Source organism: Kineococcus sp. AC630 (assembly GCF_979255925.1).
The window spans coordinates 285303-342973 of record NZ_CEEDMJ010000002.1; the positions used below are offsets into that span (position 1 = coordinate 285303).

52 protein-coding genes (2 of these 52 cut by a window edge) are annotated in these 57671 nt (G+C 71.8%); 30 read left to right on the top strand and 22 right to left on the bottom strand.

Features of this window, described 5'->3' with window-relative positions; all coding sequences use genetic code 11:
* Both AC0I8G_RS03335 and AC0I8G_RS03340 read right to left on the bottom strand, forming a co-directional pair.
* On the bottom strand, positions 1 to 50 hold the 5' end (the start) of the coding sequence (locus AC0I8G_RS03335) for a hypothetical protein (protein ID WP_471728652.1). It extends 607 nt beyond the left edge of the window; the window shows 50 of its 657 coding nt (coding positions 1-50); the start codon lies at positions 48 to 50; its stop codon lies off the left edge, out of view.
* Positions 51 to 82: 32 nt separating this feature from the next.
* Entirely contained in the window at positions 83 to 1771 is a 1689-nt protein-coding gene (locus AC0I8G_RS03340) for a phospho-sugar mutase (protein WP_471728653.1), read from the bottom strand.
* A 38-nt stretch (positions 1772 to 1809) separates the two neighbouring features.
* Here AC0I8G_RS03340 and AC0I8G_RS03345 point away from each other — a divergent pair, with 38 nt between their 5' ends.
* Genes AC0I8G_RS03345 through AC0I8G_RS03365 form a run of 5 tightly spaced genes read left to right on the top strand, consistent with a single transcriptional unit; the run spans position 1810 to position 5757 of the window.
* A complete protein-coding gene (locus AC0I8G_RS03345) occupies positions 1810 to 2820 on the top strand; it encodes a CobW family GTP-binding protein (RefSeq protein ID WP_471728654.1) in 1011 nt (336 codons plus the stop codon).
* A gap of 3 nt (positions 2821 to 2823) precedes the next feature.
* Complete coding sequence (locus AC0I8G_RS03350; protein WP_471728655.1) at positions 2824 to 3357, top strand: GrpB family protein; 534 nt, start codon at positions 2824 to 2826, stop codon at positions 3355 to 3357.
* 42 nt (positions 3358 to 3399) lie between these two features.
* Positions 3400 to 3948, top strand: coding sequence for an NUDIX domain-containing protein (locus tag AC0I8G_RS03355; RefSeq protein ID WP_471728656.1), 549 nt, complete (start codon positions 3400 to 3402; stop codon positions 3946 to 3948).
* A gap of 10 nt (positions 3949 to 3958) precedes the next feature.
* Positions 3959 to 4960, top strand: a complete 1002-nt coding sequence (locus AC0I8G_RS03360) for an ATP-binding cassette domain-containing protein (RefSeq protein ID WP_471728657.1) — start codon at positions 3959 to 3961, stop codon at positions 4958 to 4960.
* On the top strand, positions 4957 to 5757 hold the full coding sequence (locus AC0I8G_RS03365) for an ABC transporter permease (RefSeq protein ID WP_380158144.1): 801 nt from the start codon (positions 4957 to 4959) through the stop codon (positions 5755 to 5757). The genes AC0I8G_RS03360 and AC0I8G_RS03365 overlap by 4 nt, the downstream gene beginning before the upstream one ends.
* A gap of 3 nt (positions 5758 to 5760) precedes the next feature.
* On the opposite strand, the gene AC0I8G_RS03370 is transcribed toward AC0I8G_RS03365, so the two are convergent.
* From AC0I8G_RS03370 to AC0I8G_RS03380, 3 genes are all read right to left on the bottom strand, one after another.
* Entirely contained in the window at positions 5761 to 6756 is a 996-nt protein-coding gene (locus AC0I8G_RS03370) for an alpha/beta hydrolase (protein WP_471728658.1), read from the bottom strand.
* Positions 6757 to 6853: 97 nt separating this feature from the next.
* Complete coding sequence (locus tag AC0I8G_RS03375) at positions 6854 to 7690, bottom strand: purine-nucleoside phosphorylase (RefSeq protein ID WP_471728659.1); 837 nt, start codon at positions 7688 to 7690, stop codon at positions 6854 to 6856.
* Between the two features lie 15 nt (positions 7691 to 7705).
* Positions 7706 to 8158, bottom strand: a complete 453-nt coding sequence (locus AC0I8G_RS03380; RefSeq protein ID WP_471728660.1) for a gamma-glutamylcyclotransferase — start codon at positions 8156 to 8158, stop codon at positions 7706 to 7708.
* A gap of 21 nt (positions 8159 to 8179) precedes the next feature.
* Here AC0I8G_RS03380 and AC0I8G_RS03385 point away from each other — a divergent pair, with 21 nt between their 5' ends.
* Positions 8180 to 9628, top strand: a complete 1449-nt coding sequence (locus tag AC0I8G_RS03385; RefSeq protein ID WP_471728661.1) for an NAD(P)H-quinone dehydrogenase — start codon at positions 8180 to 8182, stop codon at positions 9626 to 9628.
* A 62-nt stretch (positions 9629 to 9690) separates the two neighbouring features.
* Here the strand turns inward: AC0I8G_RS03385 and AC0I8G_RS03390 are convergent, their stop codons facing one another.
* From AC0I8G_RS03390 to AC0I8G_RS03405, 4 genes are all read right to left on the bottom strand, one after another.
* Positions 9691 to 11598, bottom strand: a complete 1908-nt coding sequence (locus AC0I8G_RS03390) for an acetyl/propionyl/methylcrotonyl-CoA carboxylase subunit alpha (RefSeq protein WP_471728662.1) — start codon at positions 11596 to 11598, stop codon at positions 9691 to 9693.
* A gap of 62 nt (positions 11599 to 11660) precedes the next feature.
* Positions 11661 to 12296: a Maf family protein gene (locus tag AC0I8G_RS03395; RefSeq protein ID WP_380158137.1), complete on the bottom strand. Its 636-nt coding sequence runs from the start codon at positions 12294 to 12296 to the stop codon at positions 11661 to 11663.
* 42 nt (positions 12297 to 12338) lie between these two features.
* Positions 12339 to 13988, bottom strand: a complete 1650-nt coding sequence (locus AC0I8G_RS03400) for a DUF885 domain-containing protein (RefSeq protein ID WP_471728663.1) — start codon at positions 13986 to 13988, stop codon at positions 12339 to 12341.
* A gap of 21 nt (positions 13989 to 14009) precedes the next feature.
* Positions 14010 to 15017: an iron-siderophore ABC transporter substrate-binding protein gene (locus AC0I8G_RS03405; RefSeq protein ID WP_471728664.1), complete on the bottom strand. Its 1008-nt coding sequence runs from the start codon at positions 15015 to 15017 to the stop codon at positions 14010 to 14012.
* A 90-nt stretch (positions 15018 to 15107) separates the two neighbouring features.
* Between AC0I8G_RS03405 and AC0I8G_RS03410 the strand changes: the two genes are divergently transcribed.
* Positions 15108 to 15908, top strand: coding sequence for a biotin--[acetyl-CoA-carboxylase] ligase (locus AC0I8G_RS03410; RefSeq protein ID WP_471728665.1), 801 nt, complete (start codon positions 15108 to 15110; stop codon positions 15906 to 15908).
* On the opposite strand, the gene AC0I8G_RS03415 is transcribed toward AC0I8G_RS03410, so the two are convergent.
* Both AC0I8G_RS03415 and AC0I8G_RS03420 read right to left on the bottom strand, forming a co-directional pair.
* Positions 15849 to 16421, bottom strand: a complete 573-nt coding sequence (locus AC0I8G_RS03415; protein WP_471728666.1) for a GtrA family protein — start codon at positions 16419 to 16421, stop codon at positions 15849 to 15851. The genes AC0I8G_RS03410 and AC0I8G_RS03415 overlap by 60 nt on opposite strands.
* A 108-nt stretch (positions 16422 to 16529) precedes the next feature.
* A complete protein-coding gene (locus tag AC0I8G_RS03420; protein WP_328294867.1) occupies positions 16530 to 16676 on the bottom strand; it encodes a hypothetical protein in 147 nt (48 codons plus the stop codon).
* Positions 16677 to 16799: 123 nt separating this feature from the next.
* Between AC0I8G_RS03420 and AC0I8G_RS03425 the strand changes: the two genes are divergently transcribed.
* Together AC0I8G_RS03425 and purE are read left to right on the top strand one after the other, a co-directional pair.
* Positions 16800 to 18029, top strand: coding sequence for a 5-(carboxyamino)imidazole ribonucleotide synthase (locus AC0I8G_RS03425; protein ID WP_471728667.1), 1230 nt, complete (start codon positions 16800 to 16802; stop codon positions 18027 to 18029).
* Positions 18026 to 18547 carry a 5-(carboxyamino)imidazole ribonucleotide mutase gene (gene purE / locus AC0I8G_RS03430; protein ID WP_328294869.1) on the top strand — a complete coding sequence of 174 codons (522 nt, stop codon included), beginning with the start codon at positions 18026 to 18028 and terminating at the stop codon, positions 18545 to 18547. The genes AC0I8G_RS03425 and purE overlap by 4 nt, the downstream gene beginning before the upstream one ends.
* Position 18548: 1 nt before the next feature.
* Here purE and darG read toward each other — a convergent pair whose 3' ends face one another.
* Positions 18549 to 19610: a type II toxin-antitoxin system antitoxin DNA ADP-ribosyl glycohydrolase DarG gene (darG, locus tag AC0I8G_RS03435; protein ID WP_471728668.1), complete on the bottom strand. Its 1062-nt coding sequence runs from the start codon at positions 19608 to 19610 to the stop codon at positions 18549 to 18551.
* Positions 19611 to 19620: 10 nt separating this feature from the next.
* Positions 19621 to 20313, bottom strand: a complete 693-nt coding sequence (gene darT, locus AC0I8G_RS03440) for a type II toxin-antitoxin system toxin DNA ADP-ribosyl transferase DarT (protein ID WP_471728669.1) — start codon at positions 20311 to 20313, stop codon at positions 19621 to 19623.
* A gap of 19 nt (positions 20314 to 20332) precedes the next feature.
* Here darT and AC0I8G_RS03445 point away from each other — a divergent pair, with 19 nt between their 5' ends.
* Genes AC0I8G_RS03445 through AC0I8G_RS03460 form a run of 4 tightly spaced genes read left to right on the top strand, consistent with a single transcriptional unit; the run spans position 20333 to position 27628 of the window.
* Positions 20333 to 21790, top strand: a complete 1458-nt coding sequence (locus tag AC0I8G_RS03445) for a type I restriction-modification system subunit M (protein ID WP_471728670.1) — start codon at positions 20333 to 20335, stop codon at positions 21788 to 21790.
* 11 nt (positions 21791 to 21801) lie between these two features.
* On the top strand, positions 21802 to 22947 hold the full coding sequence (locus tag AC0I8G_RS03450) for a restriction endonuclease subunit S (RefSeq protein ID WP_471728671.1): 1146 nt from the start codon (positions 21802 to 21804) through the stop codon (positions 22945 to 22947).
* Entirely contained in the window at positions 22944 to 26357 is a 3414-nt protein-coding gene (locus AC0I8G_RS03455; RefSeq protein WP_471728672.1) for a DEAD/DEAH box helicase family protein, read from the top strand. Before AC0I8G_RS03450 ends, AC0I8G_RS03455 begins: the two co-directional genes overlap by 4 nt.
* Entirely contained in the window at positions 26354 to 27628 is a 1275-nt protein-coding gene (locus AC0I8G_RS03460) for an alpha/beta fold hydrolase (protein WP_471728673.1), read from the top strand. Before AC0I8G_RS03455 ends, AC0I8G_RS03460 begins: the two co-directional genes overlap by 4 nt.
* Here AC0I8G_RS03460 and AC0I8G_RS03465 read toward each other — a convergent pair.
* Positions 27625 to 29115 carry a diguanylate cyclase domain-containing protein gene (locus tag AC0I8G_RS03465; RefSeq protein ID WP_471728674.1) on the bottom strand — a complete coding sequence of 497 codons (1491 nt, stop codon included), beginning with the start codon at positions 29113 to 29115 and terminating at the stop codon, positions 27625 to 27627. The two genes, AC0I8G_RS03460 and AC0I8G_RS03465, sit on opposite strands and share 4 nt — an antisense overlap.
* A 171-nt stretch (positions 29116 to 29286) precedes the next feature.
* Between AC0I8G_RS03465 and AC0I8G_RS03470 the strand changes: the two genes are divergently transcribed.
* Entirely contained in the window at positions 29287 to 31035 is a 1749-nt protein-coding gene (locus AC0I8G_RS03470; RefSeq protein ID WP_471728675.1) for a S8 family peptidase, read from the top strand.
* Positions 31036 to 31099: 64 nt separating this feature from the next.
* Here AC0I8G_RS03470 and AC0I8G_RS03475 read toward each other — a convergent pair whose 3' ends face one another.
* Both AC0I8G_RS03475 and AC0I8G_RS03480 read right to left on the bottom strand, forming a co-directional pair.
* The gene (locus AC0I8G_RS03475; RefSeq protein WP_471728676.1) at positions 31100 to 32311 is read right to left on the bottom strand and encodes an LCP family protein; all 1212 of its coding nucleotides are present in this window, start codon (positions 32309 to 32311) and stop codon (positions 31100 to 31102) included.
* Between the two features lie 172 nt (positions 32312 to 32483).
* Positions 32484 to 33812: a UDP-glucose dehydrogenase family protein gene (locus AC0I8G_RS03480; RefSeq protein WP_380259380.1), complete on the bottom strand. Its 1329-nt coding sequence runs from the start codon at positions 33810 to 33812 to the stop codon at positions 32484 to 32486.
* Between the two features lie 206 nt (positions 33813 to 34018).
* On the opposite strand from AC0I8G_RS03480, the gene AC0I8G_RS03485 reads away from it, so the two are divergent.
* Positions 34019 to 35080 carry a cell wall-binding repeat-containing protein gene (locus AC0I8G_RS03485; protein WP_471728677.1) on the top strand — a complete coding sequence of 354 codons (1062 nt, stop codon included), beginning with the start codon at positions 34019 to 34021 and terminating at the stop codon, positions 35078 to 35080.
* Between the two features lie 11 nt (positions 35081 to 35091).
* Here AC0I8G_RS03485 and AC0I8G_RS03490 read toward each other — a convergent pair whose 3' ends face one another.
* Positions 35092 to 35490, bottom strand: a complete 399-nt coding sequence (locus AC0I8G_RS03490; RefSeq protein ID WP_471728678.1) for a DUF2304 family protein — start codon at positions 35488 to 35490, stop codon at positions 35092 to 35094.
* 5 nt (positions 35491 to 35495) lie between these two features.
* Positions 35496 to 36221, bottom strand: a complete 726-nt coding sequence (locus AC0I8G_RS03495) for a glycosyltransferase family 2 protein (RefSeq protein WP_380158116.1) — start codon at positions 36219 to 36221, stop codon at positions 35496 to 35498.
* A gap of 59 nt (positions 36222 to 36280) precedes the next feature.
* Here AC0I8G_RS03495 and AC0I8G_RS03500 point away from each other — a divergent pair, with 59 nt between their 5' ends.
* The 14 genes from AC0I8G_RS03500 to AC0I8G_RS03565 all read left to right on the top strand — a co-directional run bounded on the left by AC0I8G_RS03500 (position 36281) and on the right by AC0I8G_RS03565 (position 53809).
* Positions 36281 to 38101, top strand: coding sequence for an ABC transporter ATP-binding protein (locus AC0I8G_RS03500; RefSeq protein ID WP_471728679.1), 1821 nt, complete (start codon positions 36281 to 36283; stop codon positions 38099 to 38101).
* Between the two features lie 11 nt (positions 38102 to 38112).
* Positions 38113 to 39249 carry a glycosyltransferase family 4 protein gene (locus AC0I8G_RS03505; protein WP_471728680.1) on the top strand — a complete coding sequence of 379 codons (1137 nt, stop codon included), beginning with the start codon at positions 38113 to 38115 and terminating at the stop codon, positions 39247 to 39249.
* On the top strand, positions 39246 to 41288 hold the full coding sequence (locus AC0I8G_RS03510; protein ID WP_471728681.1) for a DUF6541 family protein: 2043 nt from the start codon (positions 39246 to 39248) through the stop codon (positions 41286 to 41288). The genes AC0I8G_RS03505 and AC0I8G_RS03510 overlap by 4 nt, the downstream gene beginning before the upstream one ends.
* A 17-nt stretch (positions 41289 to 41305) precedes the next feature.
* Positions 41306 to 43132, top strand: coding sequence for a glycosyltransferase (locus AC0I8G_RS03515; RefSeq protein WP_471728682.1), 1827 nt, complete (start codon positions 41306 to 41308; stop codon positions 43130 to 43132).
* Entirely contained in the window at positions 43129 to 44316 is a 1188-nt protein-coding gene (locus AC0I8G_RS03520; protein WP_471728683.1) for an acyltransferase family protein, read from the top strand. Before AC0I8G_RS03515 ends, AC0I8G_RS03520 begins: the two co-directional genes overlap by 4 nt.
* A gap of 115 nt (positions 44317 to 44431) precedes the next feature.
* Complete coding sequence (glf, locus tag AC0I8G_RS03525) at positions 44432 to 45619, top strand: UDP-galactopyranose mutase (protein WP_471728684.1); 1188 nt, start codon at positions 44432 to 44434, stop codon at positions 45617 to 45619.
* Positions 45616 to 47628: a glycosyltransferase gene (locus AC0I8G_RS03530; protein WP_471728685.1), complete on the top strand. Its 2013-nt coding sequence runs from the start codon at positions 45616 to 45618 to the stop codon at positions 47626 to 47628. The genes glf and AC0I8G_RS03530 overlap by 4 nt, the downstream gene beginning before the upstream one ends.
* A gap of 2 nt (positions 47629 to 47630) precedes the next feature.
* Entirely contained in the window at positions 47631 to 48527 is an 897-nt protein-coding gene (locus AC0I8G_RS03535) for an ABC transporter permease (RefSeq protein ID WP_380158104.1), read from the top strand.
* The gene (locus AC0I8G_RS03540; protein WP_328294887.1) at positions 48527 to 49306 is read left to right on the top strand and encodes an ABC transporter ATP-binding protein; all 780 of its coding nucleotides are present in this window, start codon (positions 48527 to 48529) and stop codon (positions 49304 to 49306) included. Before AC0I8G_RS03535 ends, AC0I8G_RS03540 begins: the two co-directional genes overlap by 1 nt.
* Positions 49303 to 50868, top strand: coding sequence for a hypothetical protein (locus AC0I8G_RS03545; protein WP_471728686.1), 1566 nt, complete (start codon positions 49303 to 49305; stop codon positions 50866 to 50868). The genes AC0I8G_RS03540 and AC0I8G_RS03545 overlap by 4 nt, the downstream gene beginning before the upstream one ends.
* A complete protein-coding gene (locus AC0I8G_RS03550; RefSeq protein ID WP_328294889.1) occupies positions 50865 to 51374 on the top strand; it encodes a phosphatase PAP2 family protein in 510 nt (169 codons plus the stop codon). Before AC0I8G_RS03545 ends, AC0I8G_RS03550 begins: the two co-directional genes overlap by 4 nt.
* A complete protein-coding gene (locus AC0I8G_RS03555) occupies positions 51371 to 52273 on the top strand; it encodes a decaprenyl-phosphate phosphoribosyltransferase (protein WP_471728687.1) in 903 nt (300 codons plus the stop codon). Before AC0I8G_RS03550 ends, AC0I8G_RS03555 begins: the two co-directional genes overlap by 4 nt.
* The gene (locus tag AC0I8G_RS03560) at positions 52273 to 52704 is read left to right on the top strand and encodes a GtrA family protein (protein WP_471728712.1); all 432 of its coding nucleotides are present in this window, start codon (positions 52273 to 52275) and stop codon (positions 52702 to 52704) included. The genes AC0I8G_RS03555 and AC0I8G_RS03560 overlap by 1 nt, the downstream gene beginning before the upstream one ends.
* Entirely contained in the window at positions 52697 to 53809 is a 1113-nt protein-coding gene (locus AC0I8G_RS03565; protein ID WP_471728688.1) for a glycosyltransferase family 87 protein, read from the top strand. Before AC0I8G_RS03560 ends, AC0I8G_RS03565 begins: the two co-directional genes overlap by 8 nt.
* Here AC0I8G_RS03565 and AC0I8G_RS03570 read toward each other — a convergent pair.
* A complete protein-coding gene (locus AC0I8G_RS03570) occupies positions 53694 to 54038 on the bottom strand; it encodes a DoxX family protein (protein ID WP_471728689.1) in 345 nt (114 codons plus the stop codon). The two genes, AC0I8G_RS03565 and AC0I8G_RS03570, sit on opposite strands and share 116 nt — an antisense overlap.
* Before the next feature lie 56 nt (positions 54039 to 54094).
* Positions 54095 to 55225 carry a low temperature requirement protein A gene (locus AC0I8G_RS03575; protein ID WP_471728713.1) on the bottom strand — a complete coding sequence of 377 codons (1131 nt, stop codon included), beginning with the start codon at positions 55223 to 55225 and terminating at the stop codon, positions 54095 to 54097.
* Between the two features lie 248 nt (positions 55226 to 55473).
* Between AC0I8G_RS03575 and AC0I8G_RS03580 the strand changes: the two genes are divergently transcribed.
* Positions 55474 to 56076, top strand: a complete 603-nt coding sequence (locus AC0I8G_RS03580) for a phosphotransferase (RefSeq protein WP_471728690.1) — start codon at positions 55474 to 55476, stop codon at positions 56074 to 56076.
* Here the strand turns inward: AC0I8G_RS03580 and AC0I8G_RS03585 are convergent.
* Both AC0I8G_RS03585 and AC0I8G_RS03590 read right to left on the bottom strand, forming a co-directional pair.
* Complete coding sequence (locus AC0I8G_RS03585) at positions 56049 to 56876, bottom strand: DUF559 domain-containing protein (RefSeq protein ID WP_471728691.1); 828 nt, start codon at positions 56874 to 56876, stop codon at positions 56049 to 56051. The two genes, AC0I8G_RS03580 and AC0I8G_RS03585, sit on opposite strands and share 28 nt — an antisense overlap.
* 214 nt (positions 56877 to 57090) lie before the next feature.
* A protein-coding gene (locus tag AC0I8G_RS03590; RefSeq protein WP_471728692.1) for a SpoIID/LytB domain-containing protein crosses the window boundary here: on the bottom strand, positions 57091 to 57671 show its 3' portion. It continues 1423 nt past the right edge of the window; only the last 581 of its 2004 coding nucleotides appear in the window; its start codon lies off the right edge, out of view; its stop codon occupies positions 57091 to 57093.

Sequence of the window (57671 nt, forward strand, 5' to 3'; positions counted from 1 at the left end):
ACGCCGAAACGCTGCGCCACCCGCGGGGCCATCGACAGTCGATACGTCACACCGTGAGCGTGGCACATCGACGATCGATGTGTCAGTCGATCGCGACGACCGCCCGCACGTCCGCCGTCACCGCGGACAGACGCTCGCGGGCGGCGGCACGCACCACGGTGAGTTCCCCGTCGTCCCCGTCCGTCACGGCGGCCACGACCTCGCAGTAGCCCTTGAGCTTCGGCTCGGTCCCGCTCGGGCGCACCACGACCCGGGTGCCGTCGCTGGTGCGGAAACGCAGCCCGTCCGTGGGTGGGAGTCCGTCGAGACCGTCCGCGAGGTCCTCGACGCTGGTCACCGGCGAACCGCCGAGGCTCGTGGGCGGTTGCGCGCGCAGCCTCGCCATGGTGGCCGGGATGAGGGAGAGGTCCTCCACGCGGATCGTCACCGGAGCGGTCAGGTGGACGCCGTCGGCGCGGTCGAGGTCGGCCAGGACGTCGTGCAGGGTGCGCGCCGCCGCGAGTTCCCGGCGGACGATCCCGGCGACGAGCAGCGAGGCGGAGATCCCGTCCTTGTCCCGGACGACCTCCGGGGCGACGCAGTAGCCGATCGCCTCCTCGTAGCCGAAGGTGAGTTCCGGGACGCGGGCGATCCACTTGAACCCCGTGAGGGCGGACGCGAAGCGCGCGCCGTGGCGTTCGGCGACGGCGGCCAGGGCCTGGGAACTCACCACCGAGCAGGCCAGGACCGCGCCGGGCGCGGCGAGTTCGTCCCCCAGCACCCGGCCGAGGTCGTCGCCGCTCAGCGTCGTGAACCCCTCGGGTCCGGGAACGGCCACGCAGCAGCGGTCGGCGTCGGGGTCCACGGCCAGCACGACGTCCGCGCCCAGCCGCTGCGCCAGGGCGACCGCGCGGTCGAGCGCGCCGGCCTCCTCGGGGTTGGGGAAGGGCACGGTCGGGAACTCCGGATCGGGGTCGGCCTGCTCCGGGACCATGTGGACGTCGTGGAAGCCGTTGCGCCGCAGCGCCTCCAGCAGCACCGGTCCGCCGACGCCGTGCATCGGGGTGACGACGACCCTCGGGTCGCGCCCCGGCGCCGGCCGCACCGCGTCGGTGATCGCGGCGAGGTAGTCCTCCACGACCTCCTCACCGAGCACCGTCCACCCCTGCGTGGCCAGGGGGAGGTCGCGCAGCGGTCCGACGGCGGCGATGCAGGCGGCGATCTCGGCGTCGGCCGGTGGCACGATCTGCACCCCCCGGCCGTCCTCGGGGGCGACCCGGCCGCCGAGGTAGACCTTGTAGCCGTTGTCCCGGGCGGGGTTGTGGCTCGCCGTGACCATGACGCCGGCGTCGGCGGCGTAGCGGCGCACGGCGAAGGCCAGCAGCGGCGTCGGCAGCGGCCGGGGCAGCAGCAGGACCTCGCAGCCGGCCGCGGTGAGGACGGCGGCGGAGTCGTCGGCGAACTCGCGCGAGCCGTGGCGGGCGTCGAGCCCGATCACGACGCGGGGGCGCTCGAAGCGCTGGGTCAACCAGGCCCCGAGACCCGCGGCTGCCCGCTGCACCACGGCCCGGTTCATCCGGTGCTCCCCGGCGGCGACGACCCCGCGCAGTCCGGCGGTCCCGAACTCCAGGGGCCCGCTGAACCGGTCCGCGAGTTCCTGCCCGGCCTCGGCGTCCCCGGCCGTCGCCGCGCTCAGCAACGCCTCCAGGGCGGCGCGGTCGCGGGGTTCGGGATCGTCCTCGATCCAGGTCCGGACGCGGTCGTGCAGGGTCTGCGACGGGTCGGCGTTCACCCCCTCACCCTACGAGGACCCCGTGCGACGATGGCCGGGTGAGCACTCCCGTGGTCGTCCTCGCCGGGTTCCTCGGAGCGGGCAAGACCACGGTCCTCAACCAGTTGCTGCGCTCGGCCACCGACGTACGGCTCGGGGTCGTCGTCAACGACTTCGGCGCCGTCGGCATCGACGCCCTCCTCGTGGCCGGCTGGGCCGACAGCACGGTGTCGCTGGAGAACGGCTGTCTGTGCTGCTCCACCGACGAGGGGACCATCGACGAGTTGCTGACCCGGCTGACGGCCGCGCGTCGGGGGGCGGAGTTGGACGCCGTCGTCATCGAGGCGAGCGGGGTCGCGGAACCCGGGGCGATGGTCCGCCAGGTGCTGAGCAGTTCCGTGCCCGGGGTGAGCTACGGCGGGCTCGTCGTCGTGGTCGACGCCGTGGAGTTCGAGGCCACCCGGCTGCGGCACGCCGAACTCGACGACCACGTCGCGATGGCGGACGTCGTGCTGCTCACCAAGACCGACCTGGTGTCCCCGGAGGCGGCGGCGCGGGTCGCCGAGGTGTGCCGGGGGCTCAACGCGTGGGCCCCCGTCGTCCCCGCCGCGCGCGGCCGGATGGACGCGCGGTTGCTCTTCGAGCAGCGCCCCCGGGAACAGCGGCAGCTGACCCTCGGGGAACTCGTCGGGGAGCACGAGCACACCGACCACCTGCACACGATGTACGACGCCCTGGAGTTCCGCAGCGCCGCCCCGCTGGACCCGCGCCGGTTCGTGGAGTTCCTCGCCGCTCGCCCGTCCGGGGTCTTCCGGATGAAGGGCTTCCTGCGGTTCGCCGTCGAGGGTTTCCCGCAGCGCTACCTGCTGCACACCGTCGGGGCGGCGGTGCGGTTCGAACGGGGCGACTGGCCACGGGGCTCGGACCGGGCGAGCGAACTCGTGCTCATCGGTGCGGGGTTGGACGCCGAGGCCCTGCTGGCCGATCTGCAGGCGTGCGTGCACGACGGGCCGCCGCTCGACGATGAGATGGCGATGATGGGAGTCCTGCGGGACACCGAGGGGGTGTAGCGGGTGACGCTGGGGCTGCGCGACGGAGAGGTCGAGCTGGTTCCCCACGCTGCGGCGTGGATCACGGCGGGCCGGGTCGAGGGCGACCGGCTGCGGGTGGCGCTGCGACGCTGGACCCGGCGGGTCGAGCACGTGGGCAGCACGTCCGTCCCCGGTCTTCCCGCGAAACCCGTCATCGACCTCTGCGTCGGTGTCGCGGAACTCCGGGCCGCGGACGAGATGGTGGAGGTCATGGCCTCGCTCGGCTACGACTACGCCGGTGACGTGGGGATCCCGGACGACCGCGTCTTCGGGCGGGAGCCCGGGTGGCGGACCCACCTCGTCCACGTCGTCGTGGAGGGGGGCCCCGCCTGGCGGGCCTACCTCGGGTTCCGGGACGCCCTGCGGTCCGATGCCGTCCTCCGGGACGAGTACGCGGCGCTCAAACGCCGCCTCGCCCTCGACCACGTCGGCGACAGGTTCGCGTACACGCAGCGGAAGTCGGAGTTCGTGGCGCGCGTGCTCGCGGGCGACGCGTCGCCGGACTCCGCACCCTGACCGGTGATCATCGCGTCGGAGGTCGGTGAGAGGGTCGCCGCTGTGGTCGACGATCCCCGTGGCAGGTTCAGCGTGCCGCTCGCGGTGCAGGCCCTGGTGCTCCACGGGTCCCGGGTGCTGCTCGCGCGGCGGCGCGGTTCGGGGTACCACGACGGCGAGCTCGGGCTGCCCGCCGGCCACGTCGACGGCGGTGAACCGCTGCGGGCCGCGCTGGTCCGCGAGGTGGCCGAGGAGGTCTGCCTGCGGGTCGACCCCGCGGACGCCCGGCTGGTCCTCACCGCGCACCTGGCCCCGGAACGCCCGGGGGACCGGGAGTACCTGCACACGTTCTTTGCGGTCCACCGCTGGTCGGGGGAGCCGAGGATCGGCGAACCGGACAAGTGCGACGAGCTGCGCTGGGCCGACGTCGACGACCTGCCCGACGACACCGTGGACCACGTCGCGGCGGCGATCGCGGCCTGGCGGGCCGGGGAGACGCTGCTGGAACGGGGGTGGTCGGACGATGAGTTCTTACCGCGGCCCGGGTCGGGACGTCGAACGGATCGAAATGGCGAGGCGAAGGACGGGCGTGGTGTCGGTGGTCTCTCCTAGGGTCGAGGACATGTCGGTGAGCGGTCCAGCAGCAGTCACGGGGTCAGCGGTCAGCGCCCGCGGTCTGGTCAAGCGGTACGGGGACGTCACGGCACTGGCGGGGGTGGACCTCGACGTGCCCGAGGGCACGGTCCTCGCGCTGCTGGGGCCGAACGGCGCCGGCAAGACGACGACGGTGCGCGTCCTCACGACGCTGCTCGTCCCCGACGAGGGGAGCGCCACCGTGGCCGGGGTGGACGTCCTGCGCGACCCGCGCGAGGTCCGCCGCCGCATCGGCCTGTCCGGGCAGTACGCGGCGGTCGACGAGAACCTGACCGGGTTCGAGAACCTGGACATGGTGGGCCGGCTCTACCACCTGGGCCGCAAGCGGTCCCGCGAACGGGCGCACGAACTCCTCGAGCAGTTCCGGCTGAGCGACGCGGCGAACCGGGTGGCCAAGACCTACTCCGGTGGGATGCGTCGTCGCCTCGACCTGGCCGGGGCGCTCGTCGCCCAGCCCCCGGTGCTGTTCCTCGACGAGCCGACGACGGGTCTGGACCCGCGCTCGCGCAACGACATGTGGGAACTGCTGACCCAGATGGTCCAGGGCGGGACGACCCTGCTGCTGACCACGCAGTACCTGGAGGAGGCCGAACGCCTCGCCGACGACATCGTGGTCATCGACCACGGCCGCGTCATCGCCCGCGGCACGGCGGACGAGCTCAAGACGCAGGTCGGCGGTCAGCGGGTCGAGGTCGTCGTCGCGGTCGACGCCGAGGTCGAGACCGCGGTGGAGATCCTGCGGCCGGTCGCGGTGGGGGAGATCCAGGTCGAACGCCGCGCCCGCCGGGTGACCGTCCCGGTCAGCGGGGGCACCCCCGCCCTCGTGGACGCACTGCGCCGGCTCGAGGCGGTGGGGGTCGTCCCGCTCGACGCCGGGCTGCGCCGGCCGACCCTGGACGACGTCTTCCTCACCCTCACCGGCAAACCCGCCGAGGAACTCGCCGACGAGCACGAGGAGCAGAACGCATGAGCTCGCTGGGCATGGCGCTCGCCGACGGGTCCGTCGTCGCCAAGCGCAACCTCATCAAGATCAAGCGGATCCCCGACCTGCTGGTCGGGACCCTCATCTCCCCGATCATGTTCATCCTGCTGTTCGGGTACGTCTTCGGCGGGGCGATCGAGGTCCCGGGCATCAACTACCGGGAGTTCCTCGTCCCCGGGATCTTCGCCCAGACGGTCATCTTCGGGGCCACCATCACGGGCGCCGGGTTGGCCGACGACATGCAGAAGGGGATCATCGAACGGTTCCGCTCGCTGCCCATGGCCCAGTCGGCCGTGCTGGTGGGGCGGACGTCCTCCGACGTGGTGACCAACGTGATCGTCACCGTCATCATGTCCCTGACGGGATTGATCATCGGCTGGCGGATCCGGACGTCGTTCCTGGACGCCGTGGTCGGGTACGCGCTGCTCCTGCTGTTCGCCTACGCGATCTCGTGGTGCATGGCGATGCTCGGGTTGCTGATCCGCACCCCCGAAGCGTTCAACAACCTGACGTTCATCACGATCTTCCCGGTCACCTTCCTCACCAACGGCTTCGTGCCCATCGAGAGCTACCCCCCGGTCCTGCGGCACATCGCCGAGTGGAACCCGGTGTCGACGTTGGTGCAGTCGGCGCGTGAGCGGTTCGGCAACGTGGGGCCCGGCGCGGAACCCTCGTCGTGGGCGCTGCAGCACGCGGAGCTCTACACCCTGGCCTGGATCGTCGTCATCCTCGTCGTGTTCGTCCCGCTGGCGACGCGCCAGTACAAGCGGGCCGCCGCGCGCTGACGCTCAGGACGGCGTGGGTCCGCTCAGGTGCCGGCTGAAGAACGCGAAGACCTGGGGCATCACGGCCTTGAACGACGTGGTCAGGTGCTGCCCGCCCTGCTGCAGGGAGATCTCGGCGGTGGCGGGCGGGCGGAGGAGCTGCGCGAAGCGCTGGGCCCGGGTGACGTCGTCCGGGCTGGCGGTCCCGGCCAGCAGCAGCACCGGGAAACCCGCTCTGCCCTGCGCGGCGAGGGCGGTGGGGTAGAGCGCCCGGACGGCGGGGTCCTTGCGCTGGGGCAGGTTCGTCTCCATGTCGAAGTACCCGGCGATGCTGACGACGGCCCCGAAGTCCTCCGGGTGGCGCAACGCGACGGCCGCGGCGCAGTAGGCCCCCGACGACGCACCCGCCGTACCCCACCCGCGACCCGGGGCCGTGACGCGGAAGTCGTCGCGCACCATGGTCGGGACGTCGGTGTCGAGGAACGTCCCGACGGCGGGCTCACCCGGCAGGTCGGTGCACTCGGTGTCGAGGTCCTTCGAGACCTGCATCTCCGGCATGACGAGGACGAAGGGCAGGACGGAACCGTTCGCCGACCCCGTCCGGACGACGTCCAGCGCCGAGTACGAGCGGTCGGTCCAGTTGTTGTAGGAGGCGCCGTCGCCCCCCGGGTAGAGGAACAGCACCGGGAAGTCGGAGTGGGCGTAGCGGGGGTCGTCGTACTGCGGTGGGGTCCACACCCACACCGTCATCGTCACCCCGGACCTCGCGCCCTCCAGGACGGTCTGGCGGACCTGGCCGTCGCCGAAGTCCTTGCCGGTGAACTGCTGCGCGTCGGCCACGTGGGGGTTCGCCGGGGCACTCGCCGCAGGAGCGGTGGGGGAGGACGACGGCGAGCCCGCCGGGTCCGGACGACCGGTCCCACCGCCGCCGCTGCACCCCGTCACCAGCAGGAGGGCCGCCAGCGCGGAGGCCGAACCGAGGCGGCGGGCGCGGGCGAGGACGGGGGAGGACGGGAGCACCCCCTGATCCTCCCGACTCCCGCCGGCGCGAGGGGTGCCCGCGCGGGTCTGCACCCGAGGTCCACGGAACCCACGCGGTCCCCGCGCCGAGAGGGGGTCAGAGCAGTGGCACGACCCCGGCCAGCAGGGCGGCGCAGCGACCGGCGGCGTCCCGCCCGGCCTGCAGCACCTCCTCGTGCGAGAGCGGCTGGTCGGAGACCCCCGCGGCGAGGTTGGTGACCAGGGAGAGGCCCAGGACCTCCATCCCCGCGTGCCGGGCCGCGATGGCCTCCAGCGCCGTGGACATGCCGACCAGTTGCGCCCCGAGGACCCCGGCCATCCGCACCTCCGCGGGCGTCTCGTACTGCGGCCCGCGGAACTGGGCGTAGACGCCCTCGGCGAGGTCCGGGTCGACCGTGCGCGCGACCCCGCGCAGCCTGGCGGAGTAGAGGTCCGTCATGTCGACGAACGTCGGACCCTCCAGCGGCGAGGCGCCGGTGAAGTTCAGGTGGTCCGAGATCAGGACCGGCGAACCGGCCGGGATCGCCGGGTCGAGTCCACCGCAACCGTTGGTGAGCACGATCGTGCGGCAGCCCGCAGCCGCGGCGACCCGGACACCGTGGGCGACGGCGCGCACCCCGTGACCCTCGTAGAAGTGCGACCGGGGCAGGACCAGGGCCCGCAGCGGGGTCCCCCCGGGGCGGGCGACCGACACCGAGCGGACCGTCCCCGCGTGGCCGACCACGGCCGGCGGCAGGAACCCGGGGAGGTCGGTGGCGGGCAACGTCGCCACGACCTCACCCAGCTGGTCCGCCGCGGCCGACCAGCCCGATCCGAGGATCAGGGCCACGTCGTGGCGTCCGACCCCGCTGAGCTCGGCCAAGGTCGCGGCCGTCTCCTCCGCGAGGGCGAAGGGGTCGTGCTCAGCGGCGTCAGGGGCGGCGATCGAGGTCACGCGCCCCACCCTAGGTCAGGCGTCGTTGGACCGGCAGGGGCGCGCACGCAGGCTGAGGACGTAGTCGTGCGGGGCACCGCCGGCCTCCGCGGCGTCGGCGAGGCGCCCCAGGTAGCGCGCCGTCGGCAGCCCGCCCTCGTAGTCGTCGATCGCGTAGGTCCAGGCGACGACGTCCCCGTCGAGGGTCTTGACCCGGACGCGGATCTTGCGGAAGAGACCCAGGTCCATCCCCTCCTTGGCGTCGAGACGGGCCTCGTCGGCGTCGGTCACGTCGTAGAGGGCGACGTAGACCTGGTCCCCGGGGGCTTCGACGACCGTCGCGAGCGGTCCCTCCCAGCTGCGGTCGTCGCCACCGAAGGTCAGACGCCAGTCCTGCAGCCACCCCGTGGAACGCAGGGGGGAGTGCGGAGCCTTCTGCATCATGGCTTCGGGATCGAGGTTGGTCGCGTACGCGGCGTAGGCGGGCACGGAGTGAAAGGGTAGGGGACCATGGCGTCCGTGAGTCCCACCAGCGCGTCCCCGATCAACCAGGCGACCCGCGTCGCGATCCTCGGCGGCGGTCCCGGCGGCTACGAGGCGGCCCTCGTCGCGGCCCAGCTGGGGGCCGACGTCACCGTCGTCGAACGCGACGGCCTCGGTGGTTCCACCGTCCTCACCGACGTCGTGCCCTCCAAGACGCTCATCGCCACGGCCGAGCTGATGGCCAGCGTCGCGGGCGCCGCCGAGCTCGGGGTCCGCTTCCCCGGCGGCAGCACCCCCGACTCCGAACCCGCCGGCGCGGTGACCGTCGACCTCGCGCGCGTGCACGCCCGGGTCAAGGCGCTGGCCTCCGCGCAGTCAGCGGACGTGCGGGCCCGGCTGGAGAAGGAGGGCGTCACGCTGCTCTCCGGCGCCGGTGCCCTCGACGGGCCGAACGCGGTGGTCGTGAGCGACGGCGAGGACGCGGGCGCGCGGGTCGAGGCCGACGTCGTGCTCGTCTCCGTCGGCGCCCGGCCGCGGACGCTGCCCGACGCCGAACCCGACGGGGAACGGATCCTCACCTGGAAGCAGGTCTACGACCTCACCGAACTCCCCGAGCACCTGATCGTCGTCGGTTCCGGGGTCACCGGTGCCGAGTTCGCGAACGCCTACGACGCGCTCGGGGCGCACGTCACCCTCATCTCCTCCCGCGACCGGGTGCTGCCGGGGGAGGACGCCGACGCCGCCGAGGTCCTCGAGAGCGTGTTCCGCCGCCGCGGCATGGACGTCATGTCGCGCTCGCGGGCCGCGAAGGTGGAACGTCACGGAGACTCCGTGACCGTGACCCTCGCCGACGGCCGCACCGTCGAGGGGTCGCACTGCATCGTCGCGGTCGGGGCGATCCCGAACACCGCCGGGCTCGGGCTGGAGGAGGCCGGTGTCTGGACCAGCGAGTCGGGTCACATCGACGTCGACAAGGTGTCGCGCACCTCGGCCCGCGGCGTCTACGCCGCCGGCGACTGCACCGGGGTGTTCCCGCTCGCCTCGGTCGCGGCCATGCAGGGCCGCATCGCGATGTGGCACGCGCTCGGCGACACCGTGGCCCCGCTGAAGCTCCGTTCGGTCGCCTCCACGGTGTTCACCTCGCCGGAGATCGCGACGGTCGGCTGGACCCAGGCGCAGATCGACTCCGGGGAGGCGCAGGGCGAGATCGTGAAGCTCCCGCTCGCCACCAACGCCCGCGCCAAGATGCTCGGCATCCACGACGGGTTCGTGAAGCTGTTCTGCCGCACCGGGTCCGGCACCGTCATCGGCGGGGTCGTCGTCGCGCCGCGGGCCAGCGAACTCATCTTCCCGGTGACCCTCGCCGTCGAGAAGCGGCTCAACGTCGACGACGTCGCGCACGCCTTCACGATCTACCCCTCGCTCACGGGATCGCTCGCCGAGGCCGCGCGGCAGCTGCACGTGATGGGGGAGTAGCGCACGCACCTCACCGCGGAACTCCCCGACGCTGCGGGCGGAGTTCCGCGGTGGGGGTCAGCTCACGCGTCGAGGATCTCGCAGAGCACAGTGCCGGTGGTCGTCGTGTCGCCCTGGGCGGCGGTCAGACCGGTGATCGTCCCGGCCTTGTGGGCCAGCAACGGCTGTTCCATCTTCATGGCCTCGAGGACCGCGACGAGCTGGCCCTCGGCGACGACGTCACCCTCGGCGACCTCGATCTTGACGATGGTCCCCTGCATGGGGGTGACCAGCGCGTTCGGGTTCTGCGCCGAACCGCCGACGGCCTTGGTCTTGCCCTTGCCGCCGCGGTGCGTCGCGGAACGGTAGGCGCGGGCCACGGCCGCACCCGTCGCCACCCCGGCCCGGGAGATCTCCTGACCGGCGCGGGAGAGCTGCGCGTTGAACTGCTCGACGGGGAAGGACACCTCGAGGCGCTTCCCGGCGACCTCGACGACGATCGTCTCGCGGTGCTGCGCACCGTCCCCACCGGCCTCCAGCGCACCGGCACCCGGCAGGGTCGAGGCGTCGAAGTCGGTCTCGATCCAGCGGGTGTGGATCGTGAAGTCCTCGCTCTTCGTGGCCGCGAAGGCGGGGTCGGCCACGACCGCGCGGTGGAACGGGATGACCGTCGGGACCCCCTCGACGGCGAACTCGCCCAGGGCGCGGGCCGCCCGGGCCAGGGCCTGCTCGCGGGTCGCGCCGGTCACGATGAGCTTCGCCAGCAGGGAGTCGAAGTCCTGGGAGATCTCGACGCCACCGTTGACGGCCACGGCGCGGGGGTCGATCCCGGTGTCGACGCGGACACCGGGACCGGAGGGGATCGAGAACCGCGTGAGCTTCCCCGGACGGGGCAGGAAGTTCGCCGTCGGGTCCTCGCCGTTGATGCGGAACTCGATGGAGTGGCCGCGGGTGGCGACCTCGGAGTAGCCCAGGTGCTCGCCGCGGGCGATGCGGAACTGCTCGACCACGAGGTCGAGACCGCTGATCTCCTCGGTGACGGGGTGTTCCACCTGCAGGCGGGTGTTGACCTCGAGGAAGGCCAGCGTCCCGTCGGCCGCGACGAGGAACTCGACGGTCCCCGCCCCGACGTAGCCGGCCTCGCGCACGATCGCCAGCGACGCACGGCGGAGCTCGGCGTCCTGCTCGGCGCTGAGGAACGGCGCGGGCGCCTCCTCGACGAGCTTCTGGTGGCGGCGCTGCAGCGAGCAGTCGCGCGTGGACACCACGACCGCACCGCCGTGGGCGTCGGCCAGGACCTGGGTCTCGACGTGGCGGGGACGGTCGAGGTAGCGCTCGACGAAGCACTCGCCCCGGCCGAAGGCGGCCTCGGCCTCGCGGACGGCGGAGGCGAACAGCTCGGCGATCTTGTCGCGGTCGCGGGCGACCTTCAGTCCGCGGCCGCCACCGCCGAAGGCGGCCTTGATCGCGATCGGCAGACCGTGCTCGTCGGCGAAGGCGATGACCTCCTCGGGTCCGTTCACCGGGTCCGGGGTGCCGGCGACCAGCGGGGCCCCGGCGCGGGCGGCCAGGTGACGGGCCGAGACCTTGTCGCCGAGGGCCTCGATCGCGCTGGGCGGCGGGCCGATCCAGGTGAGCCCGGCGTCCATGACCTGCTGGGCGAACCCGGCGTTCTCGGAGAGGAACCCGTAACCCGGGTGGACGGCGTCGGCGCCGGAACGCACCGCGACCTCGACGAGCTTGGTCCCGTCGAGGTAGGTCTCCTTGGCGCTGGTCCCGCCCAGGGAGTACGCCTCGTCGGCCATCCGGACGTGCAGCGCGTCGCGGTCACCCTCGGAGTACACGGCGACCGACTGCAGACCCGCGTCGCGGGCGGCGCGCACCACGCGCACCGCGATCTCGCCCCGGTTGGCGACGAGGACCTTGGTGACCGGACCCGTCACCCGTACCGCAGTCGTCGACGACTCGGTGGACGGTTCGGGGGAGGTCATGCGGCGTCTCCGGAGATCGAGGGGGGTGGGGAGGTGCGGGGGTGGCGGGACGAGGGCTGAGACTACCCGCGCGGCGCCCACAGGTCGGTCCACCGGACGCCCGCCTCCCGCGCGAGGTCCCGCAGCAGCGGCAGCGACACCCCCACGACGGCGTGCGGGTCGCCCTCGACCCCGCGGACGAACGCCCCACCGAGGCCGTCGAGGGTGAAGGCACCCGCGACGAGCAGCGGTTCGCCCGTCGCGACGTAGGCCTCGATCTCGGCGTCGGAGACGTCGGCGAAGTGGACGGTCACGCTGGCGACGCCGCCGATGGTCGCGCCGGAGCCACCCGCGTCGGAGTCCCGGGTGTCGATCAGCCAGTGACCCGTGTGCAGCACCCCGCTGCGCCCGCGCATGGCCTGCCAGCGGGCGCTCGCGTCGGCGGCGTCGCTCGGCTTGCCGAGGACCTGACCGTCGAAGGCGAGGACGGAGTCGCAGCCCAGGACCAGCGCGTCCTCGGCGACGTCGTCGTGCCCGGCGACGTCCTCGGCCTTCGCCTTGGCCAGGACCAGGCAGACGTCCTCGGCGTCGGTGACGCCGTAGTGCGCGACCACCGCGGGTTCGTCGACCCCCGACACGATGACCTGCGGGTCGATCCCGGCGGAGCGGAGGGTGGCCAGCCGGGCGGGCGAGGCGGAGGCGAGGAGCAGCGACGTCACGCCGTCATGGTTCCACGCCCGACACCCCGGACCGTCCCCCGCTCAGGCGGGGAGCAGGGCGGAGCGGAGGACGTCGAGGCCGACCGAGCCGACGTCGAGGGCCCGGTGGTGGAAGGTGCGCAGGTCGAAGGAGTCACCGTCGCGGGCGGCGACGTCGTCGCGCAGGGCCGTCCAGAGGCGCTCGCCGACCTTGTAGCTCGGGGCCTGACCGGGCCAGCCGAGGTAGCGGTCGAGCTCGAAGCGCAGGACGTCGGCGTGGTTGCCGGACACCGACTGCAGGTAGGCCCACGCCTTCTCGTAGGTCCACTCGCCGCCGCCGACCTCGGCGGGCGCGGGCAGGCCGCAGTGGATCCCGATGTCGAGCACCACGCGGCCCGCGCGCAGCAACTGCCCGTCGAGCATCCCGAGGACCTCGCCCGGGGAGCGCAGGAACCCCAGGTCCTGCATCAGCCTTTCGGCGTAGAGGGCCCAGCCCTCGCCGTGCCCGGAGATCCAGCAGGCCTGCCGGCGCCAGCGGTTCAGGACCGCGGAGTTCACGGCCGTCTGGCCGACCTGCAGGTGGTGGCCGGGAACGCCCTCGTGGTGCACGGTCGTCGCCTCGCGCCACGTCGAGAACGTCGTCTGGCCCTTCGGGACGGCCCACCACATCCGGCCCGGGCGGGTGAAGTCCTCGCTGGGGCCGGTGTAGTAGATCCCGCCGCTCGTCGTCGGCGCGATCCGGCACTCGAGGCGGAGGATCTCGGCCGGGATGTCGAAGTGCCTGCCCTGCACGGCGTCGATGGTCTCGTCGGAGCGGTCCTGCATCCACGCGCGGAAGTTCGCGGCTCCCTCCACCACCAGGGCGGGGTCGGCGTCGAGCGCGGCCGCGGCGGCCGCGACGTCGCGGGAACCGGTGATGCGCCGGGCCACGTCGGCCATCTCCGAGCGCAACCGGGAGACCTCCTCCAGGCCCCACGCGTAGGTCTCGTCGAGGTCGATGGTGGCGCCGACGTGGTAGCGCGACCACAACCCGTACCGCTCGCGGCCGATCGCGTCGACGCTCGGGGCCTGGGGCAGGAGTTCTTCGCGCAGGACGTCGGCCAGCCCCGCGTAGGCCCGCGCAGCCAGCTCCCCGGCGCGCTCGACGGCGGCGCCGTGGCCCGCGGGGAACGTCGCGAAGAACCCGTCCGGGGCGGCGTAGGACCCGGCCTCGGCGATGCACGCCCGCACCTGGCGGACCGCGGCGACCCGTCCGGTCGCCGCGGCCGCGCGCAGGCTCTCCACGTAGCCGGTGATCGCGTCGGGGACGGCAGCCAGGCGCTCACCGACGACCTGCCAGTCGGCGTCGGACTCCGTCGGCAGCAGGTCGAAGACCATCCGCAGGTCCTGGACGGGGGAGGCGATGACGTTGAGGTCGCCGAGGGTCTCGCCCGCGTCGTGCAGGGCCACCTCGAGCCCGAGCCGGTCGTTCATCGCGGCCACCGTGACGCGGTCGACCTCGTCCACGACCGGGGTGGCGGCCAGCTCGGCGAGCGTCGCGCGGTTCAGCGCCGCGACCTGCTCCAGACCGGCCGGGGAACGGTCACCGAGACCGGGGGCGGGATCGGGCACCCCCAGCGTGAGGGCGAACGTCGGCTGCAGGCGCAGCACCGTCTCGAGGTGCCCCTCGGCGACCGCGTCGACGGCGGTGGCGGGTCGTCCAGCTCTCTGCACGCCGCGAGACTAGCCGCGTGATCACTCCCGCGCGTTCGCGGCGGCCGCGTCCAGCAACGGCAGCAGCCGTTCCAGCTGCCACGGGATGTTCAGCACCGTCGCCGACGTCGCGCTGACCAGGGACTGGTCCTCGAGCCAGGCGACCGCGTCGGCGGCGACGGCCGGCATCGTCGCGTAGACCGGGTCCGCACGGAGCTCCTCGCGGGTCATGCCGTAGCCGATGACGAGGTCGGAGTCGACGTCGCGCACGCGTTCCTTGGCGACCTCGGCGTAGAACGTCTGCTCCTGCTCGGCCAGCGCCAGCACGCCCGGGGAGTCGACCAGGCCGAGCTCGTACAGCATGTCGACGCGCGGGTCACCCGGGAGGTAGACGTAGAGGGTGCCGGGGTCGGCCGAGACGTAGGTGATCGTCCTGCCCCGCAGCGCAGGGTGTGCGGCGGCGCTGTTCGCGAGGTCGTCCTCGGTGTCCGCGACCAGGGTCGCCGCCTCCGACGCCCTGCCGACGGCCCGGCCGATGAGGGTGGCCTGGTCCTGCCAGGTCGTCAGCCACGGCTGGTCGGGGTAGGCGACGGTGGGAGCGATCCTGCTGAGGGTGGTCCAGTCCTCGGCCGTGATCCCCGAGTACACCGCGAGGACCAGGTCGGGGGCCAGGGCGGTGATCTGCTCGAAGGGGACCTCGCCCGAGGTGGGGTTGGGCAGGAACTCGGTCTGCGCGGCGTCGAAGTGGCCCTCCCACCAGGGGTAGGTGCCGTCCTCGAGCCCGCCGTAGGTGACCTCGGGGACGCCCACCGGTTGCAGGCCCAGCGCCCACAGCGCGTCCTGCGAGCCCCAGCCGAGGCAGACGATCCGGGTCGGGGTGGCCTCGATCGTCGTCGCGCCGAGGGCGTGCTCGATCGTCACCGGGAAGGCGGAACTGCCGGTATCCGCCGGGGTGCTGCCCGGGTCCTGGGTCGATTCCGCACTGCCGCAGGCGGTCACGAGGGCGGCGAGGGGAGCGGTGGCGAGCAGGGCTCGGCGACTGGGGCGCACGGGGACTCCAGGAGGACAGCGGTGGTCAGGTCAGGCTCACCTAAACACACGACCCTCCGTTCCAGGAAGTCCGGTGCGTAGCGTGGGGGCGTGGACACGCCGTGGACCGACCTGGACCGACCTCCGCTGCGGGCGCTGCCGCTGCGGCGAGCCCTGGTGGGGGACGGGCTCTGGAGCCGTCTCGACCTCGTCGCCACCACCGGCTCCACCAACGCCGACCTGCTCGCCGACACCGACGCGCCCGACGGGGCCGTCCTGGTCGCCGACCACCAGGCCGCCGGGCGCGGGCGCCTGGGCCGGGTGTGGTCGGCACCGCCGCGTTCCGGCCTGGCCATCTCGGTGCTGCTGCGCCCGCGACGTCCCGTCACGGACTGGTCGCTGCTGCCGCTCGTCACGGGGCTGGCCGTCGTCGACGCGATGGGGGCCCTCGGGGTGAGCGCCCGGTTGAAGTGGCCCAACGACGTCCTCGTCGAGGGTCCCGACCGGCCGGGGAAGGTCTGCGGGATCCTCGCCGAGGTCCGGCAGGAGCGCGTCGTGCTCGGGGCCGGGATCAACGTCTCGTTGCGCACCGACGAACTGCCCGTCGACACCGCGACGTCGCTGGTGCTGGCCGGGGCGCGCAGCCACGACCGCGACACCGTCCTGCGGCGCTACCTGCGGGCGCTGCGCACCCGCGTCGACGCGTGGGCCGCGGGGGAGTCGCCGCTGGCCGACTACCGCGCGCTCAGCGCGACCATCGGCCAGGACGTGCGGGCGCACCTGCCCGACGGGTCGGCGCTGGAGGCCCTCGCCGTCGACGTCGACGACGACGGACGGCTGGTCGTGGAGGGGTCAGACGGCGCCCGGACGAGCCTCTCGGCGGCTGACGTCGTCCACCTGCGCCGACGCTGACCCCGCGTGCTGCTGCGGGTGGGCCTCCCAGCCCTCCTCGCCGAGCTCCTCGACGAAGACGAAGCGGCGGTAGGCCCACCAGCGGAACAACGTCCCCAGCGCGACCCCGACGATCTTGGCGGACACGTTGGAGGCGACCGGACCGCGCAGGTCGAGGACGTAGTACGTGAAGGCCAGGCAGACCAGGGAGATGAGCAGACCGACGCCGTTCATCACGAAGAACAGCAGCAGCTCCCGCGGGGCCGAGGCCCGGCGGCGGTGCCGGAACGTCCAGTACCGGTTGCCCAGCCAGGCGACCAGGATGCTGAGGACGGTCGAGATGACGTTGGCCGTCAGCGGTTTCGCGTGCAGGACGCCGACGCCGTCGGCACCCGCGTAGCGGAGGAGGTTGAACACCCCGAAGTCGGTGACGAAGGCGACCCCGCCGACGATGCCGAACTTCGCGGCCTCGCGCGCCAGCACCTCGTAGGTGTCGCGCAGACGGCGCACCAACCCCTGGTCGTTCCTGCTCACGCTGCTGTTCCCGCCCTCTCGCTCGTCCGTGCCACCCGTCCCGGGCCGTTGCCCGTGCACCGGTGCGGCCACGCAGTCTGACGGGTCAGGCTGGGAACCGGCTCCAGGTCAGCGTTCGGAGCGGGCCCGCGTGTCGGATGGGGCCGACCTCGGCTCGAGGTGGTCCTCCATCTTCATCGCTCCGACGATCCCGATGACGACGAACGTCACGCAGGCGATCACGGTGAACAACTGGACTTCCCCCTCCGTGGGCACGCTCCGCAGGACAGCGGAACGGTGCGACCAGGGTGACTCACCCCACGAGAGGTGGCATCCCAGAGGTCCATCGGCACCCGTCGGGTACGGCTGAGCGGGTCCGGTGGCCTACCCTCGGCGAACGTGTCGACCCTCGGTTCGCGACCCGACCCCGCCCCCTACGCCCGACCCGGTGGGTTCCCCGTCGTCGGCGTCGTCGGCGGGGGCCAGCTGGCCCGGATGATGCAGCCCCCCGCCATCGCCCTCGGGCTGCGGCTGCGGGTGCTGGCCGAGGGCCCCGACGTCAGTGCGGCCCAGGTCATCACCCCCGCCCCGATCGGTGCGGCCGACGACCTCGCGGCGCTCGTCGCGTTCGCCTCCGAGTGCGACGCCGTCACCTTCGACCACGAGCACGTCCCCACCGCGGGACTGCGCGCGATGGCCGAGGTGACCTCCGTGCAGCCGGGGGCCGACGCCCTCGTGCACGCCCAGGACAAGATCGTCATGCGCGAGAAGCTCACCGAGCTCGGGGTCCCGTGCCCCCGCTGGGCCCGCGTCGGCGACCGCGCGCAGGTCGAGGAGTTCGCCGCGCAGACCGGTTGGCCGGTCGTGCTGAAGACCCCGCGGGGCGGCTACGACGGCAAGGGCGTCCTCGTCCTCGACTCCCCGGAGGACCCCGCCTGGACCACGGCCGACGGCTGGTTCGCGGACTGGGCCGAGCGGGGTCCGCTGCTGGCCGAGGAACACGTCCCCTTCACCCGCGAGCTCGCGGCCCTCGTCGTGCGCAGCCCGTCCGGGCAGGCCGCGGCCTGGCCCGTCGTCGAGACCGTCCAGCGCGACGGCGTCTGCCACGAGGTCACCGCCCCGGCCCCCGACCTCGACGACGAGCTCGCCGCCCGGCTCACGGGGATCGCGCTGAGCATCGCGGGCGGCCTCGGCGTCACCGGGGTGCTGGCCGTCGAGGTGTTCGAGGTCGTGCGTGACGGGCGGCCCACCGTCCTCGTCAACGAACTCGCGATGCGCCCGCACAACTCGGGCCACTGGACCATCGACGGGTCGCAGACGAGCCAGTTCGAGAACCACCTGCGGGCCGTGCTGGACCTCCCGCTGGGGTCCACCGCGGCCCGCGACCCGTGGACGGTCATGGTGAACGTGCTGGGGCCGAGGGAGATCGAGTCCCGCCACGAGGACCTGTACCGCTCCTACCTGCACGTCATGGCTCACGACCCGGGCGTCAAGGTGCACCTGTACGGCAAGGAACAACGGGCCGGCCGCAAGCTCGGCCACGTCACCGTCCACGGTGACGACCTCGACACCGTCCGCGCGCGTGCCCGGCACGCGGCGGCCTTCATCGCTGGGGAGATCGACGAATGAGCGCAGTGCGTGTGGGACTCGTCATGGGTTCCGACTCCGACTGGCCCGTGATGGAGGAGGCCGCCAAGGCCCTCGACGAGTTCGCCGTCGGCTACGAGGCCGACGTCGTCTCCGCGCACCGGATGCCGCAGGACATGATCGCCTGGGGTTCCGCCGCCGCCGAGCGCGGCCTGCAGGTCGTCATCGCCGGGGCCGGTGGGGCCGCGCACCTGCCCGGCATGCTCGCCAGCGTGACGCCGCTGCCCGTCATCGGCGTCCCCGTCCCGTTGCGTCACCTCGACGGCATGGACTCGCTGCTCTCCATCGTCCAGATGCCGGCCGGGGTTCCCGTCGCGACGGTGTCCATCGGCGGCGCCCGCAACGCCGGTCTGCTGGCCGTGCGGATCCTCGCGGCGACCGACACCGACCTGCGCGCCCGGATGGTGCAGTTCCAGGACGCGTTGCGCCAGAGCGCCTACGACAAGGGTTCGGCGCTGCGCGCGCGGACCCGCCGGGGTGGCGTGGGTTTCGGCGGCTAACTCAGCTGGCCGGCACGAGGCGGCGTTCAGTGACGGCCCGCCAGGCCGTCTCGACGTGCGGCGGCGTGAACAGCGACGCTTTGCGGGGACTCCACTCGCGGACCTTCGCGTGGGTGTCGTCCCAGGAGGTCGCCGCCACCTCGTCGTGCTGCAGGACCCAGTGGACGGTGGCGAGGAGTTCGAGGCCGTAGGTGCTCTCGAAGCCTTCGATGGCGCTGAGCACCTCGTAGATGCGCCGGTCCGTCTCGGGGTGCTCGGCCAGGTAGTCCGCGAGTTCCGTGGCCGTCCCCGGGAGCACCCGGATCGGTTCTGCCTCGTCGACGCGGGCGGAGCCGTCACCGAACCCACTGATGTAGTGCCCCTCCATCGCGCGGAGCGACTTCCGCAGGCCGTCCGCGTAGGGGCCGTAGCGGTGCTGGACGAAGTGCAAGCGCAACGGCTCGCCGGCGTTCTGCAGGAAGTAGGCGAGCTTCTGCACCTCGACGAGGGTGGGGGGCTCGAAGGTGAGCTGCTCGTAGACGGACATGAGCGCCAGCAGGGCCGCCCGGCCGGGGGTGAGCTGCGGGGCAGGCTCGCGGTGGATCTGCTCGGCGGCCGGGGGTGCTCCGGCGGGGGCGAACACACGCACGTCCACCGCGTCGGCCACGGGATCCAGGGCACTGGTGATGAGCGGTTCGACGTCGGCCCAGGCGAGACCGCCGTTCCCGCACCCCAGCGGGGGGAGGGCGATGGACGTGATGCCAAGATTCGTGATCACGCGGACGAGGTCGTCGAGACCGGTGCGGACGTCCTCGAGGCGGGACGGGTCCTTCCAGTGGCGTTTGGTGGGGAAGTTGACGATGAACCGGGGGCCCGTCAACGCGCCTGTCTCCCAGACGTGCATCCGCCCGGGCTGCACCTCACCGCGCTCGCAGGCCGCCGCGTAGGCGGTGAACATCTCGGGCCAGGCCCGCTTGAACTGGAGGGCGATGCCCTTGCCCATGACACCGACGGTGTTGACGGTGTTGACGAGGGCGTCGACGTCCTGGGCCAGGAGGTTCCCGCTCGTCACGGTGATAGGCATCAGCACGTCCTCAGAAGTACCAGTGGGGTCGGACACCGACGTAGGTCGTCACGCCGCAGTCTCGCAGCAGCGCTTCCACCTTTCGAGCCGCGTCCTCCGTCCGGACGGCGACACCCGATACGGCCGACCAGGGCACCGACGGGTGGGCCAGGCACTCGGCTTGGCGCTTCTCCTTGCGCTCGGGATGTTCGTCCGTCCTTGTCCACACTTGTGCTGCCATTACGCCCCAGTCCACGAAGTCGTCACCGTCGAGGTCGGCGTCGTCCGCACTCAGCCGGGCGAGCTGGAGCACCGCGTGCCGGTCGCTCGTGACGACGGTGACACCCGCCTCCCGCAGCCGCTGAGTAGAGCTCACCACGTACACGATCTCCTCCGTCCGGGCGGCGTCCTCACCGACCTGGCCCTTCGTGATCGCGAAGAGCATTGGGCTCCGTGGGGCGAAGTACCACGGCACGTAGTCCGCAAGGGTGCCGCCGGCACCGCACGGGACGCAGCGGTGGGCACGGCGCTCCTTGAGGTGGGTGTAGCCGATCCCGACCCCGGTGATCCCGCGGCGCCGGCACTCGGTGTCAGACAGCAGCCCTTCCTGGACCATGCCTGCGAGTCGCTCGATCCGCGTCATGTGGAAGACGAGCGTCGGCTGCGGGCGCGGCATGGCGCCATCCTGCCCGTGTCCGGCGCGAAGACCGTCGCCCAGGGTCACGACTCGTTAGATTGATGAGGTGATCACCGGTGAGCTCAAGGGCAGGATCGACCGCGTCTGGGACGCCTTCTGGTCGGGGGGCATCTCCAACCCCCTCGAGGTAATCGAGCAGATCACGTACCTGCTCTTCATTCGCCGCCTCGACGAGCTGCACACCCGCGACGAGAAGATGGCTCAGCGCACGGGGGAGCCGATCGAGTCCCCGATCTTCCAGCCGGGGCAGGACGCCCTGCGGTGGTCGCGCTTCAAGGACCTCGAACCGGGCGTCATGCACCAGCTCATCGCCGACCAGGTCTTCCCCATGCTGCGCCGCCTCGGCGTCGACGGTTCGACGTACTCCGAGCACATGAAGGATGCCCGTTTCACCATTCCGACGCCGGCGCTGCTGTCGCGGGTGGTCGACATGCTCGATGACATCCCGATGGTCGATCGGGACACCAACGGCGATCTCTACGAGTACCTGCTGTCGAAGATCGCCAGCGCCGGGGTCAACGGCCAGTTCCGCACGCCGCGCCACATCATCCAGCTCATGGTCGACATGACCGCCCCGCAACCCGATGACGAGATCTGCGACCCGGCGTCGGGGACCTGCGGTTTCCTGGTCGCCGCCTCGGAGTACCTGCGCCGCGAGCACCCGTCGATCATGACGAACGCGGAGCAGCGCCGGCACTTCCACCACAGTATGTTCCACGGCTACGACTTCGACTCCACCATGCTGCGCATCGGCAGCATGAACATGCTGCTGCACGGCATCGAGTCCCCCGACGTGCGTTACCGCGACTCGCTGTCCGAGGGCGCCTCGGACGAGGAGGGGTTGTACTCCCTCATCCTCGCCAACCCGCCGTTCGCGGGGAGCCTCGACTACGAGTCGACGGCGAAGGACCTGCAGCGCGTTGTGAAGACGAAGAAGACCGAATTGTTCCTGGCCCTGTTCCTGCGGCTGCTCAAGCCCGGAGGGCGGGCCGCGGTCGTCGTCCCCGACGGGGTGCTGTTCGGTTCCAGCAAGGCCCACAAGGAGCTGCGCCGCACGCTCGTCGAGGACCAAAAACTCGACGCGATCGTGAAGCTGCCGTCGGGGGTGTTCAAGCCCTACGCGGGGGTGTCGACGGCGATCGTCTTCTTCACCAAGACCGACTCCGGCGGTACCGACGACGTGTGGTTCTACGACGTCGCCGCCGACGGGTTCTCGCTGGACGACAAGCGCAATCCCGTGGAGGCGAACGACCTTCTGGATGTTCTGGCGCGGTGGGGGGAGCGGAACGGGAGCGAGCGGGAGCGGGCGCGGACAGAGAAGAGCTTTTGCGTGCCGAAGGCGGACATTGCGGCTCAGGGGTACGACCTGTCGCTCAACCGGTACAAGGAGGTGGTCCGCAGTGATGTGGAGCAGCGCGATCCGGTGGAGATCCTTGCCGAACTGGAGGCTTTGGAAGCAGAGATCCAGCTCGGGCTGGCGGAGCTGAGGGGGATGCTGAGTTGACACGAGTCACCTTGCGGGAGCTCGCGGAGATTAATCCGCGAAGCACTGCGGACAGGCCCGCTCCGGACGATGCGGTCGCGTTCGTCGGCATGGCCGACCTCGACGCAGAGGATGCCGCGACAAGTGGTGGGATCTCTCGTCCTTTCAAGGAGGTCTCTAAGGGGTACACGATGTTCCGCGACGGAGATATCCTGGTGGCGAAGATCACCCCATGCTTCCAGAACAGCAAGATTGGTGAGGCTCGGCTCCGACATCCTGTCGGGGTCGGATCCACGGAATTTCACGTCGTGCGACCGGATCCTGCTGTGCTGGATCGGCGGTACCTCTTGCACTTCTTGCGACAGCCTCATGTGCTCGAAGCCGGAGAGCGTCGGATGACGGGAAGTGGAGGCCAGCGCCGCGTACCCAGCCGTTATCTGGAAGATCTTCAGCTCCCGATTCCCTCCCTTGATGAGCAGCGTCGCAGAGCAGCGGGATGGGACGCTGTGAAGCGACTCGTTTTCATGCGTGACCAGTCGCTTGGGCTCGTGGCCTCCTGTCGTAGACAGCTTTTCTTCAAGTACTTCGGTGACCCGGAGGACGTGTCAGGCGGGGAAAGGGTGAAGCTTGGCGACGCGTGCGTGGTGGTCACCGGAAACACTCCGCCCCGTAGCGACAGTTCGAACTATGGGGGCGGGATGGAGTGGTTAAAGACCGATAATCTGGGCTCGACCTTTGCGACCCCAGCGCGGGAACGGCTGTCGCCATCCGGCGAAAAGATCGCTCGAACCGCCCCGATAGGTTCCGTCTTGATTGCCTGCATAGCAGGTAGTCGTTCGAGTATCGGCCGTGCTTCGATGCTCGATCGAACCGCCTCCTTCAATCAGCAGATTAATGCGGTGATCCCTGGAGAAGAAATTCGGGGGCGATTCCTGCTCGAGCAGTTCAGGTTTTCTCCGGAGCTGGTGCGACGCAAATCTACCGGTGGGATGAAAGGTTTGGTTAGCAAGTCGGCACTGCAAGAGGTGGAGGTGCTCCTCCCGTCCCGCCGGGCTCAGGATCAGTACCTACGTGAGTTGATGGCGTTGGACCAGGTTCAGATGGGTGGACAGAGACAGCGCCAACATCTGAAGGCATTGCTCCGGGCCAGTCAGGACAGGGAGTTCGCCGAAAGATGACCAATTTTGCTTTCCTCGCCTCCGAGTGGCCGCTCCTCCGGGACGACTGCGCCCGCGCCGAGTCCTACTTCGCCTCCGACCCCCGCTCGGCGTGCTTCTACGCCCGCCGTGCAGCGGAGCTGCTTGTCGCCCACCTCTACGAACTGAACCGCCTCCCCGCCCCGTACCGCGACGACTTCTCCGCGCGCCTGAACGACCCCGCGTTCCAGCAGGTCATCACGGTCGGCATCGGCCAGAAGCTCAACCTGCTGCGCAAGGTCGGCAACCGCGCCGTCCACGACGCCCAGCAGATCCCGTCGCGCACGGCGCTCGACGTGGTCCGGGAGCTGCACCACGTCATGCTGTGGGCGGCGTTCCGTTATTCCACGAACCCGGACGCGGTGCCGCGGCAGGCGACGTTCGACCCTGACCTCGCCGCGCAGCGGGCCCCGCTGAGCCGGGACGACGTCGTCAAGCTCGCGGCCAGGTTCAAGCAGCAGGACGAGGAGCACGCCAAGGCGCTGCGGGAACGGGACGACTTCGCGGCCGCCAAGGACGCCGAGATCGCGGACCTCCTCCAGCAGATCGCCGCAGCCAAGGCCGCCTCGACGGCCAGCGACGACCGCGACTACGACGAGGCCACCACCCGCGCCCTCATCATCGACGAGCTGCTCGCCGAAGCGGGCTGGCACCTCGACGGTGAGAACGACCGCGAGTTCAAGGTCACCGGCATGCCCACCGAGAGCGGCATCGGGTACGTCGACTACGTCCTGTGGGGGGCCGACGGCTTCCCGCTTGCGGTCGTCGAGGCCAAGCGCACCACGAAGGACCCGGCCATCGGACAGCAGCAGGCGAAGCTCTACGCCGACTGCCTGGAAGCCATGACCGGGCGTCGACCCGTCATCCTCTTCACCAACGGCTACGTCACCCAGCTCTGGGACGACGCCGCCGGGTACCCGCCACGGAAGCTGCAGGGTTTCCTCACCCGCAGCGAGTTCGAGCTCGTGGTCGCCCGCCGCACCACGCGGCTGCCGCTCGCCGGGGCGGCCGTCGACGCCTCGATCGTGGGGCGCCCCTACCAGACCCGCGCCATCCGGGCGATCGATGACGCCTTCACCAAGAAGCAGCGCGCCGCGCTGCTCGTCATGGCCACCGGGGCGGGCAAGACCCGCACCGTCATCGCGTTGGTCAAGCAGCTCATGGAGGCCGGCTGGGTCAAGCGCGTCCTCTTCCTCGCCGACCGCACCGCGCTCGTCAACCAGGCCGTCGGCGCGTTCAAGGAGCACCTGCCCAACGTCGCGACCGTCAACCTCGTGACCGAGAAGATCAGCGAGGGCCGGGTCTACGCCTCGACCTACCCGACGATGATGAACCTCATCGACGTCACCGACGGTGGCGAGCGGCTCTTCGGGCCCGGCTACTTCGACCTCGTCATCGTCGACGAGGCCCACCGGTCCGTCTACCAGAAGTACAAGTCCATCTTCGCCTGGTTCGACTCCCTCCTCGTCGGTCTCACCGCCACCCCCAAGGACGAAGTCGACCGCAACACCTACGAGCTGTTCCACCTCGAGGACGGTGTCCCCACCGACGCCTACGGCCTCGCCGAGGCCATCGACGACGGGTTCCTCGTGCCCGCCCGCGCCGTCGCGGTGCCGATGAAGTTCCTGCGGGACGGCATCACTTACGACGGTCTGAGCGAGCAGGAGAAGGACGACTGGGACGCCGCCGAGTGGGGCGAGGACGTCGACCCGCCGGACGCCGTGGCCGCGGAGGAGCTCAACCGCTTCCTCTTCAACACCGACACCGTCGACAAGGTCCTGGCGAAGCTCATGGCCGACGGGCGCAAGGTCGCGGGCGGTGACCGACTCGGCAAGACCGTTGTCTTCGCCAAGAACCAGCGGCACGCTGAGTTCATCCGAGAGCGGTTCGACCAGGCCTACCCCCACCTGGCGGGCCACTTCGCCCGCGTCATCACCCACGCCGTCCCCTATGCGCAGACCCTCATCGACGACTTCTCCCAGCCCGACAAGGCCCCCCACATCGCGATCTCCGTCGACATGCTCGACACCGGTATCGACGTCCCCGAGATCGTCAACCTGGTCTTCTTCAAGACCGTGCGGGCCAAGAGCAAGTTCTGGCAGATGATGGGCCGCGGGACCCGGCTGCGCCCCGACCTCTACGGCCCCGGAAAGCACAAGGCGGACTTCTTCGTCTTCGACTTCTGCGGCAACCTGGAGTACTTCCAGCAGGACCTTCCCGAGACGGGTGGGTCCGTGCAGCGGTCCTTGATGGAGCGCTTGTTCCAGGCGCGCCTGTCGCTCCTCGCTGGTCTCGACGGCCAGCTCGGCCCGGAACCGGCCGACCCCGTCCTCGACCGCGGTGACCAGGACGAACGTGGACTACGAGCCGACACCGCCGACCTCTGCCGCTCATACGTGACCGGTATGAACGTCAACAACTTCCTCGTCCGTCCCCAGCGCGAGTGGGTCGAGATCTACGTCGACCCCGCGTCGTGGCACCAGCCGTTCACCTCCGACCGCGCCGGCGACACCGCCCAGCACCTCGCCGGTCTTCCCTCGTCCGAAGGGGCGGACGAGGAGAACGCCAAGCGGTTCGACCTCCTGCTGCTGCGTCTGCAGCTCGCCCACCTCGACGGTGACGTCGGTGCGTTCGACCAGCTGCGCACCCAGGTACAGCAGATCGCGAGCTCCCTGCTCTCCCGCACGACCATCCCCGTCGTCGCAGCCCAGGCCCAGCTGCTCGACGAGGTCGCGGGCGACGAGTGGTGGGTGGACGTCCCCGTGCCGCACCTGGAACTCGTGCGCCGACGTGTGCGGGACCTCGTGCAGTTCATCGAGAAGTCCCAGCGCGCCGTCGTCTACACGAACTTCGCTGACGAACTGGGGGAGGAGAGCGTCGTCGACCTCCCCGGCATCACCCCCGGGACGAATTGGGAGCGGTTCCGCGAGAAGACGACGACCTACCTGCGTCAGCACCAGGAACACCTGGCGCTGCAACGGCTGCGCCGCAACATCGCCCTGACGCCCGAAGACCTCGAAGCGTTGGAGCAGATGCTTCTGGAATCGGGTGCCCAGGGCCCCGACATCGCCCGGGCGAGCGAAGAGGCGCAAGGCCTCGGTTTGTTCATCCGGTCTCTCGTCGGTCTCGACCGGCAAGCGGCGACGGAGCTCTTCGCGGAGTTCCTCGACGAGACGTCCTTCAGCGTCGACCAGATCCGGTTCGTGCAGCTCGTCATCGACCACCTCACCGTCAACGGCACCGTCGACGTCAAAGCGCTCTACGCGCCGCCGTTCACCGACCGGGCACCGCACGGTCCGGACTCGGTGTTCGCCGACGAGCAGGTCGACGCCATCGTCGCCCGTCTGCGCGACGTGCGACGGCACGCGATCGTCCAGGGAGCCGTCGCGTGAGCACCCCGAGCCTGCACACCGAGTCCCACCGCGTCGACGGTCACGACGTCCACGAGCACGTCCTCACCGTCCCCCTGGACCACCGGGGTTCCGACCCCGGGAGCATCGAGGTGTTCGCCCGCGAGTACGTCCGCGACGGGCAGCGCGACGCCCCGCGGCTGGTGTTCTTCCAGGGCGGACCGGGAAACCCCGCGAACCGGCCCGAGGTGGTCGGCGGCTGGCTGGAGCGCGCGCTCGAGGAGTTCCGCGTGGTGCTGCTGGACCAGCGCGGCACGGGCCGGTCCACGCCGCTGGACCGCCAGAGCCTCGCCGAGGTGGGTTCCCCCGCCGACCAGGCCCGCTACCTGAGGCACTTCCGCGCCGACTCCATCGTGGCCGACGCCGAACTGCTGCGCCTCGCGCTCGGCGACGACACCTGGGCCGCGCTGGGCCAGAGCTACGGCGGGTTCTGCCTCACGACCTACCTCTCGCAGGCTCCGCAGGGTCTGCGCGAGGTGTTCATCACCGCCGGCCTCCCGGGGATCGCCACGACCGCCGACGACGTGTACCGCGCGACGTACGCGCAGACGGCCGTGCGCAACGCCGAGTTCTCCGCCCGCTACCCCCGCGACCTGGGGGTGGCGCAGGCGGTCGCCGACCACCTCGAGCAGCAGGAGGAACTCCTGCCGAGCGGGGAGCGGTTCAGCGCCCGGCGGTTCGCGACGATCGGCATCGCCCTGGGGCAGGTGTCCGGTTTCGACGCCCTGCACTTCGCGCTGGAGGACCCGTTCACGCGCAGCGGCCGGTTGCGCGAACGGTTCCTGCTCGAGATGGGGCGACGGCTGTCCTTCGCGGCGCACCCGCTCTACGCCGTGGTCCACGAGAGCATCTACGCCCAGGGAGCGGCGACGAACTGGGCCGCGCAGCGGGTGCGGGCGGAGTTCCCGGAGTTCGACCTCTCCGGAGGTTTCGCGTTCACCGGTGAGCACGTCTACCCCTGGCAGTTCGAGGAGGACCCCGCGTTGGTCCCGTTGCGCGGGGCCGCCGACCTGCTGGCCGCGGACGCCGACCTCCCGCCGCTCTACGACGCCGACGTGCTGGCCGGGAACACCGTCCCCGTCGCGGCCGCGGTCTACGTCGACGACATGTTCGTGCCCTACGCGTTCTCCCGGGCGACCGCCGCGGCGATCCGGGGTGCACGCACGTTCGTGACCAACGAGTACCAGCACGACGGTCTGCGGATGGACGGGCGGCGGCTGCTGGACGTGCTGTTCGGTCTCGCCCGCCGCTAGGACGCCGGTGCGAAGGTGTGGAGGCGGTTCTTGCCGCCCACCTTCGCCGTGTACATGGCGTGGTCGGCGTTGCGCAGCAGCAGGTGCGCGTCGACGTCCGGCCCGGCCAGCGCCAGCCCGACGCTGATCCCCACCTGCACGGTGCGGCCGTCGAGGGCGATCGGTTCGCTGACCCGGTCCACCACCCGGTGCGCGACGGCGGTCGCGACCTCGAGGACGTCGCCCTCGGGGATCCGCAGCAGGACGACGAACTCGTCGCCGCCCAGGCGGGCGCAGAGGTCACCCGGACGCAGCGTGCGGCGCAGGCGGTCCGCGACCCGGCACAGGAGTTCGTCGCCCGCCGCGTGGCCGAGTTCGTCGTTGACGGGTTTGAACCCGTCGAGGTCGCAGAACAGCACGGCCGTGCCGTCCGCGCCGGCGCGCAGCTCCTGGTCCAGGGCCAGGGTGAACGTCGAGCGGTTGGCGAGACCCGTGAGCCCGTCGGTGCGGGCGGCCCGGACGAGGTCGTCGTGCTGCTCCTGACCGCGCAGCGCCAGGACCGCCTGCTGCGAGACCGCCGTGACGGCGGTGGACACCTCGCCAGAGGAGGTGTGCGAGGACTCGCCGACGACGATCCACCGCGTCGGTCGTCCGCGCGGGGCGGGCAGGGCGAGGCTGATCCAGCGGTCGGCGTGGCCGACCTGCTGCAACCGCTGCAGCAGCGGACCGCTCACGGGAGCGGGTTCGTCGGTGCCGGCGAGGGCGTCGCGGTCCCACGGTGTGGAGGCGGGTAGTTGCAGACCCGTGGTGGCGTAGACCGCGGTCCGCCCTGCGCCGTCCTCGACGCCGAGGGCGTGGCTGCCCGGCGTGGCGGAGCAGACGGCTTCCGTCGCGACCCAGGCCAGACGCACGATCTCGTCTCGGGTGCTCGCGGTCAGCAGGCCGGCGCTGAGACCGGCCAGTGCGGCCTGGCGTCCGGTCGCCTGCTCCCGGGCGAAGAGGCTCCCGGCCAGGTGGCGGGCCACCGCGCTGATGAGCAGCGTCAGCGGCAGCGGGCCGAGCAGACCGCCGACCACGACGGACCCGGCGTGGCCGGGCAGCAGCGGCCAGGTGACCAACGAGGTCAGCAGGGCAGCGGCGACGAGGACCGCGTGGACCACCCCGCACCGCCACGAACCGTAGACGGCGCGTTGCCACATGGCGGTGAAGGCGAACCCGAAGGCGAGCTGCGGGGAGCTGGCGCAGGCCGCGAACGCGGCCGACGCCGCGGCCTCGAGCAGGTCGGTGGACCAGTGGGCCCCGGCCGCGCGGTACCGGCGCAGCCAGACCGCGCAGAGGGCGGCGCTCGCCAGCGCGAGACCCACCAGGGTGCTCCCGCGTTCGCCCACCACGGCGCCCGGCAACGTGAGGGCCAGCGAGACGAGGGCCGAGCCGCAGAAGAGCCAGCGGGTCCGGGCGATCAGTCCTTCGGGCCGCCGCAACGCCCGGCGCAGCACAGGACGGGTCACGCGGAAGTCATCGACGTCCCGCCGGTGGTCCTTGACCGCCCGGCGGATCCCGCAGGGACCGAGACCGTCACTCTGGCCTCTCGTGTCTCAGGTTGCTCACACTCACCCCTTGTCTGTGAGCACTCTGAGCACCAAACTCGGCCTCGTTCGTCCACCGAATCTGGAGGCCTCGTGCGCAAGATCGTCCTGTCGGCTGCGATGAGCACCGCGCTCCTCGCGACGACGCTCGCGGTGACGCAGTCGTCATCGTCGGCTCAGTCCGCCACCACCCGCACGACGAAGACCACCACCACCGCGGCCCAGTACGTCGTCCTCTACGACGCCGGCGTCAGCGACGCCCTGGCCCGCACCTCGATCGCCGCGGCCGGGGGCACCGTGCTCGCCAGCAACGCCGAGGTCGGCTACGCGCTGGTCTCCAGCGACGCCGCCGACTTCGTCGAGAAGGCCGGTTCCGCCCTCGGCCTGGTCGGAGCCGCGAAGAACCGCAGCATCGGTGAGGCGCCTGCCGACACCGTCGCCGACGCCGCCTCCGTCGTGGAGAAGCTCACCGCGTCCGAGCGTGCGCAGGTGCAGGCGGACGTGGACCTCAAGTCCCTCGCCACCCGCAAGCCCAAGGACGAACCGCTGGCCCCGCTGCAGTGGGACATGGCCGCCATCGGCGCCACCAGCGACGGCTCGTACGCGACCCAGCCCGGCACGAAGAAGGTCACCGTCGGGATCATCGACACCGGCGTCGACGGCACCCACCCCGACATCGCGCCGAACTTCGACGCCGCGGACAGCCGCAACTTCGTCACCGACATGCCCGACCTCGACGGTCCCTGCGAGGTCGCGACCTGCGTCGACCCCGTCGACGTCGACGACGACGGCCACGGCACCCACGTCGCCAGCACCATCGGCGCCCCGATCAACGGCCTCGGCATGGCCGGTGTCGCCCCGAAGGTCAACCTCGTGAACATCCGCGCGGGCCAGGACTCCGGGTACTTCTTCCTCCAGCCCACCCTCGACGCGCTCACCTACGCCGGCGATGCCGGCGTCGACGTCGTCAACATGAGCTTCTACGTCGACCCGTGGCTCTACAACTGCCAGGCGAACCCGGCCGACTCGCCCGCCGAGCAGCAGCAGCAGCGCGTCGTCGTCGCCGCCGTCCAGCGCGCGATCGACTACGCCCGCAGCAAGGGTGTCCTGCCGGTGTCCGCGTCCGGCAACGAGTCGACCGACCTCGGCGCCCCCGGCGTCGACTCCACCAGCCCCGACTACCCGGTCGACGCCGACGGCAACCCGACCCAGGCCCGCGACCGCACCATCGACAACGCCACCTGCCTCAACGTGCCCGCCGAGAACGACGGCGTCGTCACCGTGAACTCGACCGGCCCGTCCGGCCGGAAGGCGTACTACTCCAACTTCGGCACCGAGCAGTCCGACGTCTCCGCCCCTGGTGGCGACGCCTACGACACCCCCGACCAGCGGGTCAGCCCCGACGGGGAGATCCTCGCGGCCTACCCGGAGGCGCTCGCCCTCGCCAGCGGTGACGTCGACGAGAACGGCGAACCCACCAGCCCGTTCGTGATCCGCGAGGTCACGAAGGACGGCCGCAACGCGTACTACCAGTACCTGCAGGGCACCTCGATGGCGTCCCCGCACGCAGCCGGTGTCGCGGCCCTCATCGTCAGCCAGTTCGGCAAGCCCGACAAGGCCCACCCCGGCACCCTGACGCTGGACCCGGACCTCACCCAGGCGATCCTGCTCGGGACGGCCACGGACACCCCGTGCCCGGTGCCGGCGGAGTTCACCTACCGCCGCGTGTCGGCGACCGCGGGGGAGAGCACCACCACCGCGACCTGCGCCGGACCGGCCGACGACAACGGCTTCTACGGCGAGGGGATCGTGAACGCCCAGACCGCGGTCTCCGCGTTCTGAGCCAGACCCACCACTCGAACCGGACCCCGTCGACCGCACCCGCGGTCGGCGGGGTCTTCGGGTCTCAGACCGCCAGCGACTTCAGGGCCGTGGTGTCGTCCTTCTTGAGGTCCTCGAACATCTCCAGCGCCTCGTCCGTGTTCCACTTTACGGCCAGGCCGTGCGCGGTCCGCAGGTTCGGGTCGGAGACGGGGACCGTCATCGAGATCCCCGAGGCGCTCGACGCGCCGCGCATGCCCTGCAGGAACTTCACCAGGTCCCCGATCCCGGCGTCCTCGTCCAGCGTCACCGCGGAACCGCCGGAGGAGGCCAGCGGGAAGGCCCTGAACGGGTTCAGCAGCGTCGCCGGGCTGGCCGCCTTCGAGATGATCGCCGCGAGGAGTTCGCGCTGACGCACGGCGCGACCGAGGTCGCCCTGGACGTCGGAGTAGCGGTACCGGGCGTAGCCCAGCGCGGTCCTGCCGTCCATCTGCTGGCAGCCGGCCTGGATGTCCAACCCGGCCCGCACGTCGTCGACGGCCTGCGTCGGGCACATCTGCACCCCGCCGACGGCGTTGACGATCTGGGCGAACCCGCCGAAACCCGTCTCGACGTAGTGGTCGATGCGCAGCCCGGAGACGTTCTCGATCGTCTGCATCAGCAGGGGAGCGCCCCCGATCGAGAACGCCGCGTTGATCTTGTTGCTGTCGTGGCCCGGGATCGGCACGTAGGAGTCGCGCGGGATGCTGATGAGCGCTGCGGGCCCGCCGCCGTCGGGGACGTGCAGCAGCATGATCGTGTCGGTGCGCTGACCGGAGATGTCCGTACCGCCCGCGGAGTACTCCGCGATCTCCTCCGGGGACAGGCCGTCGCGGGAGTCGCTGCCGACGATGAGGTAGGTCGTCCCCGGGGTCGCCGCCGGCCGTGCCCCCGTGGAGGCCGCGGCCACCTGGTTCACCGCGGACCAGCCGCGCCACGTCAGCGCCAGCGGGTAGGCGACCGCGAGGACGACGAGGACGGCCACGATCCCGAGGACCCGGCGGCGACGGCGGACGTTGCGGCGCGGCCGGGACCGGGGCTCTCGGGGTTCACGCGGTTCCCGGGGTTCACGCGGTTCGCGCGCGGTCTGCGGGGCCGGCGCGGCGGGTTCGTGGAGGTCGAGGAGGCGCTGCTCGCGCCCGGGGGTCTGCGCCGCCGGCCTCGGGGGGGCGGGGCGTCGCGACGGGCGGCCGTAGGTCGTGGAGTGCCACTGCTCGCCGCGGTCGGCGGTGTCGTCGTTCGGCGGCTCGGCGGGCATTGCTCCACCGTACGGCGCTCGGCGCGCCGGACCCGGGACCCGCGACACGCCCGCACGCGGGCCTCACGCTTCGCTCACATCCGGGCCCCCGACGCGAAGGACCCTCCCCACCCGGCGAGCGCCCGGAACGGGGGCTGCGCCGGGCGGGAAGGGTCCTTCCCACGGTGGTGCGTCAGGCGCGCGGGCGGCCCAGCGCGCGGTACGTCCAGCCGGCGTTGCGCCAGCGCGACGGGTCGAGGGCGTTGCGGCCGTCGAGGATGCGCTTCTCCTTGACCAGCCCGGCGATGGTGGCCGGTTCCAGGTCGCGGTACTCCTTCCACTCCGTCAGGAGCAGGACGACGTCGGCGCCGCGGACGGCCTCCTCGACGGTGTCGGCGTAGGAGATGTCCGGGACGGCCTTGCGGGCGTTGTCCAGGGCCGCGGGGTCGGTCAGGACGACGTCGCCGCCCTGGAGGCGGATCTGCGCGGCCACGTTGAGGGCGGGGCTGTCACGGATGTCGTCGGAGAGCGGCTTGAACGCCGCACCGAGGACGGCGACGCGCTTGCCGATGAGCGAGCCCTCGCAGACCTCGCGGGCCAGGTCCACCATGCGGATCCGGCGGCGCATGTTGATGGAGTCGACCTCGCGCAGGAACGTCAGCGTCTGGTCGGCGCCGAGCTCCCCGGCGCGGGCCATGAAGGCGCGGATGTCCTTGGGCAGGCAGCCACCGCCGAAGCCGAGGCCGGCGTTGAGGAACTTGCGCCCGATCCGGTCGTCGTGCCCGATGGCGTCGGCGAGCTGGGTGACGTCCGCGTTGACCTTCTCGCAGAGCTCGGCCATCGCGTTGATGAAGGAGATCTTGGTGGCGAGGAAGGAGTTGGCGGCGACCTTGACCAGCTCGGCGGTCTGGTAGTCGGTGACGATCAACGGGGTGCCCCGCTTCAGCGGCGTGGCGTAGACCTCGTCGAGGAGGGCCTTGGCGGCCTTGCCCTCGGTCGTGGTCTGGCCGCCGGAGACGCCGTAGACGAGGCGGTCGGGGGTCAGGGTGTCCTCGACGGCGTGACCCTCGCGCAGGAACTCGGGGTTCCAGGCCAGGCCGGCGCCCGGGGCCTTGTCGAGGACCTTGGCGGCCAGGCGGGTCGCCGTGCCGACGGGGACGGTGGACTTGCCGATGACGAGTTCGCCGGCGGCGACGTAGGGGAGGAGTCCGTCGACCGCGGCGTCGACGTACTTCATGTCCGCCGCGAACTCGCCCTTCTTCTGGGGTGTGCCCACGCACACGAAGTGCACGGCCGACCCGGCCGCCTCGGCCATGTCGGTGGTGAACTTCAGTCGGCCGGTGGCCATGGTGCGCTCGAGCAGTTCGGGCAGGCCCGGCTCGAAGAACGGCGCACGAGCGGCCTGGAGGGCCGCGATCTTCTCAGGGTCCACGTCGATCCCGATGACGTCGTGTCCCAGCTCCGCCATGCATGCCGCATGGACGGCTCCGAGGTATCCGCACCCGATGACAGTCATCCGCATGGAGCGCACAGTAGCGATACGTGAGCGGTGAGAGAACTCTTGACTCCATCCGGGGCGGTGTGCGTGCCCGCTCCGCGGGGCTCAGGAGGCGGGTTCGTGCAGGAGTGGTGAGGGAGGTCACGGCGGCGCGTGACACTCTGTGCCTCAAGATTCGGCCGTCAGGGGTCGAAGCCTGGAGCCACGGCACGTCCCACCGGAAGGTCACCATGCGCTTGCGTCCTCGCACCCTCGGCCTCGCGGCCGCCCTCGCGGTCAGCTCGGCCCTCGTGGCGGGTGCCGCTCCCGCGACGGCTTCCCCGGGAGTCGACCTGAAGGCTGCGGCGACCAGCCGCGTCTACGGGGCCGACCGCATCGGCACCGCCGTCGCCGCCTCGAAGTCCTTCACCGGGCAGGGGGCGTCCGCGGTCGTCCTGACCCGCTCCGACACCTTCGCCGACGCCCTCGCGGGTGCGCCGCTGGCCTCGGACAAGGGCGGCCCGCTGCTCATGACGCCCCGCACCAGCCTCGACCCCGGCGTCGCCGCGGCGATCAAGGACGAGCTCCGGCCCGGCGGCACCGTCTACCTGCTCGGTGACGCCAACGCCCTCTCCGCCGACGTCGAGAACTCCGTGAAGGCCCTCGGCTTCCCGACGGTCCGCCTCTTCGGCTCCGACCGCTTCGGCACCGCCGTCGCGATCGCCAAGCAGCTGCCGTCGGCCACGAGCGTCTCGGTCGTCACCGGCTGGAACTTCCCCGACGGCCTCGCCGCCGGTGCCCTCATGGGGGTCGTCGACACCGACTCCGGTCACAGCATCGGCGCCGTCCTGCTCTCCGACGGCAACAACCTCGGCGCGAGCACCCAGGGCTACCTGGACTCCCGCCGGTTCAGCACCAAGATCGCCGTCGGCGGGACCGCCGTCACCGCCGTCACCAAGTACCAGACCGGCTGGTCGCAGCTGGCCGGCAACGACCGCTACGAGACGGCGTCGCTGGTCGCCAAGCAGTTCACCTCCACCGCCTACTTCCAGGACGCCACCGAGATCATCGGTGTCGCCACCGGTGAGAACTGGCCCGACGCCCTCGCGGGCTCGGCGCTGCTCGCCTACGGCGGTGGCCCCATGCTGCTGACCGCGAAGGGCTCGCTGCCCGCCAGCACCCGCTCCGCGATCGACGCGCTCAAGGCCGACGCGGCCACCGAGGGCACGTCCATCCAGAAGGTGCTCGTCTTCGGTGACGAGAACTCGGTGTCGGCCGGCGCCTACGACGCGATCGTCTCCGCCGTCGGCTGAGGCGACAACGCTCAGGCAGGCCCGTCGCGCTCGTCGCGGCGGGCCTGTTCGCGTGCCGGTTCCTGTCGCCGGGCCTGTTCCGGGGTCACGGCCTCGTCGAGGGCCAGGCGACGGGCGAGCTGGGTGATGGTCTCCTCCAGGTGACGCGAGCGCCGGTAGGAGGAGACGACGAACCCGAGGAACGCGATCACCAGCCCGTAGAGCAGCAGGTCCGACCCCCGGCCCACGCCGACGGCGTTCGCGACGTCCGTGACGGCCCCCGGGACGAGGATGCTGGCGACGGCCAGCGCGACCAGCGCCCCGAGCAGCAACCGGCGGATCGCCTGGTGACGGGCTCCGGCGGTGGAGCGGACGAGGACCACGCCGACGACGAGCACGACGACGATGAGCAGGACCTGGATGGCGAGCACGCGGTCTACCCCAGCAGCGTTTCGACGAGGATGTTGATGCTGTTCAGCAGCGACTGACCCTTGGAACGGGAGTAGTCGGTGTAGAGCACGTGGACGGGGTGCTCGGCCCAGCGCAGGTCGCTGCGCCCGACCTGGTGGACGATCTCGCTGGCGTGGGCCATCCGGTTGTGCCGGATGCGCAACGTCGCGGCACCCGTGCGCGAGAGCACCCGCAACCCGTTGTGCGCGTCGGTCAGGCGCATCCCCGTCGTCCGGTTCGTGTAGACGACCGCGGCGCGCAGCACCAGGCGCCGCAACGGGTCCAGCTCGGTGCGCCGGTCCAGGAAGCGCGACCCGAAGACGACGTCGAGGTGCTCGCGCTCCAGGCGGGCGACCATCGCCGCGGCGTCCTCGACGCGGTGCTGGCCGTCGGCGTCGAAGGTGACGACCGAGCGCGTCGACGGATCGCGCAGCGCGTAGGCGATGCCCGTCTGCAGGGCGGCGCCCTGGCCCAGGTTCACCGCGTGCCGCACGACCACGGCGCCCGCGTCCTGCGCCGCGGCGGCGGAGTCGTCGGTGCTGCCGTCGTCGACGCAGACCACGTGGTCGAACCGTTCGCGCAGCCCGCGCACGACGTCGCCGACGACGCTGGCCTCGCAGAACAGCGGGATGACCACCCACGTGCCGGGGAACCCGGGCGTGCACGGATCGACCGGGGAGTCGGTCGCGGGGACGTTCGATGAGGTGTTCACGGCCCGTCCATCATGGCTGCTCGCCGCCACCGATCGGCGCATCGGCGAGGATGGCGCGCGTGAAGTCCCTGCTGTCGACCGTCCGCGCCCTGCTCGCCCTCCTCCCGGCGGGGAGTTCGCGGTTCGTGACGGCCTACTGCACCGCCCAGGCCCTGCTCTCCGTCTTCGACGTCGCCGCGCTCGGTCTGCTGGCCGTCCTGCTGCCCGCCGCGGTCAGCGGGAACGGGCAGCTGGCGATCGCGGTCCCCTTCCTCGGCTCGGCCATCACCACGACCCAGCTCATCGTGCTGATCTGCGTCGCGAGCCTGCTGCTGGTGCTGAAGTCGCTGACCCAGCTCGCCCTGGTGCGCTGGGGGGTGATCCGCTTCGCCGAGCACGAGGTCGACGTCGCCGACCGGCTCGTGCGCTCCTACCTGTCGGCGTCGTGGGCCTACCGGCTGCGGGCCAGTTCGGCGCGCGCGGTCCGCACGGTCGACGAGTCGCTGAACCAGTCCTTCAACGGGTTCCTCATGCCGTTCTCCAGCCTCGTCGCCGAGGTCGCCTCGCTGTTCGCGGTGGGGATCGTCGTCCTCGTCGCGGCCTGGCAGACGGCGATCGTCGCCGCCGTCTACTTCGGGCTCGTCGCCGTCCTGCTCTACTCCGTCATCGCGAAGCGGGCCGCCGCGGCGGGACGCACCGCCACGGCCGCCAGCGTCGACACGATCCGCCTCGTGCAGGAGTCGTTCGCGACGACGAAGGAGATCACCCTGCGCGGTCGCGGCGACCAGCTCGCCGGCGTCGCGCGCGAGGTCCGCACGGGCAGCGCCCGGGCGCGCGGGATGGCGTTCTTCTACTCCGTCGGGCCGCGCTTCGTCCTGGAGGCGGCCCTGCTGGGCGGGTTCCTCGTCGTCGGTGGGATCGCGGTGCTCACCCAGGGCGTGACCGAGGCGGTGTCGGCGATCGGTCTCTTCGCCGTCGCCGGGTTCCGCGTCGTGCCGTGCCTGACCCGGCTGCAGTCGGTCTTCGCGACGATGCACGCCCACGAGCCGAACGCCCAGGAGGTCCTGGAGGCGCTGCGCGAGACCGGCGCCTCCCACGGCGAGGCGCGCTTCGCCCCGGTCGACCCGCGCGGGCTGCCGGACGGCGCCGTGGCCATCGACCTCCTGGACGTCACCTTCACCTACCCGGGCAGCGACCGTCCGGCCCTGGACGGGGTGTCGATCACGGTGCCCGCGGGGTCCCGCGTCGCCGTCGTCGGCCGCTCCGGCTCGGGGAAGTCCACCCTCGTCGACCTCGTGCTGGGCCTGCTCACCCCCTCCTCGGGGCAGCTCCTCGTCGGCGGCAAGCCGTTCGACGAGGTCGCCGCGGCGTGGCGCGCCCGGGTCGGCTACGTGCCGCAGGAGGTCGCGCTGCTCGACGCCGACGTGGCCCGCAACGTCGCGCTGTCCTGGCGCGACGAGGACGTCGACGTCGCCCGGGTCGAGCAGGTCCTCGCGGCCGCGCAACTCAGCGACGTCGTCGCCGGTCTGCCCCAGGGCGTGCACACGCCGGTGGGGGAGCGCGGGTTGCGGCTCTCCGGCGGGCAGCGGCAGCGGCTGGGGATCGCGCGGGCCCTCTACGCCGACCCGAAGGTCCTCGTCCTCGACGAGGCGACCTCGGCGCTGGACGCCTCGACGGAGGCCGCGGTGACCGCGACGGTCGCCGCGCTGCGTTCGGAGGTGACGGTCCTGGTGGTCGCGCACCGGCTCGCGACGGTGCGCGACTGCGACGCGGTGGTGCTGCTGGAGGAGGGGCGCGTCGTCGACGTGGGGACGTTCGACGAGGTCGTCGCGCGCGTCCCCGACTTCGCCCGCCAGGCTCAGCTCTCGGGCCTGGCGAGTGATCACGAGATCGCTGGGTAGGGTCACCGATCGTGTCGTCCCTGGTCCGCATCGCGACGCGGACCTACCCGCCGGACGTGGGTGCCGCGCCGTTCCGGCTGCGCGCCCTCGCCCGTGCCCTCGTCGAGGCCGGGTGCGACGTCGAGGTCGTCACGACCACCGCGACCGCGCCGGAGACCCGTGACCCCGGGGTCGCCACCTCGCGCTTCCCCGTCCTGCGCGACGGTGACGGGGCCGTGCGCGGGTACCTGCAGTACCTCTCCTTCGACGTCCCGCTCACCGCGCGGCTGCTCACCGGTCGCCGACCCGACGTCGTCGTCCACGAACCGCCGCCCACCACCGGCGTCGTCACCCGGATCACCTCGACGCTGCGCCGGACCCCCTACGTCTCCTACCTGCCCGACGTCTGGTCCCAGGGCGCCGTCGCCGCCGGCGCGCCCCGGCCCGTGCTCCGGGCCGTCGAGCTCGCCGAGCAGGCCGCCCTGCGCGGGGCCGCGCGCGTCCTCGCCGTCACCGAGGGGATGGCGCGGGAGGTGATCCGCGGCGGGGTGGACCCCGACACGGTCCGCGTCGTCGGCAACGGCGTCGACGTCGACGTGTTCCGCCCCCAGGCGAGCGTCGCGGGGCCGGGGCTGCGGGTCGTCTACAGCGGCACGATGTCGGAGTGGCAGGGGGCCGAGGTCCTGCTCCGCGGGTTCGTGCGGTTCCTCGGGTCGAACCCCGACGCCCGGCTGACCATGGTCGGCGGGGGAGTCGACGTCCCGAGGTTGCGGGCGCTGGCCGCCGACCTCGCCCCGCACGCCGTCGACCTGCCGGGCACCGTCGCCCCGGAACGCGCGGCCGAGCTCCTGGCCCACGCCGACGTCGCGCTCGCCTCGCTGGTCCCGGACACCGGCTACGACCTCATGTCGCCCACCAAGGTCTTCGCCGCCACCGCCTGCGGGACCCCCGTCCTCTTCGCCGGCGTCGGGGGCGGTGCCGACCTCGTGCGCGAGCACGCCCTGGGGTGGGTGGTCGAGCACTCCGCGACCGCCGTCGCCGATGCCCTGCGCGAGGTCACGACCCCGACCCCACCGACCCGGGAACGCCTGCGGGAGTGGGCCCTGGAGCACGGGTCGCTGGCCTCCGCCGCGCGACGGGCCGCCGCCGCGGTCCTCGAGGTCGTGTGAACCCCCCGATCCCCGTCATCACCGGCGGCTCTCCGACCTCCGACGCCCTGACCCTCGCGCTCGGCGTCCTCTGGGTCCTCCTCCCGGGCGGTCTCGTGCTGGTGGCCGGCGGGGTCCGGAAGGTCCCCGTGCTGCTGGGGGCCGCGCCGGCCACCTCCGTCGGGATCTCCACCCTCGCCGCGACGGTCAGCGGGCTGAGCGGCACGCGGTTCTCCTGGTGGCTCGTGCTCGCGGCCACCGCCGGTCTCGTCGCCGTGCTCGCCCTCGTCCGCGGCCGGGCCGGCGCCTTCGAGACCGAACGGGTCCCGCGTGGGCCCGCGCTCGCCGCCGCCGCGCTGCTGCTCGCCGCGACCGCCACCGCCCTCGAGCTGTTCCGCCGCGGGATGGGGGCGCTGGCGACACCGTCGCAGGAACACGACACCCTCACCCACGCCCTCGTCACCGCCCGGATCCTGCGCACCGGTGACGCGGCCCCCTGGCGCGGGCAGGTCCTCGACGTCGTCACCGGGACACCCGCGCAGTACTACCCGAACGGTCTGCACCAGTGGGCCGCGCTCGTCGCCCAGAGCGGGGACGTCAGCGCCGTCGCCGGCTTCAACGCGACCAGCGTCGTCGTCCTCGCCGTCGTCCAGCCCCTCGGCCTCCTCGCCCTGGCGGCGCGGACCCTGCCGAAGGAGTGGCTGCCCGCCGGCGGGATCGCCGCGATCGCGTCGGTGCTGGCCTACCAACCGCTGCAGGCCATGCACCACGACTCGGGCGCCCTGCCCAACGCCGCCGCGATCGCCTTCGCCCCCGGGGTGGTCGCGCTGCTGCTGCCCCCACCGCGGACCCCCGGCCGGGGCGTCGTCGGGATCCTCCCCGCGATCGCCCTCGCCTGCGCCGGAGCCGTCACCGTCCACCCCAGCGCCGCCCTCACCATCGGCGGCGGGTTCCTCGGTGCCTACGTCTTCGGCCTGGTCCTCCGCGCGGAAACAACACTTTCCGCCCCTGACCGGGCATGTTCGAGGGCGGAAAGTGTTGTTTCCGCGGGGAAGTGGCTCGCGGGGCTCGCCGGGGCGGGGGTCCTGGTCGCCGCGCTCGTCGGGACCGCCCTCGCCCAGGCGGCGGCCGCCGGCGGCGGGTCCAGCTCACGCTTCGACCGCGACATCCCGGCGCAGTCGCTGCCCGATGCGCTGCACCGCGTGTTCACGCTGCCCTTCCAGGGCGGCCTCGACCTCGCCTCCACCCGCGAGCAGTGGTGGCTGGCGGTCCCCGTCCTGCTCGGCGTCGCGCTCGCCGGGCGCCGGGCCGGGGCCATCGCCCTGACCTGGCTGGTCTGGTCCGTGCTCGCGCTCGCCTACCTGCTCGACCTGCACGCCCCGGGTCTGGACCTGGTGTGGGACACCGCGTGGAACTCCTACTTCCGGGTCGTCGCGCACGGCAGTCCCTGGGCGTGGCTGCTCGTCGGGGTCGGCGTGCTGCGGCTCTCGACGCTGCTCGCCCGCCGGTGGGCCCCCGTGCTGGCCCCCGTGCTGGCCACCGTCCTGGGCGCCGCGCTGCTCACCGCCAACGTGCTCGACGTGTTCTCGATCGAGGTGCAGGCCCTGCGCGAGCGCTACGCCGAGCCCACCTACCAGCGCATCGACGCCGACGACCAGGCCGCCGGCCGCTACCTGGCCGCGCACGTGCAGCCCGGCCAGCGCGTCATGAACTCCGGCAACGACGGGTCGACCTACGACTACGTCCTCGACGGTGTCCCGATCCTCGCCACGACGGCCGTGCCCACGACCCCGCTGCCCGACCTGCGGACGCTGACGGCCCGCTTCCACGACCTGCCCACCGACCCCGAGGTCCAGGCGCTGGTCGCGAAGTACGACATCGGCTGGGTCGTCGTGGACTCCGTGGCCCCCGGCCTGCCGCTGAAACCGGCCGACGCCGTGTTCTTCGGCCAACCCGGCTACGACGTCCCGCCCGGGCTCACCGGCCTCGACGGGGTCGAGGGGCTGCGCAAGGTCTTCACCAGCGGGACGGTGAGCGTGTGGCAGGTGACCCTGCCGTGACCTGGCACCCTGTCCCGGTGCCCCGGGAACGTGTCATCGCCGTCGTCGTCGCCTGGGACCGCCGCGACCTGCTGCTCGCCGGGCTCGACGCGCTCGCCGCCCAGACCCGCCGCCCCGACCTCGTCGTGGTGGTCGACAACGCCTCCTCCGACGGCTCCCCGCAGGCCGTCCGGGAGTGGAGCACCGGCACCGACCTGCCCCTCGACCTGGTCGTCCTGCCCCGCAACACCGGCGGCGCCGGCGGGTTCGCGGCCGGCCTGGCCCGCGCGGTGCACCGCCACGACGCCGACGCCGTCTGGCTGATGGACGACGACACCGTCCCGACCCCGACGGCGCTCGCGGAATCGCTGGCCGCCCTGCGGCGCACCGGGTCCGCCGTCGTGGCGAGCCGGGTCGTGTGGACCGACGGCCGCGACCACCCGATGAACACCCCCCGCGAGCGCCCCGGGGTCAGCGCGCAGGAGCGGGCGGCGGCCCGGGCCGCGGGCTGCCTGCCGATCCGCTCGGCCAGCTTCGTCGCGCTGCTGCTCGACGCTCGGGCGGTGCGCGAGGACGGACTGCCCGAGGCCGCCTTCTTCCTCTGGAACGACGACTTCGAGTACACGACCCGGCTGCTGCGCCACCGGCGCGGGGTCGCGTGCGCGGCCAGCGTCGTCGAGCACCGCACCAAGGTGTTCGGCTCCACCGACGCCGATCCGGGGGAGCGGTTCGTGCTGGAGGTCCGCAACAAGCTGTGGACCTTCACCCGCTCCCGACCCCTCGACGCCCGCGACACCGTCCTCTACGGCGGGGCGACGCTGCGCCGCTGGGGCCGGACCATCGCCCGCTCGCAGCGCCGCGACGTCCTGCTCAGGGGCCTGACCAGCGGGCTGCGCCAGGGGGTCCGCCGCCCCGCCGCCACGGCCACGGTCCTCGCCGGCCTCGGCGAGGTCTCCGACGACGTCCGCGCCGTGGAGTCCGCCGCCGGCCGCGCCCCGGTCCTGGAGCCGGCTGGCCGCCGGCTCCAGGACCTGAGGTTCTCGGTGCTGCTGCCGGTGTGGGCGCGCGACGAGGTCGCGCAGCTGCAGCGCGCGGTCGCGAGCGTGACGAGCGACCAGGAACTGCGGCCCGACGAGGTCCTCATCGTCCGCGACGGTCCCGTCCCCGACGACCTGCAGGAGGCCCTCGACGCCCTGCAGGGTGTGCGGGTCCTGGAACTGCCCGAGAACGTGGGTCTCGCCCGGGCCCTCGAGGAGGGTCTGCGGCACTGCACCTTCGACGTCGTCGCCCGGATGGACGCCGACGACGTGAGCCTGCCGCACCGCTTCGCCCGCCAGCTGCCGCTGATCGCCGCGGGTGCCGACCTCGTGGGGGCGGGGCTGCTGGAGATCGGCGCCGACGAGGACGACGTCGTCGGCCGCCGCGTCCCGCCGACCGGCGCGGCCGCGATCGCCCGCTACGCCCGCTTCCACGACCCCTTCAACCACCCGACGGTGGTCTACCGCCGCTCCGCGGTCGCCGCGGCGGGGGGTTACCGGGACCTGGACCTCATGGAGGACTACTGGCTGTTCGCGCGGATGATCGGCGCGGGTGCCCGCGTCGAGAACCTCGCCGAACCGCTCGTGAAGTACCGCGTGGGTGCGTCCCCGGACGCCGGCTCCTACGCCCGCCGCGGTGGTCTGCGGCTGTTCCGCTCCGAGCTCACCCTGCAGGGACACCTGCTGCGGGAGGGGTTCACGAGCCCCGTCCAGGCCGCCCGCAACGTCGTCGTGCGCGGCGGCTACCGCTTCGTCCCGACCCGGATCCGCACGCTCGCCTACCGGGCGCTCATCGCGACGTCCCACCAGCAAGGAGGTGACCGGTGACCGCCGTCACCGACACGCAGCCCCCCGCCGACACCACGGCGGCCAAGCGCCTCCCCGAGGTCCGCTCGATCACCGGGCTGCGGATCGTCGCGGCCGTCTGGGTGCTGCTCTTCCACTGGAAGTTCACCCCGCTGCCGGACTGGGAGCGGGTGCGGGCCTTCCTCGTGCCGGTCACCGACTCCGGGCACCTGGGCGTCGACCTCTTCTACGTGATCTCCGGCTTCGTCATCACGCTGACCTACGTCGAGAAGATGGGCCGGCGACCGGACCTGCGCGGCTGGTGGCGGTTCTGGTGGGCCCGGATCTGCCGGGTCTGGCCCGCCTACGCCGTCGTCGTCGTGCTGTTCGGGATCTGGCTGCTCTGGCGGCGCAGCATCGACCCGACGTTCTACGCCTACCAGGGCGTCCAGCCCGACCTCGGGCCGTGGAGCTGGATCCAGCAGCTGCTGCTCGTCCAGCTCTGGCACCGTCCCGACTTCGACGGGGCCAGCTTCGTCGGCGCGACCTGGTCGGTCTCGGCCGAGATGGCCGCCTACGTCGCCTTCCCCGTCCTCGCGCTCGTGCTGTACCGCCTGAAGCGGCTGCCCTGGTGGGTGCTCGTCGCCGGCGCCGTCGCGCTGATGGCCCCGGCCGCCCTGCGCAGCTACCAGACCGGGGTCATCTACTGGGACTACAGCTGGCTGGAGCGCATCTTCACCTGCTTCGGCGCGGGGGCGCTGGTCTGCCTCGCGGTGCGCAAGCTGCAGGCGGGTCCCCGCTCCGGCGAGCTCGCGGCCCGCTGGGCCCCGCGGGTCGCCTGGATCCTGGTGATCGAGTGCGTGCTCGTCGTCGGCTGGGCCGCGGGCCGGCCCTACGACCGCTTCGCCGTCGTCGCGGTCCTCTTCCCGCTGCTCGTCGGGGCGCTGGCCCTCACCGACCAGGGCCCCTCGGCCTTCCTGTCCCGGCCCGCGATCGTGCTCGGCGGGCGGATCTCCTACAGCGTCTACCTGGTGCACGTGCCGGTGTACGAGATCTTCTGGACCTTCCAGAAGGAGGTCCCGCAGATCGCGCCGGGGGGGCCGTGGACGAGCTTCGTGGTGCCGAACCTGCCCCTCGTCGCCATCGGGCTCGGGTGGGTCCTGTGGAGGTTCGTCGAGGAACCCGCCCGCCGCCGCCTGCGCGCGGTGGGCCGTGCGCGCCGTTGAAGTGGGTGGGGGTCCGGGACGGCTACGCTGACGCCACCATGCCCGAGCACAGTGACGCCCCTGCACATGCCACGCAGAAGACGCCAGAGACGGAGCGACCGAGGGTGAGCCAGCCGTGAACATCGACCTCGTCGTCGTCGGATCGGGCTTCTTCGGGCTGACGGTCGCCCGTCAGTGCGCGGAGGACCTGGGCCTGAAGGTCCTCGTCATCGACCGCCGGCACCACATCGGTGGCAACGCCTACTCCGAGGCCGAACCGGAGACGGGCATCGAGGTGCACCGCTACGGCGCGCACCTGTTCCACACCTCCAACGAGCGGGTGTGGGAGCACGTCAACCGGTTCACGAAGTTCACGCCCTACGTGCACCGCGTCTTCTCGACGTACCAGGGCGGCGTCTACTCGATGCCGGTCAACCTGCACACGATCAACCAGTACTTCGGCAAGGCGCTCTCGCCGGCCGAGGCGAAGGCGCTGGTCGCCGAGCAGGCGGGCGAGATCGACACCGCCGCCGCCGACAACTTCGAGGACAAGGCGATCTCGTTGATCGGCCGTCCGTTGTACGAGGCGTTCTTCAAGGGCTACACCGCCAAGCAGTGGCAGACCGACCCGCGCAACCTGCCCGGGGCCACCGTCACCCGCCTGCCGGTGCGTTACGGCTACGACAACCGCTACTTCAACGACACCCACGAGGGCCTGCCCGTCGACGGGTACACGAAGTGGCTGGAGCGCCTCGCCGACCACCCCAACATCGAGGTGCGGCTGAACACCGACTTCTTCGACGCGGACCAGGAGGTCCGCAAGGGCAACGTCGCCGGGAACGTGCCGATCATCTACACCGGTCCCGTCGACACCTACTTCGACAACGCCGAGGGCGAACTGTCGTGGCGCACGCTCGACTTCGAGCAGGAGGTCCTCAACGTCGGGGACTTCCAGGGGGCGCCGGTCATGAACTACGCCGACGAGGACGTGCCCTACACCCGGATCCACGAGTTCCGGCACTTCCACCCCGAGCGGGACTACCCCAAGGACAAGACCGTCATCATGCGGGAGTTCTCCCGCTTCGCGGTCGAGGGTGACGAGCCCTACTACCCGGTGAACACCCCCGAGGACCGGCAGAAGCTGCTGGCCTACCGCGACCTCGCGTCGCGGGAGGAGGGCGTGCTCTTCGGGGGCCGGCTCGGCACCTACAAGTACCTCGACATGCACATGGCCATCGGGGCGGCCCTGTCGATGGTGGACAACAAGCTGACCCCGCACTTCAAGGACGGCGTGGCCCTCGTGGCCGGTGGGGTGGACGCATGAGCACTGTCACTTCTGGTTCGGAACTGCACCTCGCAGCCACCGGCGTGGGCCTCGCGCCCGACGACGGTGCGTGGCGCGAGGTCCACCGCATCGTCTTCCCGTCCCGCGCGGACATCGACGTGCTGCCGCTCTACGTCGACTTCTCCCAGTCGGAGGGTTTCGCCTCCGCGGAGTCCGACGGCGTCGAGTTCGTGAGCACCGGTTCCGGTGACTCCGACACCGAGGCCGCCGGCGACCGCCGCAGCCTCACCGTCCCGGCCGGCAAGCGGTACTCGCTGGGTTCCTACTTCAACGCGTTCCCGGCCTCCTACTGGCGCAAGTGGACCCGGGCCGAGAAGATCCGGTTCGCGGGCACGTTCGTCGGTTTCGGCACGGTGACGCTGTTCAAGTCCAACGCCCGCGGTTCGCGTCAGCGCGTCACGTCCTGGCGCGTGGACGGCGAGGCGCAGCTGCGCGAGGAACTCAGCCTCGCCCCCTTCGCCGACGGCGGCTGGTACTGGATCGACGTCGCCGGCGGTTCCGACGACCTGACGCTGGTCGAGGCCGCGTGGAGCGCCCCCGTCGCCGACCACGTCGCCGGCAAGGCCTCCATCGGGGTCACGACGTTCAACCGGCCCGACTACTGCGTGAAGACCCTCAACGCGCTGGCCTCCGACGCCTCCGTGCTCGAGGTCCTCGAAGAGATCGTCATCGTCGACCAGGGCACCCAGAAGGTGCGCGACGAGGACGGTTTCGACGAGGTCGCGGCCCTGCTGGGCTCGAAGCTGCGCATCATCGAACAGGCGAACCTCGGCGGGTCCGGTGGGTTCGCCCGCGGGATGTTCGAGGCCGTCCGCTCGGAGAAGGCCAGGTACGTCCTCCTCCTCGACGACGACGTGAACATCGAGCCCGAGGGCATCGTGCGCGCCGTGCAGTTCGGCGACGCGTGCCGCAAGCCCACCCTCGTCGGTGGGCACATGTTCGACATGTACGACCGTTCGGTGCTGCACACCCTCGGTGAGTCGGTGAACCTCTACCGCTTCTTCTGGGGCCCCGCGCGCGGGCTGTACCACGGCCACAACCTGGCGGCCTCGAACCTGCGCCAGACCCCGTGGATGCACCGCCGCGTCGACACCGACTACAACGGCTGGTGGATGTGCCTCATCCCCGTCGAGGTCGTCAAGGACATCGGGCTCTCGCTGCCCGCGTTCATCAAGTGGGACGACGCCGAGTACGGCCTGCGCGCCATGGAGCACGGCTACTCGACGGTGTCGCTGCCCGGTGCCTGCGTGTGGCACGTGTCGTGGAACGACAAGGACGACACGATCGACTGGCAGGCCTACTACCACGAGCGCAACCGCTTCCTGGTGGCCCTGCTGTACTCGCCGTACGAGCGCGGTGGCCGGCTGTTCCGCGAGAGCAGCTACACCGACGTCAAGCACCTCATCTCGATGCAGTACTACGCGCAGGCCCTGCGCAACCGGGCGCTGAGCGACCTGCTGAAGGGCCCGAAGCACCTGCACGAACTGCTCGGCGCGACGCTGCCGGCCGTCCGGGCGCTGCGCTCGGAGTACCCCGACGCGCAGGTCGCCGCCGAACCCGACGCCTACCCGACCCCCAAGCGCGGCAAGCCCGCGCACAAGGGCAAGGAACCGCAGGCGCCGAAGAAGGCGACGCTGCTGCCGTGGGCCGCGCAGGCCGCACTGCGTCAGCTGCGACCCCCGAAGCCGGAGTCCGCGCAGCGTCCCGACGCGACCCTCGCCGCCAGCGAGGGCAAGTGGTGGGAACTGTCCCTCTACGACAGCGCCGTGGTCTCGATGGCCGACGGCAAGGGGGCGGTCTGGTACCGCCGCGACGCGAAGAAGTTCCGGTCGCTGCTCGCCGAGTCGGCCGACCTGCACCGTCGGATGCTGACGTCCTGGCCGCAGCTGCGGGCCGCGTACAAGGCCTCGCTGCCGGAGATCACCTCGATGCAGGCCTGGGCGGACACCTTCGGCGTCGACCTCGACGCCCCCCGCGAGGAGAGCTGAGCGTGCCGACGGCCACGACCGTCACGGCGACGTCGCCGCTGGTAGCCCCGGGCCACGGCTCGGGGCTGCTGGACGTCGTCCGGTACCGGTACCTGCTGAAGCTGCTGGTCCGCAAGGAGATGCGGGTCCGCTACCGCGGCTCCGTCATGGGTCTGCTGTGGTCCTACGTGAAGCCGGGCGTGCAGTTCGCCGTCTTCTACTTCGCGATGGGGGAGTTCCTCAAGCTCAACGAGAGCGTCCCCAACTTCGCGGTCTACCTGTTCTCCGGCATCGTCGTGATCAACTTCTACACCGAGGCGTTCGGCAACGCGACGCGCTCGGTGGTGGGCAACGCCCCGCTGATCAAGAAGATCTTCCTGCCCCGGGAACTGTTCTCGGTGTCCTCGGCGTGGGTCGCGGCGATCCACTTCCTGCCCCAGCTGATCGTCCTGCTGGTGGCCTGCTTCGTCACGGGCTGGCGCCCCGGGGTCGTGCAGGTCCTCGCCGGACTGCTGGGTTTCGTGATCGTGGCCGTGCTCTCGGTGGGGCTGGGGCTGCTCTTCGGTGCGGTCAACGTGCTGTACCGGGACTTCGAGAACATCGTGGACCTGCTGCTGATGATCGTGACCTGGACCTCGCCCGTCCTCTACGACTGGCAGAAGGTCGCCGCCGCGACCGGCGGTCCCAACTCCCTGTTCATGACCCTCTACCAGCTGAACCCGGTGACGGCGGCCGTCGAGCTGTTCCACTGGGCGTTCTGGTACCCGACCGGCGACGTCCGTGACGCCGTGGCCCCGGTCGTGCTGCCGCCGCACCTGCTGTGGTCGGGTCTGTGGGGTCTCCTCATCGCTCTCGTGATGCTCGCGCTGGGACAGTTCGTGTTCCGCCGCATCGAGGGCCGTTTCGCGCAGGAGCTGTGATGAGCGTGACGACTTCCTCCGACTCCCCGGTGCCGGGCGCCGCCGCGGCCGACGCACCCACCGCGATCGAGGTCCACGGCCTGGTCAAGGACTTCACCCTCCGCCACAACCGCTCCCTCAAGGAGCTGGCGATGGCGAAGATTCGCAAGCGTCCGATCTCGGACAACTTCCGCGCGCTGCACAGCATCGACCTCGAGGTCCGGCAGGGCGAGTCCCTTGCCCTGCTCGGGTTCAACGGGTCGGGCAAGTCGACGCTGCTGAAGCTGATCTCCGGGGTCATGCGCCCGGACCAGGGCACCATCGGGGTCCGCGGCCGCATCGCCGGGCTCATCGAGGTCGGTGCCGGGTTCCACCCCGACCTGACGGGCCGGGAGAACGTCTACCTCAACGGTGCCATCCTCGGGATGGACGAGGCGACGATCAACGAACGCTTCGACGACATCGTCGCGTTCAGCGAGATCGAGCGCTTCATCGACACCGAGGTGAAGTTCTACTCCTCCGGGATGTTCCTGCGCCTCGCCTTCGCCGTCGCGGTGCACACCGACCCCGAGGTCTTCCTCATCGACGAGATCCTCTCCGTCGGCGACGAGCCGTTCCAGAAGAAGTGCCTGGCCCGGATCGAGGAACTGCGCGCCGAGGGCCGCACGCTCGTCATCGTCAGCCACGACCTCGACATGGTCGCGAACCTCTGCACCCGCGGGATCCTGCTCGAGCAGGGTCGCATCGTGGCCGACGACACCGCGACCCGCGTCGTCGCCCGCATGCGCGGTGAGGCGTGACCGCCACGACGACACCGGGGACGGGGCGGCCGCGCACGGCCGGACCCGCCGCCTCCCGCTTCGGGACCTTCGTCCCCGCCCTCGTGGTCGGCGTCCTCGCGGCCGCCACCTTCGTCCTCGTCCACCGGGCCCTGGTCGACGACGCCTACATCACCCTCGCCTACGCGCGGAACCTCGCGCTGCACGGGACGTGGGGGCTGCTGTCGAACGTCGAGTCCAACACCGCGACGTCACCGTTGTGGGTGCTGCTGCTCGCCGGGGTCACCGCCGTCGTGCGCCGGCCCGTCGTCGCGCTGGGCGTCCTGCACGTCGTCATGGCCGTGGCCCTCACGCTGTCGCTGACCTCCGCGGCCCGGCGCACGGGACTCCCGGCGTGGGTGGGTCCGGTCGCGGCCGTCGCGATCGGGGTCAACCCGTTGCTGCTGAGTTCCGTCGGCCTCGAGTCGGCGTTCCTCGTGCTGCTGCTGTCGTTGCTGCTGCTCACCGCGGTCCGCGGGGCCGCGCTGCCCTACGGGCTGGTCGCGGGTGCCGTCGTGCTGACCCGGATGGACGCCTCCGTCGTGGTCGTCGTCCTCACCCTGCTGACCCCGGCCGTGCTGAAGCGGGTCTGGATCGCCGTCCCCGCCGCCCTGGTCGTGGTGCTCCCGTGGATGGCGTGGAGCTGGTTCGCCCTGGGCTCCGCGGTCCCGGACACCGTCGTCATCAAGACGTTGCAGAAGGCGTGGGAGCAGTACGACGTCCACAACGGCATGCAGCTCTACGTCGAGGTCTACGGGCTGACGGCCGTCCTCGCGTTCCTGCCGGTGCTGCTCGGTGGGCTCGGCTGGTTCGTGCTCGCGGGGTTCGGCTGGACCCGTCGCCGGTCGGCGACGAGCGCCCCGAGCGAGCTGCGGGTGTGGCCGTGGCTGGCGCTGGGGATCGCGGGCGTCGCGCACTACGTGGCGCTGAGCGTCCTCGGCGTGCCGCCCTACCACTGGTACTACGCGGTGCTGGTGTCCGCGTCGACGATGGTCGGGGCCGCGGCCCTCGGTGCCTGCTTCCGCGGCCTGGAGCTGCGCCCCGTCGCGCTCGGGGCGAGCGCGGCGGCCGTCGTCCTGCTCGTGGCGAGCGTCGGCTCCGACCTGCGGGCCGGGACGCCGTGGGCGCTGGCCCCGATCCAGACGAACTGGGCCCACCCGGCCCGCTACACCGAGATCGCCCGGGACGTGAAGACGATCCTCCAGCAGCAGGGGGGCCCGCAGTACGTGACCTCACCCGGTGAGGTCGGGCACCTGGCCTACGTCTGCGACTGCGTCGTCGACTACTTCGGCGACCCGGCCCGGGTGCAGCCGATGATCGACCAGGTCGAGGCCGGGGCCTCGCCCCTGGAGAAGCGGCTGCTGGAGTGGAACTTCACGCACCGCGACGCGTCCGCACCGCCCGTCCCGGTGGCGGGGGAGCTGTTCCGCTACGACCGGGGGACCGAACCGCCCGCGGCGCAGGGGCTGCCGACCTGGCCGATCACCACGACCTGGGACATGGTCCCCTCCGACATCGTCCTGCAACCGGTGGGTGGCGCGTGAGCCCGTTGTCCTCGATCGCCGCGGCCGACCTGCGCGTCCTGCGCGGCGTCCAGTCCGCGGTGACCTTCCCCGGCGCCGTCCCCACGGCGACGGCCCTCTCGCACGCGGGGGAGCACGCCGCCGCCTGGATCGGCCTCGGCACCGTCGGGTTCCTGCTCGACCGCTCCCGCCGCCGGGAGTGGGCGATCGCCACGGCGTCGGTGGTCGCCGCGCACGGCGCCTCCGTCGTGCTCAAGCGCGTCGCACGCCGGCACCGCCCGCTGGACCACCACGTCCAGGTCCGGGTCGGGACCCCCAGCCGCTGGAGCATGCCCTCCTCGCACGCGACGTCGACGACGGCCGCCGCGGTCGCGTTCGCGCCGCTGCTGCCGGTCCCGACGTGGCCGCTGGTCCCCGCGATGGCCCTGTCCCGGCTCGTGCTCGGCGTGCACTACCCGAGCGACGTCACCGCCGGTGCCCTCCTCGGCGCCGCGACGACGGTCGTGGTCCGCCGGATCGCCTCGTGACCACCCAGGAGCGCTCGATCACCCCGTCCACGTCCCGGCTGCCCGCCTGGTTGCGGGCGATGCGCCCGCGGCAGTGGGTCAAGAACGTCCTCGTCCTCGCGCCGGTGTTCCCCGCCGGCGAGCAGGTCGGGCTGGACACCCTCACCGGGGTGGGCGTCGCGTTCGTGCTGTTCTGCCTCGTGTCGAGCTCGATCTACCTCATCAACGACGCGAAGGACGTCGAGGCCGACCGCGCCCACCCGCGCAAGCGGTTCCGCCCGATCGCGTCGGGGGAGCTGTCCTCCCGGACCGCCGTCGTCCTCGCGATCGTGCTCGCCGTGCTCGCCCTGGGGTTCGGCACCTTCTGGCAGCCGATGCTCGGGGTCGTCCTCGGGGTGTACTTCGCGATCCAGCTCGCGTACTGCTTCGGGGTCAAGCACGAACCCGTCCTCGAGCTCGCCTGCGTCGCGTCGGGTTTCCTGCTGCGGATGCTCGCCGGCGGCACCGCGGGCGACATCCCGCTGTCGGGGTGGTTCCTGCTCACCACGGCGTTCGGTTCGCTGTTCATGGCGGCCGGCAAGCGCTACGGCGAGGCCCGTCGCGGGGAGCTCACCGGTGAACCGGTGCGCCGCGTCGTGCAGAAGTACTCCACCACCTACCTGCGGTTCGTCTGGACGCTGGCGGCGACGGTCGTCGTCACGACCTACGCGCTGTGGGCGATCGAGGTGCTCGTCGCCCAGACCGGCACGAACCTCGCGACCCTGACCATCGTCCCGTTCATCCTCGCCGTCCTGCGCTACGCCGTCGACGTGGACTCCGGCAACGCCGAGGAACCCGAGGAGATCGCCCTGCACGACCGGGTGCTGCTGGCCCTCGCCGTGGTGTGGTGCGGCTCGCTGCTGCTGGCGGTGTGGCTCTGATGCGCGAGTTCCTGCGCTCCGAGCGCATGGGCGAGGTCGTCCGGTTCCTCATCTCGGGCGGGATCGCCTACCTCGCCGACCTCCTGGTCTTCAACCTGCTGCTGCTCGCCGGGGTCGACTCGATCCTGGCGAAGGTCGTCTCCAGCGTCATCGCGATCTTCATCGCGTTCCTGGGCAGCCGCTACTACACGTGGCGCGACCGGCGAAGCGTTCACCCGGGCCGCGAGTACGCGATGTTCTTCCTGTTCTCCGCGATCGCGGCGGGCCTGCAGCTGCTGTGCCTGGCGATCACCCACAACGGCCTCGGCTGGACGTCGGCGCTGGCCGACAACGTCTCCGGCAACGTCGTGGGGATGGCCATCGCGATGGTGTTCCGGTTCCTGACCTTCCGGACGTTCGTCTTCCCGGACCGCTCCGTCACCCGTGCGTGACCGTCGCTTCCTGGTCCCCGCGCTGCTGGGGGTCCTGGTGGCCGTCGCGATCGTCGTCTCCGGGGTCGGTCAGGAGTCGTGGGAACGCGGCTACGACCTCGCGGTCTACCGCGACGGTGCACGGGACCTGCTGGCCGGTCGCGACCTGTACCTGCGCGAGACCTACCGCGGGCACTGGTTCGTCTACCCGCCCTTCGCGGCGGTCCTCTTCCTGCCGTTGCTGCTCCTCCCGGCCTCCGCGGACCTCCTCGTGTGGGACGCGGTGCTGCTCGGGGTCACGGTGTGGGGGACCTGGCGGATCTTCCGGTCCTTCGGTGCCGCGCTGTCCGCGGGCCTCGGTGTCGCGTTCGTCCTGCTGAGCGACCCGTTCCGGGAGGCGCTGGTGCTCGGGCAGATCAGCCCGCTCGTCGTGCTCGGGTTGGTGCTCGGGTGCCTCTACGGCGGGCGGGGCGGATCGATCCCCGCCGCGTTGTCGGCGGCGGTGAAGGTGACCCCGGCGCTGGTCGTGGCGGCGCTGCTGAACCGGCAGGCGCGACGGTGGTTCGCGCTGCCCGTCGTCGTGGCCGGGGCCGTCCTGACCCTGCTCGGGGTGCTCGTCTCACCCCGGTCGGCGATGTCCTACTTCGGTGGTCTCCTCTGGGACTCCGCCCGGGTCGCCGCCCCGGGCACGACGACGAACAACTCCCTGGCCGGGGCGTTCGCCCACGCCGGGTGGCCGACGTGGCCGTCGCTGGTGCTCAGCGTCCCGTTGCTGGTGACCGTCGCCGTGGTGGCGCGGCGCTGCGACTGGCTGGACCGGACGGCTCGCATCCGGTTCGGGCTGCTCGTCTCCCTGGTGACCTGCCTCGTGTCGCCGGTGACGTGGTCGCACCACGCGCTGGCCGCACCGATCGCCGTCGTCGTGCTGTTCGCCCTCGGGCGCTACCGGCCGCTGGTGGTGCTGGCCGGTGTCCCGTGGTTGCTGCCGGTGCTGCAGTGGGGGCCCGTGCTCAGCGAGACGCGGCCGGTGTCGTTGCTGGTGCTCGTCGTCCTGCTGGTGCGGCGACGAACGCCGCGGCCAGGAACAGCCCGATCGTCGGCAGCGGGTTCGTCCCCAGCACGCTGACGTTCACGACGGTCGCGCCGACCATCAGCAGGGCGAGGCCGAGGGCCGCGAGCCGGTGCAGCCGGGGGACCAGCAGCCCGATCGCACCGGCCACCTCGCAGGCACCGACGAAGATCGACAGCGCCCGGCCGCCGCCGATCTCGTCGAACATCGCGACCGTGTCCGCACCGCCCGCCAGCTTCCCCGCCCCCGCGGCGAGGAACACCGCGGCGAGGAGGACCCGGACCACCCACCTGATCGTTCGTGTGACTCTCATGCGGCTGGGACTCACGAGGTCCCGAGGACTCATCGGTGCGCCGGCACCACCGGGGGACGGATCACCAGCACCGCGACGACGACCGCCATGACCACGGCCGTCAGGGTCACGGGGACGGGCAGCACGGGGTCGAGCAGCACGAGCAGCGCACCGACCGGGACGACGGTGTTGACGAGGTGGTCGGCGCTCTGCCGGATCGCGAGGAACCAGATCCCGAGGACGAACACCGCGACGGGGACGGTCACCGTGAACGAGGCGGCGACGTCGCCGAGTTCGCCCTTCCCCGCGAGGTGCTCGATCTCCACCTCGATCCCGGCGGAGAACGCGCCCGCGGCGGCGAACACGAAGTAGTGCAGGTAGCCGTAGCGGAGGGAACTGCTGAGGTCGCGGATCACCCGGTGGTGCGGCGGCCAGAAGTAGGTCCACCACATCGCCGCCGTCACGACGAGGGTGAGGACGGCGATGGAGATCAGCGGTCGCAGCGCCTCGGCGTCGTGGAGGGCCTCGATGACCGCGTTCGCCGATCCGAGCAGGCTCTCGCCCAGCAGGATGAGGGTGAAGAGGCCGTACCGCTCGGTGATGTGGTGCGTGTGCCACGGTGTCCGGCCCTGGCGTTCGGCGACGACGGGGACGGCGATCTCGGCCAGGGCCAGGACGACGAACGCGGGGACCGCGAGGTCCTCCGGCAGGGCGAGGAACGCGATCCAGAACACCTGCACGACGGCGATGCCCAGCGCGTACACGACCGTCGTCCGCCGACGCGGCCCTGCGCTGCGGGAGGCTCGCAGCCACTGCGCGATCATCGCGACGCGCATGACGACGTACCCGGTGACCGGGATCCTGAAGTCGGAGTGCTCGAACGCCGGTTGCACCCCGGCCGCGAGGACGAGGACGCCGGCCATCTGGAGGATCGTGAGGACGCGGTAGAGCCAGTCGTCGGTGGCGAAGCTCGTGGCGAACCAGGTGAAGTTCATCCACGCCCACCAGATGGCGAAGAACAGCAACAGGTAGTGCGTGAGGGCGTACCCGACGTCGCCGTCGGAGAGGGAGTGGTGGAACTCGGCCGCCGTGATGCTCACGGCGACCACGAACACCAGGTCGAAGAACAGTTCCAGCGAGGACGCGACGCGTCCCGGTTCCTCCGGGTCGCGGGCCCGCATCGGGATCAGGCGGGCACGGGCGCTCGTCGCGGTCACGCGCCGACGGTAGCGGGTAGCGTCGGGCCGTGGAGGAAGCGCTGCGAGGGGGATACCTGTCCGCGCCGGTCCGGCGAGGTGACACGGTCGTGCGGCCGACCGGACCGTGGAGTCCGGGAGTTCACCGCTTGCTGGGTGCGTTGGCCGAGCGGGGTTTTCCCTCCGCCCCGCGGCTCCTCTCGGTCGACGTAGCCACCGAAACCCTGACGTTCGTGCCCGGTCAGGCCGGGACGTACCCGGTGAGCGCGGTCCAGCGGTCGGACGCCGCCCTCGTCTCGGTCGCCCGGACCCTGCGCTCGCTGCACGACACCACGTCGGGTCTCGACCTGGCGGGGGAGTGGCAGGCCCGGACAGTCCTGCCCGTCGAGGTCGACTGCTTCGGCCACAACGACCTCGGACCGTACAACGTCGTCTTCGACGGCTCCGAGGTGGTGGCTTTCGTCGACTGGGACCTCGCGGGACCCTCGAACCGCGTCTGGGACCTCTGCTACGCCGCCCACCGCTTCGCGCCCCTGTCGGCGCCGCGGTCGACGGTGGCCTTCGGGTGGGATCCGGTGCCCGACCAGGGCGTCCGGTTGCGGACGTTCTTGCACGCCTACGGGCGCTCGGTCGACGTCGGTCACCTGCTCGATCTGCTCGTCGTCCGGCTCTCCGCGCTCGCCGCGAACATCGAACTCCAGGTCTCCCGGGGGAACCCTGCCTACGACCGGCACCGCGACGAGCGGCACGGGGACGGCTACCGCGAGGACGTCGGGTGGATCCTCGGCCACCGGGCGGAGTGGGTCGTTCAGGCGGCGGGTCGTCCGGCGGTGTGAACGTCGCGGACCACTGCGAGCCACCACCCGCGCTGCCGGACGACCTGGTCCCAGCTGAACCGCAGCACGACGAATCCCCGTCGTCGCAGTTCGGCGTCCCGACGGAGGTCCTCGTTGCGTCGTTCGCGTGCGGAGTGGAAGGTGAAACCGTCCACCTCGACGACCAGCCAGCCGTCGATGACGAAGTCGGTCCGGCCGGCCGGTTCCAGCACACGCTGGGTTCGCAGCGGATACCCCTCGTCGAGGAGGTCGACACGCGCGATGCTCTCCAGCGCCGAATCGCACGCCGGGTCGGCAAGGGTGATCAGCCCACGACGGGGATCGTTGCGGTTCATCCGACGGGCTGCGTCCTCCAGTTCCTCGACCGTGACGAGGCCGCGCCGCAGGGCGTGGTCGAGGGGGACGAGTGCGAAACGCCTTGGGAGGCAGCGCAGGCAGTCCAGGACGGTGGTCAGGGGATCGGTGCACCCGTCGAGGTCACGGACCTCCCTGCGGTGCACCACCGTCCCCGGCCAGGTGCCGCGTGAGCCGGGAGGACTGGTGATGTGCGGCCGTGAGGGTGGGGCGACGAGGTCGAGCCCGAGGGCGGCCGCCGCGGTGTGGCAACTGCGGACACCCCCGAGGACGGCGGCCGCGACGAGTTCGGGGTGGGTGTCCAGCAGCGCGTACACGCCCCGGCTGGGCTGGACGACCTCGCCGACGGCGACGGCTGCTCGCAGGGCACGTCGGGACGTCCTGAGGTGCAGCCGTTCGAACCGTGCGGCGCCACCGCACTCGCGGAGGGCTTCGAGGGGGTCCATGGCCGGAAAGGTTGCCCGAACGGTGGCTCGGCTGCTCAGAAGCCTGTGGACAACGAGGGGGCGTACACGATTGCTAGCTCCATTCGACGACACACCGGGAGACGCAGGCGGTTCAACGGCGTGTCGTCGAATGGAGCTAGCAGTTCTGTTCGCCGACCGTGTGGTGCTCCACCACCAGCGGGGCGACGACGGGGAGCACCACAGCGTGTGAGCGTCAGCTGCGGGCGACTGCGCGGGTCGTCGAGTCGTAGGTCAGGGTTCCGCCCTGGAAGGTCTGCGAGACGCGGGAACCGTTCCACTGCTCGTCGGCCGTGGGCATGCCCAGGGAACCGTTCTCCCACCCCTGGGCGGCCCAGGTGGTGAGGATCGCCCCGCGCACCGCGTGCGCACCGGTCGCGGCGGAGTAGTAGATCGACCCGCCCTGGAAGGAGGTGAACCAGCCCCGTCCGTTCGGCAGGGCGGCGTCCCCGGCGGTGGGGAAACCCAGACCGTTCTCCCAGCCGAGCTGACCGTACTTCTGCAGGATCGCGCCGCGGACCTCGTGGGCGCCGGTCGTGGGGGACCAGTAGATCGACCCGCCCTGGAACCGGGTGAACCAGCCCGCCCCGTTCGGCGTGGGCGCGTCGCTGCTCAACGGCAGGCCCAGGCCCGTCTCCCACCCGAGGGAGGCCCACCGGCGGAGGATGTCCCCGCGGACGGCCTGCGCGCCGGTGGCTGCGGACCAGTAGATCGACCCGCCCTGGAAGTGGGTGTAGTAGGCGTTCCCGCCGGGAACCCGGCTGTCACCGGTCGTGG

Excerpts from the sequence above, each read along its gene's own strand:
- AC0I8G_RS03360 (WP_471728657.1), top strand. The coding sequence starts at position 3,959 with ATGTCGGTGAGCGGTCCAGCAGCAGTCACGGGGTCAGCGGTCAGCGCC.
- AC0I8G_RS03365 (WP_380158144.1), top strand. The coding sequence starts at position 4,957 with ATGAGCTCGCTGGGCATGGCGCTCGCCGACGGGTCCGTCGTCGCCAAG.
- AC0I8G_RS03385 (WP_471728661.1), top strand. The coding sequence starts at position 8,180 with ATGGCGTCCGTGAGTCCCACCAGCGCGTCCCCGATCAACCAGGCGACC.
- AC0I8G_RS03390 (WP_471728662.1), bottom strand. The coding sequence starts at position 11,598 with ATGACCTCCCCCGAACCGTCCACCGAGTCGTCGACGACTGCGGTACGG.
- purE (WP_328294869.1), top strand. The coding sequence starts at position 18,026 with ATGAGCGCAGTGCGTGTGGGACTCGTCATGGGTTCCGACTCCGACTGG.
- darG (WP_471728668.1), bottom strand. The coding sequence starts at position 19,610 with ATGCCTATCACCGTGACGAGCGGGAACCTCCTGGCCCAGGACGTCGAC.
- AC0I8G_RS03455 (WP_471728672.1), top strand. The coding sequence starts at position 22,944 with ATGACCAATTTTGCTTTCCTCGCCTCCGAGTGGCCGCTCCTCCGGGAC.
- AC0I8G_RS03475 (WP_471728676.1), bottom strand. The coding sequence starts at position 32,311 with ATGCCCGCCGAGCCGCCGAACGACGACACCGCCGACCGCGGCGAGCAG.
- AC0I8G_RS03480 (WP_380259380.1), bottom strand. The coding sequence starts at position 33,812 with ATGCGGATGACTGTCATCGGGTGCGGATACCTCGGAGCCGTCCATGCG.
- AC0I8G_RS03485 (WP_471728677.1), top strand. The coding sequence starts at position 34,019 with ATGCGCTTGCGTCCTCGCACCCTCGGCCTCGCGGCCGCCCTCGCGGTC.
- AC0I8G_RS03530 (WP_471728685.1), top strand. The coding sequence starts at position 45,616 with ATGAGCACTGTCACTTCTGGTTCGGAACTGCACCTCGCAGCCACCGGC.
- AC0I8G_RS03540 (WP_328294887.1), top strand. The coding sequence starts at position 48,527 with ATGAGCGTGACGACTTCCTCCGACTCCCCGGTGCCGGGCGCCGCCGCG.
- AC0I8G_RS03560 (WP_471728712.1), top strand. The coding sequence starts at position 52,273 with ATGCGCGAGTTCCTGCGCTCCGAGCGCATGGGCGAGGTCGTCCGGTTC.
- AC0I8G_RS03575 (WP_471728713.1), bottom strand. The coding sequence starts at position 55,225 with ATGCGGGCCCGCGACCCGGAGGAACCGGGACGCGTCGCGTCCTCGCTG.
- AC0I8G_RS03585 (WP_471728691.1), bottom strand. The coding sequence starts at position 56,876 with ATGGACCCCCTCGAAGCCCTCCGCGAGTGCGGTGGCGCCGCACGGTTC.